General features: G+C 60.2%; 50 protein-coding genes and 1 pseudogene (1 of these 51 running past the window's edge). 23 read left to right on the top strand and 28 right to left on the bottom strand.

What is annotated here, in order from left to right:
- Positions 1-23: 23 nt before the first annotated feature.
- The 3 genes from QO002_RS00005 (at position 24) to QO002_RS00015 (ending at position 8,302) form a co-directional block, all read left to right on the top strand.
- Entirely contained in the window at positions 24-1,940 is a 1,917-nt protein-coding gene (locus QO002_RS00005; protein ID WP_307233035.1) for an autotransporter assembly complex protein TamA, read from the top strand.
- 115 nt (positions 1,941-2,055) lie between these two features.
- Positions 2,056-7,773: a translocation/assembly module TamB domain-containing protein gene (locus QO002_RS00010; RefSeq protein WP_307225429.1), complete on the top strand. Its 5,718-nt coding sequence runs from the start codon at positions 2,056-2,058 to the stop codon at positions 7,771-7,773.
- Between the two features lie 97 nt (positions 7,774-7,870).
- Positions 7,871-8,302, top strand: coding sequence for a GNAT family N-acetyltransferase (locus tag QO002_RS00015; protein WP_307225430.1), 432 nt, complete (start codon positions 7,871-7,873; stop codon positions 8,300-8,302).
- Positions 8,303-8,319: 17 nt separating this feature from the next.
- Here QO002_RS00015 and QO002_RS00020 read toward each other — a convergent pair whose 3' ends face one another.
- A complete protein-coding gene (locus tag QO002_RS00020; RefSeq protein ID WP_307225431.1) occupies positions 8,320-8,613 on the bottom strand; it encodes a hypothetical protein in 294 nt (97 codons plus the stop codon).
- A gap of 379 nt (positions 8,614-8,992) precedes the next feature.
- Between QO002_RS00020 and QO002_RS00025 the strand changes: the two genes are divergently transcribed.
- Positions 8,993-9,472 carry a chemotaxis protein CheW gene (locus tag QO002_RS00025; protein ID WP_307225432.1) on the top strand — a complete coding sequence of 160 codons (480 nt, stop codon included), beginning with the start codon at positions 8,993-8,995 and terminating at the stop codon, positions 9,470-9,472.
- Between the two features lie 58 nt (positions 9,473-9,530).
- Here QO002_RS00025 and QO002_RS00030 read toward each other — a convergent pair whose 3' ends face one another.
- The gene (locus QO002_RS00030) at positions 9,531-10,523 is read right to left on the bottom strand and encodes a GlxA family transcriptional regulator (RefSeq protein WP_307225433.1); all 993 of its coding nucleotides are present in this window, start codon (positions 10,521-10,523) and stop codon (positions 9,531-9,533) included.
- A gap of 294 nt (positions 10,524-10,817) precedes the next feature.
- On the opposite strand from QO002_RS00030, the gene QO002_RS00035 reads away from it, so the two are divergent.
- The 4 genes from QO002_RS00035 to QO002_RS00050 all read left to right on the top strand — a co-directional run bounded on the left by QO002_RS00035 (position 10,818) and on the right by QO002_RS00050 (position 14,599).
- On the top strand, positions 10,818-11,651 hold the full coding sequence (locus tag QO002_RS00035) for an alpha/beta fold hydrolase (protein WP_370878526.1): 834 nt from the start codon (positions 10,818-10,820) through the stop codon (positions 11,649-11,651).
- A 74-nt stretch (positions 11,652-11,725) separates the two neighbouring features.
- Positions 11,726-12,691, top strand: a complete 966-nt coding sequence (locus QO002_RS00040) for an MBL fold metallo-hydrolase (RefSeq protein WP_307225437.1) — start codon at positions 11,726-11,728, stop codon at positions 12,689-12,691.
- 532 nt (positions 12,692-13,223) lie between these two features.
- The gene (locus QO002_RS00045; protein ID WP_307225439.1) at positions 13,224-13,991 is read left to right on the top strand and encodes a potassium channel family protein; all 768 of its coding nucleotides are present in this window, start codon (positions 13,224-13,226) and stop codon (positions 13,989-13,991) included.
- A gap of 212 nt (positions 13,992-14,203) precedes the next feature.
- Positions 14,204-14,599 (top strand): hypothetical protein, encoded by a 396-nt coding sequence (locus QO002_RS00050; RefSeq protein ID WP_307225441.1) that lies wholly within the window; start codon positions 14,204-14,206, stop codon positions 14,597-14,599.
- 17 nt (positions 14,600-14,616) lie between these two features.
- Here the strand turns inward: QO002_RS00050 and QO002_RS00055 are convergent, their stop codons facing one another.
- The 3 genes from QO002_RS00055 to QO002_RS00065 are packed head-to-tail and all read right to left on the bottom strand — an operon-like array spanning position 14,617 to position 18,413.
- Positions 14,617-15,738, bottom strand: a complete 1,122-nt coding sequence (locus QO002_RS00055; RefSeq protein ID WP_307225443.1) for a mandelate racemase/muconate lactonizing enzyme family protein — start codon at positions 15,736-15,738, stop codon at positions 14,617-14,619.
- 27 nt (positions 15,739-15,765) lie between these two features.
- Complete coding sequence (locus QO002_RS00060; protein WP_307225445.1) at positions 15,766-17,265, bottom strand: aldehyde dehydrogenase family protein; 1,500 nt, start codon at positions 17,263-17,265, stop codon at positions 15,766-15,768.
- A gap of 2 nt (positions 17,266-17,267) precedes the next feature.
- A complete protein-coding gene (locus tag QO002_RS00065; RefSeq protein WP_307225447.1) occupies positions 17,268-18,413 on the bottom strand; it encodes an iron-containing alcohol dehydrogenase in 1,146 nt (381 codons plus the stop codon).
- 109 nt (positions 18,414-18,522) lie between these two features.
- On the opposite strand from QO002_RS00065, the gene QO002_RS00070 reads away from it, so the two are divergent.
- The 3 genes from QO002_RS00070 to QO002_RS00080 all read left to right on the top strand — a co-directional run bounded on the left by QO002_RS00070 (position 18,523) and on the right by QO002_RS00080 (position 20,750).
- Complete coding sequence (locus QO002_RS00070) at positions 18,523-19,422, top strand: LysR substrate-binding domain-containing protein (protein WP_307225449.1); 900 nt, start codon at positions 18,523-18,525, stop codon at positions 19,420-19,422.
- Between the two features lie 134 nt (positions 19,423-19,556).
- Complete coding sequence (locus QO002_RS00075) at positions 19,557-19,766, top strand: hypothetical protein (RefSeq protein ID WP_307225452.1); 210 nt, start codon at positions 19,557-19,559, stop codon at positions 19,764-19,766.
- Between the two features lie 84 nt (positions 19,767-19,850).
- Positions 19,851-20,750, top strand: coding sequence for a DUF6030 family protein (locus QO002_RS00080; protein WP_307225454.1), 900 nt, complete (start codon positions 19,851-19,853; stop codon positions 20,748-20,750).
- A gap of 240 nt (positions 20,751-20,990) precedes the next feature.
- Here the strand turns inward: QO002_RS00080 and QO002_RS00085 are convergent, their stop codons facing one another.
- The 8 genes from QO002_RS00085 to QO002_RS00120 all read right to left on the bottom strand — a co-directional run bounded on the left by QO002_RS00085 (position 20,991) and on the right by QO002_RS00120 (position 29,541).
- Positions 20,991-22,712, bottom strand: a complete 1,722-nt coding sequence (locus QO002_RS00085; protein WP_307225457.1) for an ABC transporter substrate-binding protein — start codon at positions 22,710-22,712, stop codon at positions 20,991-20,993.
- A gap of 78 nt (positions 22,713-22,790) precedes the next feature.
- Complete coding sequence (locus QO002_RS00090) at positions 22,791-23,210, bottom strand: DUF2160 domain-containing protein (RefSeq protein ID WP_307225459.1); 420 nt, start codon at positions 23,208-23,210, stop codon at positions 22,791-22,793.
- Positions 23,210-24,034 (bottom strand): carbohydrate ABC transporter permease, encoded by an 825-nt coding sequence (locus QO002_RS00095; RefSeq protein WP_307225462.1) that lies wholly within the window; start codon positions 24,032-24,034, stop codon positions 23,210-23,212. The genes QO002_RS00090 and QO002_RS00095 overlap by 1 nt, the downstream gene beginning before the upstream one ends.
- 16 nt (positions 24,035-24,050) lie before the next feature.
- Complete coding sequence (locus QO002_RS00100; protein ID WP_307225464.1) at positions 24,051-24,917, bottom strand: carbohydrate ABC transporter permease; 867 nt, start codon at positions 24,915-24,917, stop codon at positions 24,051-24,053.
- 3 nt (positions 24,918-24,920) lie between these two features.
- Complete coding sequence (locus QO002_RS00105; RefSeq protein WP_307225466.1) at positions 24,921-25,991, bottom strand: ABC transporter ATP-binding protein; 1,071 nt, start codon at positions 25,989-25,991, stop codon at positions 24,921-24,923.
- Between the two features lie 10 nt (positions 25,992-26,001).
- Positions 26,002-27,084: an ABC transporter ATP-binding protein gene (locus QO002_RS00110; RefSeq protein ID WP_307225469.1), complete on the bottom strand. Its 1,083-nt coding sequence runs from the start codon at positions 27,082-27,084 to the stop codon at positions 26,002-26,004.
- 43 nt (positions 27,085-27,127) lie between these two features.
- The gene (gene glpD, locus QO002_RS00115) at positions 27,128-28,678 is read right to left on the bottom strand and encodes a glycerol-3-phosphate dehydrogenase (protein WP_370878430.1); all 1,551 of its coding nucleotides are present in this window, start codon (positions 28,676-28,678) and stop codon (positions 27,128-27,130) included.
- A 98-nt stretch (positions 28,679-28,776) separates the two neighbouring features.
- Positions 28,777-29,541, bottom strand: coding sequence for a DeoR/GlpR family DNA-binding transcription regulator (locus QO002_RS00120; protein WP_307225473.1), 765 nt, complete (start codon positions 29,539-29,541; stop codon positions 28,777-28,779).
- A gap of 161 nt (positions 29,542-29,702) precedes the next feature.
- Here QO002_RS00120 and QO002_RS00125 point away from each other — a divergent pair, with 161 nt between their 5' ends.
- From QO002_RS00125 to QO002_RS00160, 8 genes are all read left to right on the top strand, one after another.
- Positions 29,703-30,473, top strand: coding sequence for an SDR family NAD(P)-dependent oxidoreductase (locus QO002_RS00125; RefSeq protein WP_307225475.1), 771 nt, complete (start codon positions 29,703-29,705; stop codon positions 30,471-30,473).
- 28 nt (positions 30,474-30,501) lie between these two features.
- Positions 30,502-31,395: a LysR family transcriptional regulator gene (locus QO002_RS00130; protein ID WP_307225477.1), complete on the top strand. Its 894-nt coding sequence runs from the start codon at positions 30,502-30,504 to the stop codon at positions 31,393-31,395.
- Positions 31,396-31,582: 187 nt separating this feature from the next.
- Complete coding sequence (locus QO002_RS00135) at positions 31,583-32,050, top strand: formate dehydrogenase subunit gamma (protein WP_370878527.1); 468 nt, start codon at positions 31,583-31,585, stop codon at positions 32,048-32,050.
- Positions 32,047-33,603, top strand: coding sequence for a formate dehydrogenase beta subunit (locus tag QO002_RS00140; RefSeq protein WP_307225481.1), 1,557 nt, complete (start codon positions 32,047-32,049; stop codon positions 33,601-33,603). Before QO002_RS00135 ends, QO002_RS00140 begins: the two co-directional genes overlap by 4 nt.
- The gene (locus QO002_RS00145) at positions 33,600-33,851 is read left to right on the top strand and encodes a DUF4287 domain-containing protein (protein WP_307225483.1); all 252 of its coding nucleotides are present in this window, start codon (positions 33,600-33,602) and stop codon (positions 33,849-33,851) included. Before QO002_RS00140 ends, QO002_RS00145 begins: the two co-directional genes overlap by 4 nt.
- Positions 33,835-36,714, top strand: a complete 2,880-nt coding sequence (gene fdhF, locus QO002_RS00150) for a formate dehydrogenase subunit alpha (protein WP_307225485.1) — start codon at positions 33,835-33,837, stop codon at positions 36,712-36,714. Before QO002_RS00145 ends, fdhF begins: the two co-directional genes overlap by 17 nt.
- A 313-nt stretch (positions 36,715-37,027) precedes the next feature.
- Positions 37,028-37,855 (top strand): formate dehydrogenase accessory sulfurtransferase FdhD, encoded by an 828-nt coding sequence (gene fdhD / locus QO002_RS00155; RefSeq protein WP_370878431.1) that lies wholly within the window; start codon positions 37,028-37,030, stop codon positions 37,853-37,855.
- The gene (locus QO002_RS00160) at positions 37,845-38,108 is read left to right on the top strand and encodes a formate dehydrogenase subunit delta (RefSeq protein WP_307225487.1); all 264 of its coding nucleotides are present in this window, start codon (positions 37,845-37,847) and stop codon (positions 38,106-38,108) included. Before fdhD ends, QO002_RS00160 begins: the two co-directional genes overlap by 11 nt.
- 38 nt (positions 38,109-38,146) lie before the next feature.
- Here the strand turns inward: QO002_RS00160 and QO002_RS00165 are convergent, their stop codons facing one another.
- Complete coding sequence (locus QO002_RS00165; RefSeq protein ID WP_307225489.1) at positions 38,147-38,578, bottom strand: Lrp/AsnC family transcriptional regulator; 432 nt, start codon at positions 38,576-38,578, stop codon at positions 38,147-38,149.
- 124 nt (positions 38,579-38,702) lie between these two features.
- Here QO002_RS00165 and QO002_RS00170 point away from each other — a divergent pair, with 124 nt between their 5' ends.
- Positions 38,703-39,806 (top strand): saccharopine dehydrogenase family protein, encoded by a 1,104-nt coding sequence (locus tag QO002_RS00170; RefSeq protein ID WP_307225491.1) that lies wholly within the window; start codon positions 38,703-38,705, stop codon positions 39,804-39,806.
- Between the two features lie 60 nt (positions 39,807-39,866).
- On the opposite strand, the gene QO002_RS00175 is transcribed toward QO002_RS00170, so the two are convergent.
- The 7 genes from QO002_RS00175 to QO002_RS00205 all read right to left on the bottom strand — a co-directional run bounded on the left by QO002_RS00175 (position 39,867) and on the right by QO002_RS00205 (position 47,254).
- Entirely contained in the window at positions 39,867-41,294 is a 1,428-nt protein-coding gene (locus QO002_RS00175) for a mannose-1-phosphate guanylyltransferase/mannose-6-phosphate isomerase (protein ID WP_307225493.1), read from the bottom strand.
- Between the two features lie 240 nt (positions 41,295-41,534).
- Complete coding sequence (locus tag QO002_RS00180; protein ID WP_307225495.1) at positions 41,535-41,942, bottom strand: F0F1 ATP synthase subunit epsilon; 408 nt, start codon at positions 41,940-41,942, stop codon at positions 41,535-41,537.
- Between the two features lie 116 nt (positions 41,943-42,058).
- Complete coding sequence (atpD, locus tag QO002_RS00185) at positions 42,059-43,582, bottom strand: F0F1 ATP synthase subunit beta (RefSeq protein WP_307225497.1); 1,524 nt, start codon at positions 43,580-43,582, stop codon at positions 42,059-42,061.
- A gap of 24 nt (positions 43,583-43,606) precedes the next feature.
- A complete protein-coding gene (locus tag QO002_RS00190) occupies positions 43,607-44,482 on the bottom strand; it encodes a F0F1 ATP synthase subunit gamma (protein ID WP_307225499.1) in 876 nt (291 codons plus the stop codon).
- Positions 44,483-44,508: 26 nt separating this feature from the next.
- Positions 44,509-46,038, bottom strand: coding sequence for a F0F1 ATP synthase subunit alpha (atpA, locus tag QO002_RS00195; RefSeq protein WP_307225501.1), 1,530 nt, complete (start codon positions 46,036-46,038; stop codon positions 44,509-44,511).
- Positions 46,038-46,598 carry a F0F1 ATP synthase subunit delta gene (locus tag QO002_RS00200; protein WP_307225503.1) on the bottom strand — a complete coding sequence of 187 codons (561 nt, stop codon included), beginning with the start codon at positions 46,596-46,598 and terminating at the stop codon, positions 46,038-46,040. Before QO002_RS00200 ends, atpA begins: the two co-directional genes overlap by 1 nt.
- Before the next feature lie 269 nt (positions 46,599-46,867).
- Positions 46,868-47,254, bottom strand: coding sequence for an AGROH133_08824 family phage infection protein (locus tag QO002_RS00205; protein WP_307225505.1), 387 nt, complete (start codon positions 47,252-47,254; stop codon positions 46,868-46,870).
- 392 nt (positions 47,255-47,646) lie between these two features.
- Between QO002_RS00205 and QO002_RS00210 the strand changes: the two genes are divergently transcribed.
- A complete protein-coding gene (locus QO002_RS00210) occupies positions 47,647-48,156 on the top strand; it encodes a hypothetical protein (RefSeq protein ID WP_307225507.1) in 510 nt (169 codons plus the stop codon).
- Positions 48,157-48,214: 58 nt separating this feature from the next.
- Here QO002_RS00210 and QO002_RS00215 read toward each other — a convergent pair whose 3' ends face one another.
- A complete protein-coding gene (locus QO002_RS00215) occupies positions 48,215-50,419 on the bottom strand; it encodes a primosomal protein N' (RefSeq protein ID WP_307225509.1) in 2,205 nt (734 codons plus the stop codon).
- An 80-nt stretch (positions 50,420-50,499) separates the two neighbouring features.
- Between QO002_RS00215 and fsa the strand changes: the two genes are divergently transcribed.
- A complete protein-coding gene (gene fsa / locus QO002_RS00220; protein ID WP_307225511.1) occupies positions 50,500-51,153 on the top strand; it encodes a fructose-6-phosphate aldolase in 654 nt (217 codons plus the stop codon).
- A gap of 618 nt (positions 51,154-51,771) precedes the next feature.
- Here fsa and QO002_RS00225 read toward each other — a convergent pair.
- Complete coding sequence (locus QO002_RS00225; RefSeq protein WP_307225513.1) at positions 51,772-52,158, bottom strand: SMI1/KNR4 family protein; 387 nt, start codon at positions 52,156-52,158, stop codon at positions 51,772-51,774.
- An 833-nt stretch (positions 52,159-52,991) separates the two neighbouring features.
- Here QO002_RS00225 and QO002_RS00230 point away from each other — a divergent pair.
- Positions 52,992-54,106: pseudogene (locus tag QO002_RS00230) on the top strand (IS110 family RNA-guided transposase).
- Positions 54,107-54,390: 284 nt separating this feature from the next.
- On the opposite strand, the gene tnpC reads toward QO002_RS00230, so the two are convergent.
- The 5 genes from tnpC to QO002_RS00255 all read right to left on the bottom strand — a co-directional run.
- On the bottom strand, positions 54,391-55,989 hold the full coding sequence (gene tnpC, locus QO002_RS00235) for an IS66 family transposase (protein ID WP_307225515.1): 1,599 nt from the start codon (positions 55,987-55,989) through the stop codon (positions 54,391-54,393).
- A 74-nt stretch (positions 55,990-56,063) separates the two neighbouring features.
- Positions 56,064-56,408 carry an IS66 family insertion sequence element accessory protein TnpB gene (gene tnpB, locus QO002_RS00240; protein ID WP_037098231.1) on the bottom strand — a complete coding sequence of 115 codons (345 nt, stop codon included), beginning with the start codon at positions 56,406-56,408 and terminating at the stop codon, positions 56,064-56,066.
- Positions 56,405-56,791: a transposase gene (locus QO002_RS00245; RefSeq protein WP_307225521.1), complete on the bottom strand. Its 387-nt coding sequence runs from the start codon at positions 56,789-56,791 to the stop codon at positions 56,405-56,407. The genes tnpB and QO002_RS00245 overlap by 4 nt, the downstream gene beginning before the upstream one ends.
- 75 nt (positions 56,792-56,866) lie before the next feature.
- Entirely contained in the window at positions 56,867-57,112 is a 246-nt protein-coding gene (locus QO002_RS00250) for an RHS repeat-associated core domain-containing protein (RefSeq protein WP_307225523.1), read from the bottom strand.
- A gap of 27 nt (positions 57,113-57,139) precedes the next feature.
- A protein-coding gene (locus QO002_RS00255) for a transglutaminase family protein (protein ID WP_307225526.1) crosses the window boundary here: on the bottom strand, positions 57,140-57,671 show its 3' portion. It continues 413 nt past the right edge of the window; only the last 532 of its 945 coding nucleotides appear in the window; its start codon lies off the right edge, out of view — the gene reads right to left on this strand; it ends in the stop codon at positions 57,140-57,142.

Genomic DNA, 57,671 nt, shown 5'->3' on the forward strand with positions numbered 1-57,671 from the left:
TTGAGAGTAGCCTGAAGGACGGAATGCGGAAACGTCTGCCGACTGTAAGTAATGCGTATCGGAAGACTGGGACTGCACTTGCGGTTCTGGCGGCGGTGCTCTGTGGACCGCTTTCACTTCGTGACGCCAATGCCTTCAAGATTTTCGGCATGTCCTTCTTCGAGAATGACGAGGAACCGAACGAAGTCATCGATCCCGTCAACTATTCACTCGATCTCGAAACGGGCACGGCCGACGACGATCTGAAGGAATCGCTGGAAAACGCATCCCGCCTGTTCCAGGAAAAGGACCAGCCCGTCTCCGGCAATCTCGGCCTTGTCATCCGGGCGCGCGACGATCGCGACCGACTGCTTGCGGCGCTTTACGAGAATGCTCGTTACGGCGGTGTTATATCGATCACCGTCAACGGGCAGGATATCGACTCGCTGCCGCCGGACCCGGTTTTCCCGGCCGGTGCGCCCGTGCCTGTTGCGATCTCAGTTACCCCCGGCCCGGTCTTTACGATCGGCAAGGTGACGCTTGAAGGCGACGCATCCGGCAAGAACCCGGCCGATTATGATCTCGTAGCGGGCGCGCAAGCCAATTCCACACTGATCATCAAGGCTGGCGAGCAGGTCGTCGAAGACCTGAAGGAAGAAGGCCGGCCTCTGGCAAAGCTCACCAATCGTGCCGCTGTTGCGGATCACAAAACCAACACGGTCGATGTCGACATCGCTGCCGAGGGCGGACCGGTCGCGCCTTTCGGCACTGTGACGGTTACGGGCACCAAGACAGTCGATCCGCAATTCGTCGCCCGCTATTCGCGCCTCGATACCGGCCGCCGCTATTCACCAGAGGAAATCCGCAAGGCCAACGAGCGCCTGCGGGCTCTTGGTGTTTTTGCCAGCATCACCATCAAGGAGCCAACCGCTCTGGCGCCGGATGGTTCGTTGCCCCTGACTATCGAGGTCTCCGAAGGCAAGCACCGTTATTTCGGCGGCGGAGTCCAATATTCAACGACGGACGGTTTCGGCGTCCAGGGCTATTGGGGCCACCGAAACCTGTTCGGCCAGGCCGAATCGCTGAAATTCGAAGGCTCCGTGAACCGGATCGGCGAAAATGACATCAGCTCGCTGGACTACAATGCCGGCCTGATCTTCGCCAAACCCGGCGCCTTTGGCCCGGCTTCGACTTTCAATGCCAGCCTCAAGGCGTCGCTCCTTGATCCGGACGCCTACAAGGCGACGATCTTTACCGGCGCAGCAGGCGTAACCTACGAACTTTCCGATACCGATACCATCTCCGGTGGCGGCGAACTGAGCTGGGCGAATGTCGACGATGCCTTTGGCAAGAACGAATATCTGACCGCGGCGCTGCCCTTCGAATATGTGCGCGACACCCGCGACAACAAGCTCAACCCGACCGAAGGCTATCGCGGCTCGATCAACGCCAAGCCAAGCTATGAAATCGACGGCCAGACCTTCTTCTCGTCCTTCGAAGGCTCGATCGCCGGCTACTACGGTCTCGGCGAGGAAAACGGTTTCGTGCTGGCCGGCCGCCTCAATGCCGGCGTCATCGTCGGCGGCGACGGCCTTGTCGACATTCCGGCCAACCGGCGCTTCTACCTCGGCGGCGGCGGCACCGTGCGCGGCTATTCCTACCAGGAAATCAGTCCGCGAAATGATGACGACGAACTGCTCGGCGGCCGCTCCTATGTAAACGCGACGATCGAGGCACGCATCGGCATAACCGATACGATCGGGCTCGTGCCTTTCGTCGATGTCGGTACGGTCTCGGCCAAGACCGCGCCTGATTTCTCGGATATCAAAGCCGGAGCCGGTGTCGGCCTCAGATACCTGACGCCTTTCGGACCGATCCGTCTCGACGTCGCCGTGCCACTCAATCCCTATCCGGGCGGCACAAGCTACGGAATCTATGCGGGCATCGGCCAATCCTTCTGAGGGCGATCCCTCTGAAGGTAAGCCGTCCCAAGCCCGCCCGGCGCGAGCGCGCGCCAACCAAATCCTTGACGCGGAAGCAATTTCGCCGCGACACAACTTGCGTTATGGGTAGAGCATGAATCGTCTGGTCCGCATCCTCAAAGCCGCTTTACGCTGGTTTGCCTATGTCATCGGCGTCGCTGTCGTCGCAGTTGTGCTCGTTTTCCTGTTTGCCGGCTTCACCGCACCTGGCGCCCGCATGGTCGCGACGCTGATCGAGAAATATGCCTCTACCCCTGACCAGATCGTCCGCATCACCGACCCGAGCGCGCTGCTGACTGGCGATTTCACCGCTTCGACCGTCACCCTCTTCGACAGCAAGGGCGTCTATGCCGAAATCCGCGACGTCGCCATCGACTGGTCGCCGACGGCCCTGTTTTCGTCCCGTTTCGACGCCCAGTTGATCAAGGCCGGCTCGGCGCGGCTGGAGCGTCTGCCGATTCCATCACAGGAAACCAAGGAAGTCCGCTCGACCTTTGCGCTTCCACTCGATGTCAAGATCGCCGCACTCGACCTGCCGGAGATCGTCACTGGCAAGGAGATTGCGGGGACCGACCAGTTCCTCAGCCTCACCGGCAATCTCGATGCCACCAATACCAGCATTGCAACGTCCCTTGCCGTAGCGCAGCGCGACCAGCCGGACGCAAAAGCCATCGCCGATATCGTTTTCAATCCCTCCGCCAATACGCTGAAGCTCGACGCGACGGTCAACGATATCAGCGGCGGACTGCTTTCTCGGGCATTGGAGCTGCCGGGCACACCCGCCGTGCAGATCGCCGTCAAGGGCGAAGGCCCGCTTTCCGACTGGGCCGGCAAGGCAACTGCCTCGCTCGACGGCACACAGATTCTGGACCTGAATGCACGTCATATTGCCGGGGCGGACGGTAGCCGCAACGTGGCCCTGACCGGTGGCGGCACCTTCGCCTCGCTGCTGCCGGAAAACCTGCGTCCGCTCTTCGAGGGCAATACCGACATCGACCTTGCCGCAGTGCTTTATGGTGGCACCCGCATCAGCATCGAACGCGGCACGCTCTCGAGCGGCGCGCTCGATATCGCCGCCTCCGGCACTTATGACACTGCCGGCAAGAATGACCTGCAGGCAACGCTATCCGGAAAGAATGGTCCGGTTGAGCTCACCATCGCCGGCCGGCAAGGCGACACGAAACTCGCGGTCAATTCGGCGATGCTTTCACTGGATGGCCAGGCGGACGCCGCAAAGCTGCAATTGTCCGCCAACCTGGCGAAAGCAACGCTTCCACAGGGCGAAATCGACGCTATTTCGCTCAAGGCCCGGAGCGACAGCTTCGACCTCGCGGGTCGTAACGGCCCGCTTCAGGCCCATGTCGAGACCGGCGCCATCCGTCTTGGCGATCCCAACCTCGCCCGCCTCGTCAAGGGACCGGCAAAGATTGATGCCACGCTCTCGGTCACCCCCGAAAGCATCGGCTTCAACCCCGTCACGCTGGAAAGCGCCAGCGTCGGCGGCACGCTCAGCGGCGCCTACAATCTGGCCACCGGCGCGCTTGAGACGGATTTCAAGCTCTTTGCCCTGCCCGACACGCTGCCGCCGGCAATTGCTGCCAAGGTCGACACCACGATCGCCGCAACCGGCAAGCTGCAACTGGCTGAAGGGGGGGCGGTTTCCGTCAGCAATCTCGCCGTCAAATCCGGCACACTGGAACTTGCCGGCAATGCTACGCTCGAGGCCGGCAACCTGACCGCCGCCATCACGGGCACCCTTCCCGATCTCGGCAAGCTGCTTGCCGACGCAAGCGGCACCGCCGCCTTCAAGATTGATACATCAGGTGCGATCGCGACCCTCGGCATCAAGGCCGAAATTACCTCTGATGGCGCGACCCTTGCCGGCCGTACCTTGAGCAACCTCGTTGTCACCGCCAATGGCACGGCCAATCCAAGCAGCCCGCTTGCTGACATCACCGCGACCGGCGCGATCGACGGGCAGACTATTGACGTCAAGGCGAACCTCGCCTCCGATAACAACAACATCACCATCCCGACGATGGAAGCGACGATCGGCAACAACAAGCTCAACGGCTCGCTGTCGTTAACGCCCGATTTCCAGCCGAACGGACAGCTCACCTTCAACCTTCCCGACCTCGCTCTGCTTGCGGCCATGGCCGGCCAGAAGGCGACGGGCGATCTGGCCGGCTCGGTCGCTATCGAAAGCAGCAACGGCAAAACCTCCGCCACCATCAGGGCGAACGGCTCCGGTATCGAGCGCGACGGGTTGAAAGTCGTCAAGCCGGTTGCCGATATCTCGATTGCAGACCTCAAGGCGCTGGCCATAACCGGCACAGTTTCGGCAGACGAGATCGTTCAGGGCGAAAACCGACTTACGGCATTGAAGCTCGGTTTTGCGCAACAGGCCGGCAAAACCGACTTCACCCTTAACGGCAGCTATGACGAAACGCCACTTTCGGCATCCGGCGCACTCTCAAGCAGCCAGGGCCGCGCCGAAATTGCGCTGCAGTCGCTCACCGCGACGCTGAAGGGTATACCGATCACTCTCCCCGCATCGACAGCGGTGGCTTTCGAGAACGGCGCCGTTCAGCTCAAGGATCTCGCAATCGCCACCAAGGGCGGCACACTGACCGTCAACGGCACCGCCGGCCAGTCGCTCGATCTGACCGCAACCCTTGTTGGCACCCCACAGGTCGAATTCACGATCCCGCAGGAAGGCGGCGAAATCCGCACCCTGATCAACGGCGCGACCGCGACACTCAAGGGCCCACTCGATGCGCTCGCCATCGATGCCACCGCCGACGTTGCGAGCCTCTCCTTGCCGCAGGGCGAAATCGGCTCCGTCACCCTAAAAGCCCATAGCGACGCCTTCAATGTTTCTGCGCAGAGCGGTGTGATCACCACCCGCATCGATGTTGGAACGGCACGGTTTGCCGATGCCAATATCGACCGGGTTGTCAAGGCACCCATCGCCATCGACACCCGCCTGAACATCGCCAACCGTGTCATCGCCTTCGAGCCCGTCACAATCGACGGCACCAATCTCGATGGCGCATTGAATGGGCGGTTTGCGCTCGATGGCAACATGCTCTCGACCACCTTCTCGCTGGAGGCGCTTCCCGGCGCCCTGCCACCGGCAGCCGCAGCCAAGTTCGATGCGCCCATCGCCATCACGGGCCGGCTCGCGACCGGGCAGGACGGCGCGGTCGACGTCAGCAACCTTCAGGTCAAGTCGACGACCGTCGAAGCGGCCGGTTCGGTTTCTTTGAAATCCGGCCAGCTTCAGGCAGCATTGGCTGGCGAAGTGCCGAACCTGGGCAAGGTTCTTGCCGATGCCTCCGGTGTCGCACGCTTCAAGATCGACGCGACCGGTCCGCTTGAAACGCCGACCATCAAGGCCGAAATCACATCGAGCGGCGCAACCATGGCCGGCCGCACCCTAAGCGATCTGGTAGCAAGCATCGATGCAACCGCCAATCCCGACAGCCCACAGGCGAAGATCAGCGCGACAGGCGCGATCAGCGGCCAGGCGATCAACGTGAAGGCAGATCTCGTTTCCAAGGACGGCCGCACGAGCATCCCGACACTCGAAGCCCGCATCGGCGACAACACGCTGACCGGCTCGGTCAATTTCACCCAGGACCTTAAACCCAACGGTTCCGTCACCTTCAACTTCCCGGATGTCGCCCTGCTGGCGGCCATGGCCGGCGAGAAGGCGAGTGGCGACATCGCCGGCTCAGCGACAATCCAAACCACGGACGGCAAGACCTCCATCGCCCTCAAAGCGAGCGGCAGCGGCATCAAGCGCGGTGACCTCGTGATTTCGAAGCCTGCCGCCGATATCACCATCGCCGATCTTTCGGCCCTGGCGATCCACGGCAATCTCTCCGTCGAAGCCTTCTCCCAAGGGGTCAACCGCCTCACCGGCCTGAAGCTTGATTTCGACCAGCAGGGACCGAAGACCAATGTCAGCCTGGACGGCAACTACGACGGTGCGCCACTCAGCCTGCGCGGCGACGTCCTCAGCGCGGCCGGCAAGACGACCGTCAATCTCGCCTCGTTCTCGGCTGCTCCACGCAAGATCCCGGTCAGGCTGGCGAAGCCGACGACCATCACGGTTCAAAACAGCGCCGTAACACTGGACACACTGACCATTGGCGCGTCCGGCGGCACGGTGACGGTCAATGGAACGGCTGGTGACAAGCTCGGCCTCGACATCAAGATCGCCGCGCTGCCGGCAGCGCTCATCAACACCTTCGTCCCGTCGCTCGGCGCGGAAGGCGCGATCAGCGGTACTGTCGGTGTCAAGGGAACCACGGCTGCCCCAGCCGTCTCCTATGACCTCGACTGGAACAATGCCAATGTCGCCCAGGCCCGCAGCGCCGGAGTCGGTGCCTTGAATATCAAGGCCAACGGCCAGTTCGCCAACAACACCGTCGATGTCCGAACAACGATGTCGGGCGCGGGCGGACTTTCCTTCCGCGGTGGCGGCAAGGTCGGTATCGCGGGCAACCGCGCGATCTCGATGAAATTCGATGGCGACCTGCCCTTCTCGCTGCTCTCGGCCATCCTCTCGCAACAGGGCTTCACACTGACCGGCAACGCCAAAGTCGATGTCGCCATCGCCGGTACGGCAAGCGCCCCGCTCGTCACCGGCACGATCACGACTTCCGGCGCGCGTTTCGTCGATGTGCGTCGTAACCTCGCGATCACCAACCTTGCGGCGAATGTCGCGCTCGATGGCCGCCAGGCCCGCATCAACGAACTCGGTGGCCGCCTTGCCAGTGGCGGCAATGTATCGGCAACCGGCACAGTCGGCATCCAGCCCGGCTCCGGCTTCCCGGCGGATCTTTCCATCCGCCTCGACAACGCCAATTATATCGACGGCACTCTGCTCACTGCCCATATCGACGGCACCGTCACGATCAAGGGTTCGCTCATTGCCTCGCCGGTTGTCGGCGGCAAGGTGACGATCACCAAGGCGGCGATCACCATTCCGGAAAAACTGCCGCCATCGCTTTCGGAAATCGACATCAAGCATCGGCATGCGCCAGCGGATGTCCGCCGTATGCAGGCCGACCTCACCAAGGACACGGGCGGCGGCGGCAAGAGCAGCGGCATCAATTTCGATCTCATCGTCAGCGCACCGAATCACCTGTTCATCCGCGGCCGCGGCATAGATGCCGAACTGGGCGGCGATCTGACGATTCGCGGCACGGCCTCTCAGCCGGTCGTTGCCGGCGGGTTCGAAATGCGCCGCGGACGGCTCGAAATTCTCGGCAAACGCCTGACATTCACCGACGGCAACATCACTTTCGGCGGCGATCTCGTTCCGGCACTCGATCTCGATGCCACCTCTTCAGCAGGATCCACGACGATCACCGTCAATGTCGGCGGCCTTGCCAACAATCCGACCGTGACCTTCGCGTCGTCGCCCGCTTTGCCGCAGGACGAAATCCTGGCGCAGCTGATCTTCAACCGTTCCCTGTCGAACCTCTCGGCCTTTCAGATCGCCCAGCTCGCCAGCGCCGTCGCCGAGCTTGCCGGCGGCCGGTCAAACTCGCTGCTGAGTGGGCTGCGCAACAAGCTCGGGGTCGATGACCTGGACATTTCCACCGACGCCAGCGGCGGCGCACAGGTTACAGCCGGCAAATACCTGAATGATCGGACCTATCTCGAACTGCAGTCCGGCTCGGAAGCCGGCGGCGGCAAAGCGATCATCAATCTCGACGTCGGCCGCGGCGTGAAGCTGCGTGGCGAAGCCGGTGCCGAAGGAACCGGCGGAGGGATTTTCTATGAGAAGGAATACTAAGCGAAGGGTGCTGTTGCGCGTTTCACCGCTGGACGAAATTTCCCCCTTCGGCGATGATCTTGCCCAACAAGCCTCTCATTGAGCGTAAGGTTCCGATATGAGCGATGTCGTCATCCTGACTGTGCCTGTTTTCAGCATGCTCGGCAATGCCGGGCTCAACCTGCGTCGCGAAGTCTTCGTGCGGGAGCAACATGTGCCTGCTGATGAAGAGTTCGATGCCGACGACCTCACAGCTATCCATTTCATCGCCATCAAGGACGGCGAGGTTTGCGGGGTGCTCCGGTTCATCACAAAACCCGAACATGTCAAAATTGGCCGGGTAGTGGTGCGTCAGGACTATCGCGGTGAAGGCATCGCAAAGGTCATGATGAAGGCAGCCATGGAGACCGTGATTGCCCAGAACGACAGGCGCTTTCATCTCGACGCACAGGTCGACAAGGTCGGTTTCTACGAAAAATTTGGTTTCGCAGCCTATGGGCCGGAATTCATGGACGGGGGTATGCCCCACCGCGCCATGAAAACCTACTGAACAGTAGAACCCTTCGTCTATTTGACCGTGCACACCCCGTTCGCACCGTGCTTGCCGGTGTAGGAAACTGCCGCCGTTCCATCCGGATTGATGCTGAGCGAAACCGTGACGCCGGCGCCGTGGGCTTCATAATAGTTCTCGTTGAAGACCTTCAGCTTGGCTTCCTTGCCATTGAGATAGATCGGTCCACCCTGATCGGCATGAACCTCGATATTGCCGGGGCAGATCGCATTAACGAGAGGAATGGCGGCAGCGGCAGGCGTCGCCAGGAAGGCGGCAAATACAAGCGTCGAAACCATGGCGCGGGTCATCAAGCAATCTCCTGGTTGGATCAGTCCGTGCCCGCGGCAGGATGGTGATCATCTGCCCCTGAAGTCAACGCGAAACTTTTGATTGCGTCGCCTTAGACAATTGATGTCGAAATCCTACTGGTCTTCAGGAGAATGTTGGTCCCCGTCAGGTTAATGCCATCGAATCATAACCCCGCCATTGCCTGCGAGCATCTTTTTAACGATTTTGCTTCTATAATGGCCCTACGGCGCAAACGATCTCCCCGATCGTGCATGACGCATCTGCGCCCGGACCGGATGTAGCCGGAAATCAAACATTCGAACGACGCTCTGCGCATCGCGCCCATAGGAGGTGCTGCGCAATGAGCGTCGGGAACGCTACAACGGGAAGGGACCGAAGATGACGAATGCACTTAAGATGGCCGGCTTCGACGGCGAAACGCTCGAGATCATCGCGTTCCGCCTGCACGATCAGGAATTCTGCGTCAAGACGACGACGATCCGCGAAATCCGCGGCTGGGCACCGTCCACGCCGATCCCGCATTCGCCGCCGGAAGTCATCGGCGTCATGAACCTGCGCGGCACGGTCATCCCGATCATCGATCTCGCCCACAAGCTCGGCATGAAGAGCACAGCCGCCAACGAGCGCAGCGCCATCGTCGTCGCCGAAGTCCACAACATGGTCATCGGCCTCGTCGTCGACCGCGTGTCGGACATCCTGACGATCCAGGGCAGTCAAGTACAGCCGGTTCCTGAAATCACCACATCCTTCGACAAGAGCTATGCGGAAGGCATCATCGCCAACGAGACCGGCATGATCTGCTTCCTCAACCTTGCGCGCATGTTCAAGGAACGCGAGATGGACGACATGGCCGCCTGATCGGCGCCGGTCTTTTCCGAGGAACTCAGGGGGCGGCCGCAAGGCCGCTCTTTTCGTTTCAGGCGAGCGCCGCATCCTCGCCAACGAAGAAGCGGCGGCGGTATTCGCCCGGTGACAGGCCGAGGATCTTGCGAAAGATCTTGCGAAAGGCGCCAGGGTCCTCGTAGCCGATCTGCCATGCGATCTGCTCCACCTTGATGCTGGAAATCTCGAGCAGCTCCCGCGCCTTGGCGATCCGGAGCTGCTGGCAATATTCCGTCGGGTTCATGCCGGTCGCCTTGTGGAAGCGGCGCAGGAAGGTACGCTCTCCAAGCCCGGCGCGATCCGCCATCATCTCTATGGTGATCTTTTCGGTGTGACGGGCCTGCAGCCAGTGCTGGATCTTCAGGATCGCATCGTCGCCGTGGTGCAGCTTCGGCGCAAACGTGCTGTAGAAGGTCTGCTCGCGGCCCGCCGGATCGACCAGCATGAAACGCGCCGTGGCAAGCTGGATGCTGGGGCTCATGAAGCGGGCGACGAGTTTCAGGCCCAGATCGATCCAGGCCATCATCGCGCCGGCGGTGATGATGTCGCCGTCATCGATGATCAGCTTCGTCACATCGACCTTGATGCCGGGAAACTTGCCCGAGATCAGGTCGGAATGGGTCCAGTGGGTGGTCGCCGAGCGACCCTCGAGCAATCCCGATTCCGCCATCAGATAGGCGCCGCCGCAGATCGAGCAGATCGTCGTACCGGCTGAATGTTGCTGCCTGATCCAGCCGGGGAAGGCACCCATACGCTCGCCGACCGGCAGGTTGGTAAGGCTGGGCGGCAGGATCAGCGCGACGAGGCCAAGACTTGGGCCGGGGTGGCTGTCGAATACTTTCTCAACCGAGCCACCGTCGGCGGAGAGCTCCCAATGGCTGACGCGCATCTTCGACGGTGCGCGCCCGCCCTGCTCCTCGCTAATCAGATTGGCGACATGGAACAGATCCGTCAGCCCGTGGATCGCGGCCCGCTGGGCCTCGGGATAGATGACGATACCGATCTCTGCTGCTTCTCCCACCGCCATTTGTCACTTCCGTCGCGCTTAATGTCAGTTTCGCCAATCCCGAGTGTAGGCGTCACCACGTATAAAAACAACCAGACGAGCGGTTGGGACGACACACACCAAAACGGACCAACCATCAAGAGAAATCAAACAGATACAAAAGGGAACAGGACCATGAGAAACAGCACCGCAAACACCGTTTTTACCCGCCGCAACGTCCTCGTCGGCAGCGTCGGCGCAGCAACACTTGCCGGCTTTTCGGCCGGCACAACTCAGGCAGCAAACGCCACGAACACAAACGAAGGGAGCACGACAATGGCATCGAAGATCATTACCCGCGACGGCGTTGAAATCTACTACAAGGACTGGGGTCCGAAGGATGGCGCAGTCGTCGTGCTCAGCCATGGCTGGCCGCTGACGGCAGACAGCTGGGAGGCGCAGGCCTTCCACCTCGCCCAGAACGGTTTCCGTGTCATCACCCATGACCGCCGCGGCCACGGCCGCTCCTCCCAGCCCTGGGATGGCAACGACATGGATCACTATGCCGACGACCTTTCGGACCTGATCGAGCAGCTGGACCTCAAGGACATTTTCCTCGCCGGCTTCTCCACCGGCGGCGGCGAGATCAGCCGCTATATCGGCCGCCACGGCACGAGCCGGATCAAGAAGGCCGGCCTCATCTCCGCCGTACCGCCGCTGATGGTCAAGACCGACAAGAACCCCGGCGGCCTGCCGAAGGAAGTGTTCGACGGCATCCAGGCCGCAAGCCTCAAGGATCGCTCGCAGCTCTACAAGGACATCGCTTCGGGTCCGTTCTTCGGCTTTAATCGTCCCGGCGCCAAGGCCTCACAGGGCATGATCGACAGCTTCTGGCTGCAGGGCATGATGGGCGGTCACAAGAACACCTATGACTCGGTGGTCGCCTTCTCCCAGACGGACTTCACCGAAGACCTCAAGAAGTTCGACATCCCGACGATCATCATCCACGGCGACGACGACCAGATCGTGCCGATCGATGCCGCCGCCCGCGCCTCCAAGAAGCTGGTGCCGCACGCAGTCCTAAAAGTCTATACGGGCGCCCCGCACGGTATTACCGATACGCACAAGGACCAGCTGAACGCCGATCTGCTGGAATTCGCGAAGTCTTAAAGTGCTCCTCTCCGGCACCGCCCTCCCCGGTGCCGGAGCATCCTTTAACCCGATCGAACCAAGGAAGACCTGCCATGTCCCGCGCCGCCATTGCCACCGACCTCCTGATCAACCAAAACCGCCGCCAGTTCCTGGGCCTTGGCCTGTCGCTTGCCGCCCTCTCGGTTCTACCGAAAAGGCTCTTTGCCGCCGAGGCGCCAAACCTGAGACAGGGCGCTTTCGACATCACCGTGTTCAGCGACGGCTACATCAACCTGCCGGCCAGTATCGTCATGCCCGAAGCCAGCGAGGAGGAACGCGACGCGATCCTGAAGCGGCTGGGCGGCACGGTCGAGGCAGTACCGACACCATCCAACATTCCGCTGATCCGGACGGCCAAGGACCTGATCTTGATTGATGTCGGCGCAGGAGAGAATTTCCAGGCAAGCGCAGGCCTGCTGGAAGCGAACCTGAAGCTTGCCGGCATCGACCCGGCCGAGATCACCAAGGTCGTCTTCACCCACGCCCATCCAGACCATACCGGTGCGACGACGAAGAAGGACGGGACGCTGCGTTACCCAAATGCCGATTATATCGTCGGCGAGACCGAGTGGAATTTCTGGACAGACCCTGATTTTGAACAAAAGTATCCTCAGCCGCTGCATGCCTTCGCACTCGGCGCCAAACGTGATCTCTTTGCGGTCAAGGATCGGGTGAGGATGGTGAAGGCCGGCGACGACATCGTAACCGGTATCCGCGTACTCGATACGGCAGGCCATACGCCGGGCCATATCTCGCTTGAACTCGACGGGGGCGACGGCCTGGTCATCACGGCGGATGCCGCCACCAATGGTATCGTCTCCTTCGAACACCCAGCCTGGAAATTCGGCTTCGACACCGACCAGGAGCGGGCGATCAGGAACCGGGTGAAGCTGATGGACCGGGTTGCGGCGGAAAAGACAATGCTGATCGGCTATCACTGGGCCTTTTCGGGTGTCGGCCATGCCGAGCGCGAAGGCAGCGCTTATCGCTATGTGTCCCTGAACGGCACCCGGCTCTGATCTTGCCGCGCGGGCATGACAATCATCCCCGCGCGCAAAACGCCGAGGTGACACGAAATACAAAGCCGGGGCGCCGGAAGCTGCCGCACGGAAATTATAAAACATGACACCTTCCGGCGCCCCGTTCGGTTTCAAGCAGCGTCCCCCGATTCCTCTTCCAACGGTGGGCGGGACCCTTTCGGGGTGACACATGCGGACAGGCCGCCGTGCACGAAAGGCCAAAGCCAGTTGCCGCTCCTCTAGTGCCCCACAGGCACGCACCACTCTCTTTCAAGCGGCAGGGAAATCATTCCGACGCCTCCCTGAACGAAGGTTTGCGTCCCTCCTGCGTCCAGATACCGGTTGCGCCTCGTCGCGACGCCTCGCGATGCAGCCGATGGCGCAACGCAGGCATGGTGGCATGGTATCGTGACACGGGGATTGGCGGGGACTGAAGACCGACTATTACAGCGGCTTGACCTTGCTTCGGGTGCAGCCTATCTCGGACGGTGGGGCAATCCAAAGTGTGAGACGACGCAATGGAGTGGGGCGCATGACGCTGGTCAAAATCCGTAGCAAGTTGCGCGGCCTATATCTCGGCACCAGCACCCAGGCGATCCGTTTTCAGGTCGCAATGGCGCTCATCGATCTCGTAATTCTCATCTTCTTCGTGCTCGGCCCCTATCTCGGAAACGGGCGTTCCTACTTCATCATCGACTATGCGATCGCCTTCGTCATCGCCTGTGAACTCGTGGCCCGCATTCTCGTGGCAACCGACTTCAAACACTGGCTGATGCGGCCGATGACCTGGGTGGATATCCTTGTGCTCGGTACGCTGCTGTTTCCGCAGCAGCTCTCAAACTTCGCCTTTCTGCGCGCCTTCCGCATCTGGTCGCTCGGACAGAGCAAGGCTTTCGCCATGCTGATGACCCACGCCGGCTGTGCGCGATGGGGAGATGTTATCAAGGCGGTTATCAATTTCATCACCTTCCTGTTCCTCGTTACCGGCTTTGTCTACACGACCTTCTTCTACCACGACGCCGGCATCAACGGCTTCGTCGATGCGCTCTACTTCACCGTGGCGACCATCACGACGACCGGCTTCGGCGACATCACGTTGCCGGGCACAGCGGGCAAGCTGACCTCGATCGTGACGATGATCTTCGGCATCTCACTGTTCGTGCGGCTGGCGCAAACGATCGTTCGGCCGAACAAGGTCGCATTTCCTTGCCCGCAATGCGGGTTGCAGCGGCATGATCACGATGCCGTACATTGCAAGGCCTGCGGACATATTCTGAACATTCCTGATGATAGCGACTGATATCGCGGCAGCGGGTGCCGAGAGGATGCGAGGCGATGATGGTATTCACCGCGAATACCGCGCCCGCCGCAATTCCATAAGCGATTGCCATGCCCACAAGGGAGGAGTCTGACCCGGCAAGAAACCGCCAAATTTGGCCCCTGACACTCTCTTCATAGCAATGCTAACATGCGCGGCGCACCCTTGGGGGTGTTTTGGGAGGGGAAACTTATATGCCACGCATTGCACATCTCTATTTTCGTACAGCCATCATATTTCTGATCATCGGGATCTGTATGGGCTTGAAAATGGCCATATCACAGGATCACAGCGTCATCGGTGCCCATGCTCACGCCAACCTGCTCGGCTGGGTCACCATGGCGATCTTTGGCGGGTATTACGCGCTGAACCCCGAAAAGGCTGAACGGCGGATCGCCGTGGTACAATATGCGGTCTACACATCCGGCGTGACGCTGATGGTGCCGTCGCTCTATCTGATGCTGATGGGAAATGAGGCGATGGAGCCCGTCGTCGCGATCGCGTCGCTGATCACCTTTGCCGGCGTGCTGATGTTTGCCTTCATCATCTATACGGGCAGCACCGCCGCACGGACCGCACCAGCCGAATAAGCCAAGGGGAAAGCGGCTCAGTGCCTCGTGGCCTTGAGCCGTTCCTCGTCGAGCACGATGCCGAGGCCGGGGGTTTCGCCGAGTTCAAGCCAGCCGTCCTTGTGCTTCAAGGGCTCGATCATCGGATAGTCGCGCCGGGCTTCACTCCATTCGGGATTGTCATAGGGATATTCGAGGAAGGGGGCGTCACCGCAACCTGCCGTCAGGTGGGCGTTTGCGAGAACACCGATACCGTTGGTCCAGGAATGCGGCGTGAACATCACACCGGCTTCGCGCGCCTGGAAGGCCAGACGGCGGCAGCCGGTGATGCCGCCGACGAGCGCCACATCCGGCTGGATGACGTCGAAGGCGCGTTGCTCAATGATATCGCGGAACTCGTAGACCTCGCGCGTCATCTCGCCGCCGGCGATGCGGATCGAGGTCGCGTCGGACAGCCGGCGCATGCCTTCGCGGTCCGAGCGATGCAGCGGCTCTTCCATCCAGTAGATGCCGAGCCGCTCCAGCTCGCGGGCGACAGTGAGCGCATCCTTGAAGGTCCAGGACAACGTCGTGTCCCAGGGCATGCGCCAGCCCTGATTGCAATCGACCATCAGCTCCAACCGGTCGCCCACCCGGGCGCGGATGGCTTCGAGCGCCTTCACATCCGCCTTCCAGCTGCCGCGGCCGCCAGCTGAAGACGAAAAGCGCACCTTCATCGCCGGGAAACCTTCCTCGATGTAGCGCTCAGCCTGATCGGCCATGGCGGCGGGCTCGCGCAGCACGCCGGAGGAGGCATAGAGCCGAACCTTGTCGGCGCGGCCGCCGAGCATGCGCCAGACCGGCTCGCCGGTGATCTTGCCGGCGAGATCCCAGAGTGCCAAATCCATGGGCCAACAGCGGCCATAGTGGAAATTGATGTGGGAGAGAACCTCGTAGTGCCGCTCCAGATGGCGCGGGTCGTGGCCGATGAAAAGCTCTTCGTGCCCCTCGAAGCCCTTCATCAGGTCGCCGGAGCCGATGCCCTCACGACCCTCGTCATCGCGCACTCGCACGATCGTCGCCTCGAAATGTTTTCGCGGGCGGCCGTCCCAGCTGGCCTTGAAGGCCGGGTCGAGCGCCAGGCGATGATGGCTGATTTCGATGGAAACGATCTTGCTCATGGGGCTCTCCTCCGGGTGTCTTTCGTCTCAGCCGAACTGCTGCCAGATCGTCTTGTAATCACAATATTTGTCGATGGCGTGCACCGAGCGGTCGCGGCCGAAGCCGGATTGCTTGAAGCCGCCGAAGGGGGTGGCGAAGTTGGACATGTCGTAGGTGTTGATCCAGACCGTGCCGGCATGGATCGCCTCCGAGAAGCGGTGCGCGCGGTTCATGTCGCGAGTGAAGACGGCCCCTGCCAGACCATAGATCGTGTCGTTGGCGATCGCGAGCGCTTCCTCTTCCGTATCGAAGGGGATGGCGGCGAGCACGGGGCCGAAGATCTCCTGGCGGGCGAGGTTCATGTCGTTGGTGAGATCGACGAAAACGCCGGGCGAGACATAATAGCCGCCGGTGTCGTGCATCACCTGCTCGGCGCCGAAGGCACGCCGGCCACCCTCCTTCTCGCCGGCCGCGATCATGCCAAGCACCTTGTCCATATGCTCCTTCTCGATCAGCGCGCCGATCTGGGCGGAAGGCTCGAAGGGGTGGGCAAGGGCGATATCGGATTTCGCAACCGCCTCGATCTTCTCGATCAGCGCCTGCTGCACCGAGCGGTGCACAACGAGGCGGGTGGAGGCATGGCAGGTTTCGCCGGAATTGTAGAAGCAGCCCCAGGCGGCGGCAGATGCGGCCGCATCGAGATCGGCATCCTCGAAGACGACGAGCGGCGACTTGCCGCCAAGCTCCAGCGCCACCCGTTTGACATTGGATTGCGCGGCATAGCCCATGATCAGCTTGCCGACCTCCGTCGAGCCGGTGAAGGCGATCATGTCGACATCCATGTGCAGCGCCAGCGGCTTGCCGGTTTCCTCGCCAAAGCCGGTGATGACATTGAAGACGCCGGCTGGCAGTCCCGCCTCGAAGGCGAGCTGGGCAAGACGGATCGCCGAAAGAGAGGATTGTTCGGCCGGTTTCAGCACCACGGAATTGCCGGCGGCAATCGAAGGCCCGAGCTTCCAGGCATCTATGATCATCGGATAGTTCCAGGGCGTGATCGCGCCGATGACGCCGAGCGGCACCTTGCGCACCAGAGCGCGGGCATTCGGCCCGGTCGGGGCGATCTCGTCATAGAGCTTGTCGATCATCTCGGCATAGAACTGGATACCATCGGCGCAGAGGCGGACATCGACGTTCAGCGAGGCGAGCACCGGCTTGCCGACATCGAGGGTTTCGAGAAGCGCCAGTTCCTCGCCATGGGCGCGGATCAGCTCCGCCCATTTCAGCATGATCTTCTTCTTTTCCAGCGGCTCCTTGTGGCGCCAGACGCCGCTTGCAAAGGCTGCACGGGCGGAAGCGACCGCGCGGTCGATATCGGCGGCGTCACCACGCTGGAGCATGGCACCGGGCTTGCCATCCATCGGGCGGGTGCGGGTGAAGGTACGGCCGGAAGCGGCTGCGACCGATTGGCCGTCGATGAAATGCTGGCCATTGATGGCGAGGGCGGAGAGGGCTTTTTCCCAATAGTCGCGGGTGTAGGAAGCGGTCATGGTCAGGCAGCCTTCGGCAGGGACATAAGAATGGCGGCGAAATGGTCGATGTCGGCATCATCAACGTCCCGAATGGTCGAGCGGCGCATCGGCTGGTTTTCCGGTGCCTTCATTTCGGCAGCGAGGGCTTGTCCGTCGAAGGCGGAGAATGCGGATGGAAGGGCGCGGGTGATGCCGGTGCGATCCATCAGGCCGGTGACGAAGGCCGGAAAGGCGGCTGCATTGGCGACGCCACAGGCGCGGGCGGCGGCGTTGAGATCGGCGGTGTCGGCCTCGATCAGCCATGCGATGGTTGCTTCGAAACCCAGCGCCGTGGCGAGACCGTGGTGGACGGGCGCGAGGCCGGCCATGGCGTGGCTGACATTGTGGGCGATGGCGGTGCCGCAATTGTCGATGGCGATGCCGGCGTAGCAAGAGCCGAGCAGGACCTTGCCGCGGGCTTCGAGATTGTCCGGTTCCTTCACCGCCGTTTCCAGCGAAGATGTCAGGAGACGCAGGGCTTCATGCGCATAGAACTTGCCGCCGGTATGGGCGTTGCGGTTGGTCGCGGCCTCGAAGGCGTGGATGAAAGCATCCATGCCGCACCATGCCGTGAGGTTGGCGGGCAGGGTCGCGGTCAGGACGGGATCGAGAATGACCAGATCGGCCTTGGTTTCCGCGCCCCATATCCAGAGCTTCTTGCCTTCGGGGCCGGCGAAGATGTTGGTGGCGGAGGTTTCCGAGCCCGTGCCGGCCGTGGTCGGCACCATGATCTTCTTCAGCGGATTTTTCGGCAGCGGGTTTGCCGCCAGTGCGTAGTGCATTGCGTCTTCGCCGGAAGCGGCGCAGCAGGCGGCGATCTTGGCGATATCGAGGGCAGAGCCGCCGCCGATGCCGATGACGAGATCGGTCCCCTTGACCACATCCGTTGCAGCGCGGACATGGGCGAGCTTGGGTTCACCGGTAAAATCGGAGAAGAGTCTGGCTTCGATGCCATACTCGGCGAGGCTTGCGGAGATCGTTTCTGCAAGGCCGGATCGGGCGAGGAACCCGTCCATGACGATGGCGGCGGATTTGATTCCGCCCAGGCCGGCGGCGGCCGAGCCGATGCTGCGGTGGAGATCGTTGCCGAAGCGGATCTCGGGAACGAAGGAGATGGTGAAGCTCACGGGGCGCATATCCTGATGCAAATTGGTCGCTTTACCCTGCATCACGATCTGATATTTTCAAATCCGACCAATTCTCGGGTATATTGATGATGTCAGGTTATACTAGGCCATGCTGAGCCATATTCCGCTCGAAGCGTTCCGTGTCTTCGATGCCGCCTGCCGGCACATGAACTTTTCGCGCGCCGGACGCGAGCTGAATATCACCCAGGCTGCCGTCAGCCGGCGGATCAAGGGACTGGAGGATCATCTGGGTGCCGCCCTCTTCCAGCGGCGCGGCAAGAACCTTGCCCTGACGCCGAAGGGCGAGCGGCTTTTTCAGCGCGTACGGGCGACACTGGACTATCTGGAGGAAAGTCTGGAGGCCTTTCGGCCGCAGACTGGCGGCACGATCGCGATTGCCGCCAGCGGCTCGGTCTCGCATCTCTGGCTCGGACGGCGGCTGCAGGATTTCGGCAACGAGAACCCACAGACATCGCTGCGATTGCTGACATCCGATACACCGTCCGATCTTGCTTCGGAGAACAACGATCTCGTCATTCTCTATTCCGCCGGAGAACATCCCCGCTGGGACCTGACACTGCTGCTGCCTGAGGTGCTGTCGCCGGTGGCTGCACCGGCCTATCTCGCAAGTCGGGGGATCGACGCCGCCGCCGTGACCATCGAAGAGATCGCCCGTCTCGACCTGATCGACTACGAGCGCTTCAACGCGCACTGGATTTCCTTCCGGCAATGGTTCGACCGGCTCTCCGCCAAGCAACGGGTCAAGCCGCCGGCGCCGCGCTATTCCTTCTCGACCTATGTCATGGCGATCGACGCGGCCGTGCGTGGCGACGGTATTGCGCTCGGTAGCCTCGGGCTGATCGACCAGCAACTTCGGGATGGCCGGCTTGTGCAGGTGGGCGGCGAGCAGCTTTCGACCGGCTACGGCTATTATCTCGGCCTGCCGCGCCACAAGACCGTGGCACCGGAGGTGATGCGGCTGTATACGGCCCTGATCGGGCAAACGTGAGCTTTCCGTGCCGCTCGAATCGTGCAACTGATAGGATGTTGCGCATCTGACGGGATTTGTATCCGGGTTACCCGTCTGCCATTGGCCTCGTACAGGCCATTTTGCGCACGCTATCGGCAATCTGGAACGTGCCCATGACGTGGTTCTATCTCCTGTCGGCGCTCCATATCGCGATTGCGTTGCTGTTCCTGGACAGCGGCTACCGTGAAGGCGAGCTTGAGGGCGGCGAATGGGATGTCATGCGCGTTGTCGGGCTGGTTTCCTGCCTCGCCTGGCCCCTCCTGATCCTCTATGTGATCCTCTCCGCCTTCCGGCAAAAGCAGCTGAACCGCCGGACACGGTAAATTGGTGGCCTGCCCATGCTTCCATTAGGAATTCTGCAGTAGATTGCGCTTAAGCGGAATGAAAAGCGGCGAGCAGGTTCAACGATGGCGCAGGGGAAAAGGGAGCGGTCGGGAAAGCTGTTTTTCCTCGTCGCCCTGCTTGTGATTTTTGTTGGTATCCTGACCACCGCTCTCCTTGCCAATGACGGGCGCAGTCTGCGGCTTCTGCTGCGATATTTCGAGATCGAAATGCCCGCTGCAATTACGCTGTCCGGTTCATCCTCTCCCGAGCAGGAGCAATCCGTGCCCTTTCGCTCGATCAAGGGCACGCGGCTGCCGCCGGCGCACATGGTGCTGCCGACCTTTGCCTTTGCTGATATGAAAAGCCCGCCACAGACCTTTCTGCGCGCCATTCGCAGCGATCCCCGCAGCCTGTGCGAACAGGTGAAGGAAGCCGGCTTTCGCGGCATGGACTGGGTCATCAGCAGCAGCAACCGCGACAACTGGGAATGCTCCTCGCTAACGACAGTACTACCGTCAACGGATGGCGACGGAGCAGCGGAATCCTCGATCTTCGTCTCCATCAAGGGTGACGGCGAAAACCGGGTGACCTCGTTCCGCGTCAAGCTGAACATCGAACGACCAGCAGACAGCGGGCCGGTGGCGGCACTGGCGGCCGATGCCGCGATGATCTTTCTCGATCGCGCGCAGTGGGAAAACAGCGAGGAAGTCGTGCGTCTCGTGCGCTCGCTAAAAGAGTTCGAGCTGGACAATTTCGGAAGCCGCATCCGCTTCAAAAAGGAAATGGGCGAGGTTCCGCGCTACAACTTCATCGCCAGCCAGGCGCCGGGTAAACCGCGCAGATCACCCGTAGCCGCATATTTCGACCGGGAAAGGTGGTTACCGCTTTCGGATGACGACAAGGCGCCGATGGTGGGCGGCATGAGGGCTGGTGAAGGGGCTGGCGGGTTGCCGTTGGCGGGGGTGAAATCGGAGGAGAATTGAGGAGAATGCGGCGATCTCCCTCTTCTCCCCAGCGGGGCGAAGGTGGCGCAAAGCGCCGGATGAGGGGGCTGGCTGGCACTGAGTTTGCGGCAAAGCCCCCCTCATCGCCTCGCATGGGCTCGGCTCTTCTCCCCGCTGGGGAGAAGAGGAAAGGTGCCGCCCCGTCCGTCGCATACCTAAAAACAAAAAACCGCCCGGACGTAAATCCGGACGGCTTTCGGGAGAAAGGAGTTAGCCGGCTTACTTCTGCCAGCTCTTGACCAGTTCGTCGTAGTTGACGGTGATCGGCTTTTCTTTCTCGTTTTCGATCTTCAGCTGCGGAGCAAGGTTGCCCTTGGAAACGGCATCCTTGTTCCAGTATTCAAGATCGTGTTCCTCCTCGAGCTTCGGACCGATATCGCCCTGAACGCCGGAGCGTTCGAGGCGCTGCAGGACCTTTTCCTGCTCGGCGCACAGCGAATCCATGGCTTCCTGGGCGGTTTTCGCACCCGAAGACGCATCACCGATTGCCTGCCACCAAAGCTGGGCCAGCTTCGGATAGTCCGGGATGTTCGTGCCGGTCGGCGACCACTGAACGCGGGCCGGCGAGCGGTAGAACTCGATCAGACCACCGAGCTTGGGGGCACGATCGGTGAAGCTCTTGTCCTGGATCGACGACTCACGCGTGAGCGTCAGGCCGACATGGCTCTTCTTGAGATCGACGGTCTTCGAGGTGACGAACTGGGCGTAGAGCCAGGCCGCCTTGGCGCGATCTTCCGGGGTCGACTTCATCAGCGTCCAGGAACCCACATCCTGGTAACCAAGCTTCATGCCGTCCTTCCAGTAGACGCCATGCGGGCTCGGAGCGAAACGCCACTTCGGCGTACCGTCGGCGTTGACGACCGGCAGGCCTTCCTTCACGAAGTCGGCGGTAAACGCCGTGTACGTGAAAATCTGCTGGGCGACTTCGCCCTGGGCCGGAACCGGACCAGCCTCGCCGAAGGTCATGCCCTGGGCGGATGCCGGTGCATAGGCCTTCAACCAGTCTAGATACTTCTGGATCGAATAGACGGCTGCCGGGCCGTTGGTGTCACCACCGCGGGCAACGCAGGAGCCGACCGGCTGGGACTTTTCGTTGACCTTGATGCCCCATTCGTCGACCGGAAGACCGTTCGGCAGGCCCTTGTCGCCGTTGCCGGCCATCGAAAGCCAGGCGTCGGTGAACCGCCAGCCGAGCGACGGGTCCTTCTTGCCGTAGTCCATGTGACCATAGACCTTCTTGCCGTCGATTTCCCGACCGGTGAAGAACTCGGCGATGTCTTCGTAAGCAGACCAGTTGACGGGAACGCCGAGGTCGTAGCCGTACTTCGCCTTGAAGTCGGCCTTGTTCTTTTCGTCGTTGAACCAGTCATAGCGGAACCAGTAGAGGTTCGCGAACTGCTGGTCGGGCAGCTGGTAGAGATCGCCGTCCGGAGCGGTCGTGAACTTGGTGCCGATGAAGTCGGCGAGATCGAGACCGGGGTTGGTCACGTCCTTGCCTTCATTGGCCATCCACTTGGTCAGCGAACGGGCCTGCTGGTAGCGCCAATGGGTGCCGATCAAGTCCGAGTCGTTGACATAGGCGTCGTAGATATTCTCGCCCGTCTGCATCTGGGTCTGCAGCTTTTCGACCACGTCACCTTCGCCGATGAGGTCATGCGTGACCTTGATACCGGTGATCGCGGTAAACGCTGCAGCCAGGGTTTTGGATTCGTATTCGTGTGTCGTCAGTGTTTCGGAAGCAACTTTGATATCCATGCCGGCAAATGGCTTTGCCGCATCGATGAACCATTGCATTTCCTTTTCCTGATCAGCGCGGGAAAGCGTCGAGAGATCGCCGATTTCCTTGTCCAGGAACTGTTTGGCCTCGTCCATGCCCGCAAATGCGGTTCCGGTAAAAGCCAGCAGCATGACTGCCGTTGATGTCAGTAGGTGCCGTCGCATAATGTCCTCCCTTAAAGGTTTGCGAGTGCAGTTACGTTCCGTCCGGCTCCTTTCCGAACGGCATTTCCAGTCCTTGCCTCAGACCAGCTTGAAGACGCCGACGGCGTAGACGAGCGACAGGGCAAGAGCCCACCACTGGCCGGTGCCGACGAGGCCCAGCCATGCGAGATTGATGAAGGCGCTGCCGAGCAGCGATATGAACAGGCGGTCGCCGCGCGTCGTCTCGAAGCGCAGGATACCGACTCGCGGGCTGCCGCCGGGACGGGCATATTCCCATACGGCCATCAGCGCGAGCAGTAGGAAGATTGTCAGGAAGAACATGGCCGACGGGAACGTCCATGCCATCCAGCCGCCAGGAATCAGCGGGGCAAACCAGTCCCGTGCGCCATCCTTGACCGGCAGCGCCATGACGAGCAGCCCGGCGATTGCGGCATAGGCTACCAGAACGAGGGCCAGCGCCAGAGGCCAGCGATTGGTGCGTTGCAAGACAGCGGCCATTATACCCTCCCCAGGGCAAAGCCCTTGGCGATGTAGTTTCTGACAAAATAGATGACGATCGCGCCCGGAATGATAGTGAGCACGCCGGCGGCGGCCAGTACGCCCCAATCCATGCCGGAGGCCGATACCGTGCGCGTCATGATGGCGGCGATCGGCTTGGCATCCGTCGTCGTCAGCGTCCGGGCGATCAGAAGCTCGACCCAGGAGAACATGAAGCAGAAGAAGGCTGCGACACCGATGCCCGATGCGATCAGCGGAATGTAGATCCGCAGGAAGAAGCGCGGGAAGGAATAGCCGTCGATATAGGCGGTCTCATCAATCTCTTTCGGCACGCCCGACATGAAGCCTTCCAGGATCCAGACGGCGAGCGGCACATTGAACAGGCAGTGCGCCAGCGCAACGGCGATGTGCGTGTCGATCAGGCCAAAGGCCGAGTAGAGCTGGAAGAACGGCAGGGCGAAGACGGCGGGCGGTGCCATGCGGTTGGTCAAGAGCCAGAAGAACAGGTGTTTGTCGCCGAGGAACCGATAGCGCGAGAAGGCATAGGCCGCCGGCAGCGCCACCGAAACGGAGATCACCGTGTTCATCACCACGTAGATGATCGAGTTGATATAGCCCTTGTACCAGGACGGGTCGGTGAAGATGACCGCATAGTTGTGAAGCGTCGGCGCATGCGGATAGAGCGAGAACGTGCCGGTGATCTCGGTGTTGGTCTTGAAGCTCATGTTGACCAGCCAGTAAATCGGCAGGAGCAGGAAGACGATATAGAGGGTCGGCACGATCCAGGAGAGGTTACGGCCGGAGGTCTGTGTTGCTGTGGTCATGGTCGTTCCTCCTTTCTCAATTCTCGGCGTCACTGTTGGTCATGACGGTGTAGAAGATCCACGACAGAAGCAGGATGATCAGGAAGTAGATGATCGAGAGCGCTGCTGCGGGACCGAGGTCGAACTGGCCGATGGCCGTCTTGACGAGATCGATCGACAGGAAGGTGGTGGCGTTACCGGGACCGCCGCCGGTGACGACGAAGGGCTCGGTGTAAATCATGAAGCTATCCATGAACCGCAGCAGGAAGGCGATCAGCAGCACGCGCTTCATCTTTGGAAGCTGGATGTAGCGGAACACGGCCCAGCGCGACGCACCGTCGATACTGGCAGCCTGATAATAGGCATCGGGGATCGAGACGAGGCCGGCATAGCAGAGCAGCACCACGAGGCTCGTCCAGTGCCAGATGTCCATGACGATCAGCGTCACCCAGGCGTCGAAGACGTTGTTGACGTAGTTGTAGGGGATGCCGATCGCATCCAGCGTATAGCCGAGCAGACCGATATCGACGCGGCCGAAAACCTGCCAGATCGTGCCGACGACGTTCCACGGAATGAGCAGCGGAAGCGACATGAAGACGAGGCAGAAGGGCACGCCGAGACCCTTTTTCGGCATGTTCAGCGCGATCAGGATACCGAGCGGAATCTCGATCGCAAGGATGATCGCTGAAAAGATCAGGTTACGGGTCAATGCATCCCAGAAGCGGTCGGAATGCAGCACATCGGTGAACCAGTCGGTTCCGGCCCAGAAGAATTCATTGTTGCCGAAGGTGTCCTGCACTGAATAGTTCACGACCGTCATCAACGGGATGACCGCCGAGAAGGCGACAAGCACCAGCACCGGCAGCACCATGAACCAGGCCTTGTTGTTCCAGGTCTTTTCCATGGTTCAGCCCTCCCCGCCGACGCGCCAGGAATTGGCATAGATGTTGATGGCGGCCGAATCGAAGGTGATCTTCGGCTCCGCCGGGATTTCCCCGTCCTCATGGACGACGATGGCCAGCGGCCGCCCGGCAAACGAGGCGCGCACGATCTTCTGGCGGCCGATGTCCTCGACCTTGGAGATCGAAACCGGCATGCCCTCGCGACCGAGGCGGACGAATTCGGGACGGATGCCGAGTTCGGTTTTTGCGCCGGCCGTAATCTTCGGCGCGAAGCCGAGGGTGACGCTGCCGTCGCCGAGATCGACGGTCGAGCCATCGATCTTCGCCGGCAGCACGTTCATGCCCGGCGAACCGATGAAATAGCCGACGAAGGTATGCTTCGGCTTTTCGAACAGCTCGGCCGGCGTGCCGATCTGAACGATCTCGCCGTCATACATGACAACGACCTTGTCTGCGAAGGTGAGCGCCTCGGTCTGGTCGTGCGTGACATAGACCATGGTGAAGCCGAACTGCTTGTGCAGCCGCTTCAGCTGCGAGCGGAGCACCCATTTCATATGAGGATCGATGACCGTCAGCGGCTCGTCGAACAGGATGGCGCTGACATCGGAGCGGACGAGGCCACGGCCGAGCGAGATCTTCTGCTTCTGGTCGGCGGTGAGGCCGCGGGCCTTCTTGCTGGCGCGGTCCGCCAAGCCGATCATGTCGAGGATTTCGGTGACGCGGCGATCGACCTCAGTTTCCGGAACCTTGCGGTTGCGAAGCGGGAAGGCGAGATTGTCGTAGACCGTCATCGTGTCGTAGATCACCGGGAACTGGAACACCTGGGCGATGTTGCGTTCCTGGGTCGGCAGGTTGGTGACGTCCTTGCCGTCGAAGAGGATCTTGCCTTCGGAGGGCTGCAGCAGCCCGGAGATGATGTTGAGCAGCGTGGTCTTGCCGCAGCCGGAGGGGCCGAGCAGCGCGTAGGCGCCGCCGTCGTTCCATTCGTGATGGACTTCCTTCAGCGAATAGTCGGCCGGCGACTTTGGGTTCGGGCCGTAGGCGTGTCTCAAATGTTCGAGCGTGATGCGTGCCATGATGGTCTCCTCACGCCGCGTGCGCGGCTTGGCCGCCGGTTGCCTGGCCATCCGGCGAAAAGGCCATCAGGTGACGGGTATCGACAAAGAGATCGAGTGCCGTATCCGGATCGAAATCATGGATCCCATGCTCCAGCATGACCCAGCGGGAACCCGAAGCTTGCACATGGATGAAGCTTTCCGAGCCGGCGATTTCCGAAATGATGACCCGCGCTTTCAGGACAGCGGCCGAGGCATCCGGCCTTTCGATCGACAAGTGATGCGGCTGGAATGCGACGGTGACCGGACCGTCCGCGATGGCGGAAAGATGCGCCGGCACCGGCAGCAACGGCGCGCCGTCCTTCTCGAAATGCGCGCCCTTCTTCACCAGCTCGGCCGTGTTGAGAGGCGGGTCTGCAAAGGTCTTGGCCGTGATGAGATCGACGGGGCGCCGATAGACGGAGATCGTCGAGCCGAACTGGCTGATGCGGCCCTCGTTCATCGTCGCCGTATTGCCGCCGAGCAGAAGCGCTTCCGTCGGCTCTGTCGTTGCGTAGACGAAGATCGAGCCGGAGGCGGCAAAGAGTTTCGGCAGTTCCTCGCGCAGTTCCTCGCGCAGCTTGTAGTCGAGGTTGGCGAGCGGCTCGTCAAGCAGCACAAGGCTGGCATTCTTGACGATGGCGCGGGCAAGCGCCGTGCGCTGCTGCTGGCCGCCGGAGAGATTGAGCGGGGTGCGGTCAAGATAGGGTGTCAGCTTCATCAGCTCGGCAGCCTTCTTCACTTCGCGGTCGATGGTGGCGGCATCCTTGCCGGCGATCCGCATCGGCGAGGCGATGTTTTCGTAAACGGTCATTGCCGGATAGTTGATGAATTGCTGGTAGACCATGGCGACGCTGCGATCCTGAACGCGTACGCCCGTCACGTCCTTGCCGTCGAAATGGATCGTGCCGGAGGTCGGCTTGTCGAGCCCCGCCATCAGCCGCATCAGCGACGTCTTGCCGGACAGCGTCGGGCCGAGAAGCACGTTCAGCGACCCCCGCTCCAGCACAAGGTTTGTCGGATGGATATGCGTATCCGCCCCCACGACCTTGGTTATGTTTTTCAGTTCAAGCATTACCAGGCTTCCTCCCAGCCGGAGCTTCAATGGCATGGCGCCGTCAGGCGACCTCGCGCATTTTCTCCCGCATGTATTCCTCCAGCCCGGCGACTTCTGCCGGACCCACTTTCAGACCGAGTTTGGTGCGGCGCCACAAGACGTCTTCGGCGTAGCGCGCCCATTCCCTGTTCATCAGCCAGTTGACCTCGACCTCGTAGAGATCGGCGCCGAAATGGCGACCGAGATCACTGAGCGCCTTTGCCTCTCCCAGCATGCGCGCAGCAAGCGTACCATAAAGGCGGACAAGCCGCCGCGCGTGACGGTCCCCTAAAAAGGAGTAGCGATCCTTCAGGGCCGAAACCTGCGCGTCATAACCGGTTGCCGGAAAATCGCCGCCGGGAAGAGAGCTTCCAGCCGTCCAGGGCGCACCCTTGGTACCGATCATCTCGATGATCTTTTCCAGGGCGTGCTCGCCAAGACGGCGATACGTCGTGAGCTTGCCACCGAAGATATTGAGAAGCGGCGCATCGCCCTTGCCGCCTTCGACCTTCAGCACATAATCACGGGTGGCTTCCTGCGCCTTGGACGCACCATCGTCGAACAGCGGGCGCACGCCGGAATAGGTCCAGACGATATCGGAGGGCGCGACAGGCTCCTTGAAATATTCGCTCGCCGCCTTGCAGAGATAGTCGGTCTCTGCGTCGGTGATGCGAACCTCGTGGGGGTCACCGTTATAATCGCGATCGGTGGTGCCGATCAGCGTGAAATCGGTCTCGTAGGGAATGGCGAAGATGATGCGGCCATCCGGGTTCTGGAAGAAATAGGCACGCGGGTCGTCGAATTTCCTGCGCACGATAATGTGGCTGCCCTGGACGAGGCGGACATTGTGGGCGCTGTTGTTGCTGAACACATCCGAAAGCACGACATCGACCCATGGCCCTGCCGCATTGACGAGCATGCGCGCCTTGAAGCTGCTGCCGGCACCCGTCGCACGATCCTCGACATCGATATGCCAGAGGCCGGCTTCCCGCCTTGCGGAGGTGACACGGCTGCAGCTGAGGATCAGCGCGCCGCGATCGGCAGCGTCGCGGGCGTTGAGCACCACCATGCGCGCATCATCGACCCAGCCGTCGGAATATTCGAAGGCCTTGGTGAACAGCGACTTCAGCGGCTTGGCGGCCGGGTCGCGGCGCATGTCCAGCGTCTTCGTCGCCGGCAGCAGCTTGCGGCCACCGATGTGATCATAGAGGAACAGGCCGAGGCGGATGAGCCAGGCCGGGCGCACGCCGCCCTTGTGGAACGGCAGGACGAAGCGCATCGGCCAGATGATATGTGGCGCCATCGCCCAGAGCACTTCGCGCTCCATCAGCGATTCGCGCACCAGGCGAAACTCGTAATGTTCGAGATAGCGCAGGCCGCCGTGAATGAGCTTGGTGGCAGCCGACGAGGTTCCGGAGGCGAAGTCGTTCATTTCGGCAAGGGCAACGGAATACCCACGACCAGCCGCATCCCGCGCAATGCCGCAGCCGTTGATGCCACCGCCGATGACGAAAATGTCGAACTGATCTTCCGCAGGCACGCCTTGTCTCCCCCCACATTTCGCATCGCACAATTTTGCGCATATGCGAAAGTGAATTTAGTTAAAGCGAATATTTTCGAATGTCAAACGAATGTTACAGGAAAATAATATGCTGATCCAGATGCTTGGGGTCAGGCATTCGTTTCGATCAGCCGCACGTCCTGCTCCTGGCAGATCGTCCGCACGTTTTCGATCGGACAGCTATCGGTGATGAAGGTGTGGACCTGGCTGATATGGCCGATGCGAACCGGCGCGGTGCGCTCGAATTTGGTCGAATCGGACACCAGAATGACGTGGCGGGCATTGGCGATGATCGCCTGCGCCACTTTCACTTCGCGATAATCGAAATCCAGAAGCGCGCCGTCGTGATCAATGGCGGACGCGCCGATCACAGCGTAATCGACCTTGAACTGGCGGATGAAATCCACCGCGGCCTCACCGACGATACCGCCATCGGCACCGCGCACGACGCCGCCGGCGATGACCACCTCGATCGAGGGGAAAACACGCAACCTGTTGGCAACATTTATATTATTCGTGATAACCATCAGCTCTTTATGGTCGAGCAGCGCTTCTCCCACAGCCTCGGTCGTCGTGCCGATATTGATGAACAGCGAAGAATTGTCGGGGATCATGGCGGCGGCGGCCTGGCCGATCGCCTGCTTTTCGCTTGCCGCGATCGAGCGTCGGGCTTCGTATTTCACATTCTCGTTGCCACGCGGAAAAATCGCTCCGCCGTGAATGCGGGTCAGCACCCGTGCATCACAGAGATCGTTCAAGTCCTTGCGGATCGTCTGCGGCGTCACCGCGAAGCGGCTTGCCAGCTCATCGACGAGCACTCGGCCCTCTGTCTTGGCAAGATCGAGGATTTCGGATTGCCGCCCGGTCAGATACATGGTGTTCCCAGCCCTATTTCGTTTTCTTTCATAATAGGCAAAAACGAAAGCGGCGCAAAGCATGAAATGCAGCAGGCTCCCATTGCCGATGCAACCGAAAGCCGACTGCAACATTGCAATTGAGGAGAGGATGCGCCAGCCTGCTTTCGGGAGGATTTGAGATGTTTCACCCATCCTTGTTCAAGGGAATGAATGTGGTTGTGACCGGCGCGGGGCGCGGGATCGGCCTTGAAGTCGCGCGGCTGTTTCTCGATTGCGGCGCCCATGTGCTGCTGCATGCCGGCCGCGCCCCGCAAGGCGGAAAACCCGATTTCTTGCAAGCCGCTATAGAGGAAGCACGGGCGCATCTGGTGTATGGTGATTTCCTGACCGATCAGGGGATCGCAGATGTCCTGCGCCGGGCTGACAGCCTGTTCGAACAGGTGGATGTGCTGATCAACAATGCCGGAACCATGGTCGGGCGCTTTCCGGCCGGCGAGCTGACGGACGACCAGTACGAGACCGTCGTACAACTCAACCAGACTTCCGTGGTGGAGATTACCCGCGCGCTGCTGCCGCAGCTTCGCCGCTCGACACAGGGCGCCATCGTTAATACTGTCTCGATCTCGGCGATCACGGGCGGCAGCACCGGCTCGGCGATCTACTCCGCTACAAAGGCCTTTGTTGCGACCTATTCCAAGGCGCTGGCGCGGGAGCTTGCCCCCGATGGGATCCGGGTCAATTGTGTTTCGCCCGGAACGATCACCACCGATTTCCATGAACGATATTCGACGCCGGAAAAGCTCGAGGCGACCCGCAAGTCCATACCCCTGCAGCGCCTCGGTACGCCGGAGGATTGCGCGCCCGCCTATCTCTTCCTCGCATCGTCCGTGCTTTCCGGCTACATCACCGGCCAGGTGCTGGAGGTCAATGGCGGCCAGCTGATCTGCTGACCGCGCCTCCTACCATGGACAGGCTCCTATGATCGACAAGCTGGAATTCTTCATCGCGCTAGCGCAGGAGCGGCATTTCGGCCGGGCGGCCGAACTGAGCGGCATCACCCAGCCGACGCTTTCGGCAGCGATCCGCCAGCTGGAAGATCAGCTCGGGGTGATGCTCGTTATTCGCGGTGCCCGGTATCAAGGGCTGACACCGGAGGGGCAGCGGGTGCTGGAGTGGGCGCGCCGGATCGTTGGCGACAGCCGGACCATGCGCGAAGAGATGCGGGCCGCTCGCAAGGGACTTGTCGGACATATCCGGCTCGCGGCCGTACCGACGACGCTTGCCATGGTGCCGAGCATCACCGGGCCATTTCAGGAAAAGCATCCTGAGGTCACCTTCAGCATCCTTTCCACCACATCGCTAAAAATCCTCGGCCTGCTCGAAAATCTCGAGGTCGATGCGGGGCTGACTTATCTCGAAAACGAGCCGTTGGGCCGGGTAACCAGCGTGCCGCTGCAGGTGGAGCGCTATCATCTGGTGACGGCGGCCGGCACGCCGCTTGCCGACCGCGACAGCGTGACGTGGAAGGAAGTCAGCAGTCTTCGGCTTTGTCTATTGACCGCCGATATGCAGAACCGGCGGATCATCAACCAGCATTTTGCCGAGGCTGGCGCAGTCGCTGCTCCGACGCTGGAATCGAACTCGATGATCGTGCTGTTTTCCCATGTCCGCACCGGCCACTGGGCGAGCATAATGCCATTTAACGTCGCGAATTCATTTGGTTTTCACAGCGATATCAAGATCATTCCAATCACGGAACCGGACGCGCATCATACCGTCGGACTGGTGGCGACACACCGCGAACCGTTCACGCCGCTCGTGTCGGCCCTTTTGCACGAAGCACGCATTCTGAGTGAGCAAAACATGGGTTGATAGAAATTTTCTATCGATCGACGAAACAGCCGTATTGACCTGAAAGACCCCGACTGCGAAGCTTTTTCGCATGAAATGAGCGGCGCAGGGAGCTGGAGGCTTACCTGCTGCCGCAGCTGGCAACGGAAGTTGCCGCTTTGCGAACAGGCTCGATGCCTGTCTGGGAGGTTTGAAGGTGAATTTGCATATGCCTGTGCCGGATATCGACGCACGCACCCTGTCGATCGTCAACGATCTCAAGGGGCTCGAAGGGCCGCTTCTGCCGATCCTGCACGAGATCCAGGCCGAATTCGGCTATGTCCCTGAAGACTGCCTTCCGATCATCGCCCGCGAGCTCAATCTTTCACGCGCCGAAGTGCACGGCGTCGTGACCTTCTATCACGACTATCGCCGCCATCCCGCCGGCCGTCATGTTCTGAAGCTCTGTCGGGCTGAAGCCTGCCAATCCATGGGATCGGACAGGCTGGCGGAGAAGGTGAAGGCGCTGCTCGGTATCGATTTCCATGAAACCACCGGGGACGGCGCGGTCACTTTGGAGCCAGTCTACTGTCTTGGCCTCTGTTCCACCGCACCCGCCGCGATGCTCGACGGCGAGGTGCACGGAAGGCTTGATGACGACGCGATTGCCGACCTCGTTGCGGAGGCCCGCCGATGACCGTCACGATCTTCGTTCCCCGCGATGCCGCTGCCCTTGCCGTCGGCGCCGACAAGGTGGCAGCCGCCATCGAGAAGGAAATCGCTGCTCGCGGCGTCGATGCGCGCATCGTGCGCAACGGTTCACGCGGCATGCTCTGGCTGGAGCCGCTGGTCGAGGTGCGTGCGGATCACGGCCGCATCGCCTACGGGCCGGTACGTCCTTCGGATGTCGCCTCGCTCTTTGACGCGGGCTTCCTTGAAGGTGGCGCGCATCCGCTCTGTCATGGACAGACCCACGACATTCCCTTTTATGCGAGCCAGACGCGCCTCACCTTTTCGCGTTGCGGCGTCACCGATCCGCTGTCGCTCGACGACTATCGCCAGTATCGCGGCCTGACAGGGCTCGAAAAGGCGATTTCCATGGCGCCGGCCGAGATCGTCAAGGAAGTGACCGACAGCGGCCTGCGCGGCCGCGGCGGCGCGGGCTTCCCGACGGGCATCAAGTGGAAGACGGTGATGGATGCGGCGGGTCCGCAGAAATACATCGTCTGCAACGCCGACGAAGGTGATAGCGCCACCTTTGCCGACCGGATGATCATGGAAGGCGATCCCTTCGTGCTGATCGAAGGCATGGCGATCGCCGGCATCGCGACCGGCGCGACCAAGGGTTATGTCTATATCCGCTCGGAATATCCGCACGCAATCGCTGTCATGGACGAGGCCGTCCGCATCGCGCGCCAAGAAAAGATACTAGGGGCCTCGGTGCTCGGTTCTGCGTATGCGTTCGACATGGAAGTGCGCAGCGGTGCAGGCGCCTATGTCTGCGGCGAGGAGACGTCACTGCTGAACAGCCTGGAAGGCAGGCGCGGAATCGTGCGCGCCAAGCCGCCGCTGCCGGCGCTGCAAGGCTTTCTAGGACGACCGACCGTCGTCAACAATGTGATGTCGCTTGCCTCCGTGCCGGTCATTCTCGACCGGGGTGCCGGCTTCTACCGCGATTTCGGCATGGGCCGCTCGCGCGGCACGATCCCGATCCAGATCGCCGGCAACGTCAAGCATGGCGGCCTCTATGAGGTCGCCTTCGGCCTGACGCTTGGCGAGATCGTCGAGAAGATCGGCGGCGGCACGGCAAGCGGCCGGCCGGTCAAGGCCGTGCAGGTCGGCGGGCCGCTCGGGGCCTATTTTCCGGTCTCGATGTTCGACACGCCATTCGACTACGAAGCCTTTGCTGCAAGGGACGGCCTTATCGGCCATGCCGGCATCACCGTCTTCGACGATACGGTCGATATGCTGAAGCAGGCACGCTTCGCGATGGAGTTCTGCGCGATCGAAAGCTGCGGCAAGTGCACGCCCTGCCGCATCGGCTCGACGCGTGGCGTCGAAACGGCAGACAAGATCGCCCGCGGTATTGAGCCGGAGAAGAACAAGGTGCTGCTCGCCGATCTCTGCAACACGATGAAATTCGGCTCGCTCTGTGCGCTGGGCGGATTCACACCCTATCCGGTGATGAGCGCGATGACGCATTTCCCGGAAGATTTTTCGCCGGCGCCGGTGGTGGAGGCTGCGGAATGAGCGAGCCGGAAAAGGTCAAAGGTCCAGCCTCCTACTTCCCCTCGATCGAGAAGAAGTACGGCCAGCCGATCGAGCACTGGAAAGCGATCGTTCGCGCGCAGGAAGGCAAGGCCCATATGCAGATTGTGGCGTTCCTGAAGGAAACACACGGCCTGGGCCATGGCCATGCCAACGCGCTTGTCGCGGCGACGCTCGCCGAGACCAAGTCCCAAGAATTGCCCGGAGGTTCCCATGTCTCTCGTTCCTGAAATCGACTACGGCACGCCCGTCTCCCGCTCAGAGAAGATGGTGACGCTGACCATTGACGGTCGCGAGATCAGCGTGCCGGAAGGCACCTCGATCATGCGCGCCTCCGTGGAAGCGGGCATCAAGGTGCCGAAACTCTGCGCCACCGACATGGTGGATGCCTTCGGCTCCTGCCGCCTCTGTCTCGTCGAGATCGAGGGCCGCAACGGCACGCCGGCCTCCTGCACGACGCCGGTCGCACCCGGCCTCAAGGTGCACACCCAGACCTCACGGCTGAAAGACATCCGCAAGGGCGTGATGGAGCTCTATATCTCCGACCACCCGCTCGACTGTCTGACCTGTGCCGCCAATGGCGACTGCGAGCTGCAGGACATGGCTGGCGCCGTCGGCCTGCGCGATGTGCGCTACGGCTACGAGGGCGACAACCACGTCAAGGCCCGGGACAATGGCGAAGCCAATACCCGCTGGATGCCGAAGGACGAATCGAACCCCTATTTCACCTATGATCCTTCCAAGTGCATCGTCTGTTCGCGCTGCGTGCGCGCCTGCGAGGAAGTGCAAGGCACCTTTGCGCTGACGATCGAGGGCCGCGGCTTCGACAGCCGCGTGTCGCCCGGCATGCACGAGAATTTCCTCGCCTCCGAATGCGTCTCCTGCGGCGCCTGTGTACAGGCCTGCCCGACGGCGACGCTGACGGAGAAATCTGTCATCGAGATCGGCCAGCCGGAACATTCGGTCGTCACCACCTGCGCCTATTGCGGCGTCGGCTGTTCCTTCAAGGCGGAGATGCGCGGCGAGGAACTCGTGCGCATGGTGCCGTGGAAAGACGGCAAGGCCAATCGTGGCCACTCCTGCGTCAAGGGCCGCTTCGCCTATGGCTACTCCACCCACAAGGAACGCATCCTCAACCCGATGATCCGCGAAAAGGTCTCTGACCCCTGGCGGGAAGTGACTTGGGAAGAGGCCTACGCTCACGTCGCCTCTGAATTCCGCCGCATCCAGTATCAGTACGGCCGCGAATCGATCGGTGGCATTACCTCCTCGCGCTGCACCAACGAAGAGACCTTCCTCGTGCAGAAGCTGGTGCGCGCCGGTTTCGGCAACAACAATGTCGATACCTGCGCCCGCGTCTGTCATTCGCCCACCGGCTACGGCCTCGGCCAGGCCTTCGGCACGTCTGCCGGCACCCAGGATTTCGATTCGGTCGAACAGACTGACGTGGTCATCATCATCGGCGCCAATCCGACGGACGGGCATCCGGTCTTCGGCTCGCGCCTCAAGAAGCGGCTGCGCCAGGGCGCCAAGCTGATCGTCATCGATCCGCGCCGCACCGATATCGTCCGCTCCCCCCATATCGAGGCGGCCTATCACCTGCCGCTGAAACCCGGCACCAATGTCGCCATCATGACGGCGCTCGCCCATGTGATCGTCACCGAGGGGCTCTACGACGAAAAATTCATCCGCGAACGGTGTGACTGGTCGGAATTTGAGGACTGGGCCGCATTCGTTTCGGACGAGACCCACAGCCCGGAAGCCATCGAGAAATATACCGGCGTGAACCCGGAGGACCTGCGTGGCGCTGCCCGCCTGTTTGCGACTGGCGGTAACGGCTCCATCTATTACGGCCTTGGGGTCACCGAACACAGCCAGGGCTCGACCACGGTCATGGCGATTGCCAACCTTGCCATGGCAACCGGCAATATCGGCCGGCCCGGCGTCGGCGTAAACCCGCTGCGCGGCCAGAACAACGTGCAGGGCTCCTGCGACATGGGCTCGTTCCCGCACGAGCTGCCCGGCTATCGCCACGTCTCGGATGATGCCACCCGCGATATCTTCGAAAAGCTCTGGGGCGTCACCCTTTCCCACGAGCCGGGGCTTCGCATTCCCAACATGCTGGATGCGGCCGTCGATGGTTCGTTCAAGGGGCTCTACATCCAGGGCGAGGACATTCTTCAGTCCGACCCCGACACCAAGCATGTTGCCGCCGGCCTTGCCGCAATGGAATGCGTCGTCGTGCAGGACCTGTTCCTTAACGAAACCGCCAACTATGCCCATGTCTTCCTGCCGGGCTCGACCTTCCTCGAAAAGGACGGCACCTTCACCAATGCCGAGCGCCGCATCAACCGCGTGCGCAAGGTGATGACGCCGAGGAACGGCTATGCCGACTGGGAGGTGACGCAGAAGCTGGCGCAGGCCATGGGTCTCGGCTGGAACTACAGCCATCCTTCTGAAATCATGGACGAGATCGCGGTGACGACGCCGAGCTTTGCGCTCGTGTCCTATGATTATCTGGAGAAGATGGGCTCGGTTCAGTGGCCCTGCAACGAGAAGACGCCGCTGGGATCACCGATCATGCACATCGACGGCTTCGTGCGTGGCAAGGGCAAGTTTATCCGCACCGAATACGTGGCAACGGACGAGCGGACCGGACCGCGCTTCCCGTTGCTGCTGACCACCGGCCGCATTCTCAGCCAGTACAATGTGGGCGCCCAGACGCGCCGTACCGAAAATGTTGTCTGGCACGAGGAGGACCGGCTGGAAATCCATGCGCATGATGCCGAAAACCGCGGGATTCACGATGGCGACTGGATCAAACTCACCAGCCGCTCCGGCGACACTACGCTTCGCGCGCTGATCACCGACCGCGTGGCGCCGGGCGTGGTCTACACCACCTTCCATCACCCGACGACCCAGGCCAACGTCATCACCACGGATTTCTCCGACTGGGCGACCAACTGCCCGGAATACAAGGTGACCGCCGTGCAGGTCTCACCCTCCAACGGGCCTTCGGACTGGCAGGTGGAATATGACGAGCAGGCCCGCCAGTCACGGCGGATCGTCGCCAAGCTCGAGGCGGCGGAATAGGACCGGGAATGCGGAGTTTGGCGCAGCGCCTGTTTGATCAACCCTTTTCTCCCTTATGGGGCGAAAGGAGCAAATTACATGCTCCGTCGTCCCCTCTCCCCGCCTGCGGGGAGAGGGCTAGGGTGAGGGGCAACATCTCTACGCTTATGGTTGCCCCAGCGCGCGCCTTATCCGGCCTGCCTGCTACCTTCTCCCCGCCAGCGGGGAGAAGGGATATGCCGCGCCCTCCATCGTCCACAATTCTCCTTTTTGAGAGAGCGGACAATCGCGATCGCGCCCTGCCGATCTCGTCTCGGGAGGGAGAGGTGGCTTTGTGACCTCCTTCAAAACCACAACCAAAGTCCGCGAAACCTTCCGCCGCAAAGGTATCCTCGGCGAAGGCGAACGCACCGTCCCGGAGGAGACGCCGGTTGCGTTCAGCTATGGCGGCTCGACCCATGCCGTGATGATGGCGACCCCGGCCGATCTGGAGGATTTCGCCGTCGGCTTCAGCCTGACCGAAGGCATCGTCACGAACGGCGGCGAGATCGAGGAAATCGGGATCGAGGCTAGCGAGATCGGCATCGACCTGCAGATCCGCCTCGTGGACGAGCGTAACGACAGGCTTGTGGCCCGCCGCCGCCATATGGCCGGGCCGGTGGGGTGCGGGCTCTGCGGCATCGAATCGATCGAGGAGGCCGTGCGGCCGACCCCTGCCGTCAACACGTCTCCGCTGCGGATGCGCGAAAACGACATCGTCGCGGCTGTTGCCGAACTAGGCGCCCGTCAGCCGCTGCATTTCGAGACGCGCGCGGTTCATGGCGCCGGCTTCTACGTGCCCGGCAAGGGCATTGTCGCCGTGCGCGAGGATGTCGGCCGCCACAATGCGCTAGACAAGCTTATCGGCGCCATCGCTCGGGCCGGCTACCCCGGGCGGGATGGGGCGATTGTCGTCACCAGTCGGGTCTCGGTCGAAATGGTGCAGAAGACCGCGATCATCGGCAGCCCCGTCATCATCGCCATCTCGGCCCCGACGGCGCTTGCCATCCGCGCGGCCGACAAGGCAGGCATGACGCTGGTTGCGCTGGTGCGCGGCGACGACTTCGAGATCTTTACCCAAAATGACCGCATATCTGCAGGAGCAGCCGCCGATGTCGCATGACGAACCGCACAAGACGACGGACGACAAGCTGGTCTATATGGCAAACCAGATCGCCACCTTCTTCAAATCCCAGCCGGAAGGAGAACGTGCGGCAGGCATTGCCGGCCATATCAACAAATTCTGGGAACAGCGCATGCGCCGCGCCTTTTTCGCAATGATCGACAAGGGCGATCCGCGCTTCGACCCGCTTGTCGTGGCAGCAGCGACGCATATCAAGCGACCTGCCGATGTGGGGCAGACCACCCAAGCCTGATCTATTGAACCAGTTATCCCAGCTCTGCAAATCGCGAATCATCGACTGATTCGCGTCGAGAGAACGACGGATGAGAGTGTGCGCTCCACCCCGTCTATTTCCCCGATCCTGTCGATGATCAGGTCGAGCGCGCTGATCGAAGGGGCGGCGACGATGGCGATCAGGTCGAAGCTGCCGCTGACGGAATGCAGGGTGCGCACTTCCTGAAGCGCATGCAGTTCCTGCGTCACCCGCGCCAGGGCCTTGGGCGCCAGCGTGATCAGCACATGGGCCTTGACGAGGCCCTGCTCGAAATCATCCGAAAGCCGGATGCCATAACCGGCGATCACACCATCCCGCTCCAGCTTCTCGATCCTCGACTGAACCGTCGTACGCGACAGGCCGAGCTTTCGCGCCAGCATCGCCGTGGGCATCCGGGCGTTTTCACTGAGCAGTGACAAAAGCTGGCGGTCTTTGTCCGATATCGTCATTTCATCAAACCTGATCGTCAATATGCCGAAATAGATACGGCATTTCTAACAGATTGAAGCTACATTTCAACGACACTTACCCCCATCATCTGAGCATCGAATGCACATGAGGGGGATTGCAGTCATGAAAAACATCGTTGTCATCGGCGCAGGCAAGATCGGCTCGACCATTGCGCGGCTTCTGGCGAACTCCGGCGACTATCAGGTGACGCTCGCCGATCACAGCGCCGAACAACTGGCCCAGATCGAAGCGCACGCTGCTATCTCCACTGCACAGATCGATATCGCCGATGGCGAGGCGCTGGTGAAGCTGCTTTCCGGCAAGTTTGCCGTCTTGAGCGCTGCGCCCTACCATCTGACAATTGCGATTGCCGAAGCTGCCGCCAAGGCCTGCGTCCACTATCTCGACCTGACCGAAGACGTCGAATCCACCCGCCGCGTCAAGCAGATCGCCGAAACCGCACAGACAACCTTCATTCCGCAGTGCGGCCTCGCACCGGGCTTCATCTCGATCGTCGCCAACGATCTCGCCAGCCGCTTCGACACGCTCGACAGCGTGCGCATGCGCGTCGGCGCCCTGCCGCAATATCCGTCCAATGCGCTCAACTATAACCTGACCTGGAGCACGGACGGCGTCATCAACGAGTATATCGAGCCCTGCGAAGCCATCGTCGAAGGCCAGCTCATCGAAGTGCCGGCGCTGGAAGAACGCGAGGAATTCTCGCTGGATGGCGTCACCTATGAAGCCTTCAACACCTCGGGCGGCCTCGGCACGCTCTGCGAAACGCTGAAGGGCAAGGTTCGCACGCTGAACTACCGCACGATCCGCTATCCCGGCCACGCCGCTATCATGAAGGCGCTTCTCAACGATCTTGGCCTGCGCCATCGCCGCGAAGTGCTGAAGGATATCTTCGAAAACTCGCTGCCTTCGACCATGCAGGATGTCGTGATCGTCTTCGTGACCGTCTCGGGCCGCAAGGACGGCCGTCTGGTGCAGGAAACCTATGCCAACAAGGTCTACAGCGCCGTTGTCGCCGGCCGCATGATGAGCGCGATCCAGATCACCACGGCCTGCAGCATCTGCGCCGTGCTTGACATGCTCGCCCATGGCGAACTGCCGGAAAAAGGTTTCGTTCGCCAGGAAGAGATCAGCCTCGACGCTTTCCTGAAGAGCCGCTTCGGCCACTACTATGAACAGCGCCATTACACCGAGAAGGCCGCAAGCTAAGACGGTCACCTGCGGAGGAGGAGAACGCCCGGCTCGATGCCGGGCGTTTTCGTTTGGGAATCAGGTGCGACCGAAATCGTCATCAAGGCGGATGATGTCGTCATCGCCGAGATAGGAGCCGGTCTGGACCTCGATCAGTTCCAGCGGGATCTTGCCGGGATTGCTGAGACGGTGGACAGAGCCTTGCGGGATATCGACAGACTGATTCTCGTGCAGCAGATGCGTCTTGCCATCGATGGTGATTTCGGCCGTACCGCGCACGACGATCCAGTGCTCCGCCCGATGATGGTGCTTCTGGAGTGAAATGCTGGCACCGGGCCGAACCCGGAGCTTCTTCACTTCGAAGCGCTTGCCGGAAAGCACCGACGCGACCGAGCCCCACGGGCGATATGAGGTCGGGTGAGTTTGCGTGAGCGCGTTGGTTGCCTTGGACGCCGCCAGTCGTTTGACGATCTGGCCGACGTTCTGGCTGTCGGCGAGCGGCCCGATATAGACGGCATCTTCGCTGGCGATGACGGCGACATCCTGAAGTCCCTGCACCGCGACATGGATGTCACGGGAGAGCACGAGCGAGTTGCGGGTGTTGTTGACCGTCACCTTCTCGCCGAGCACGTTGCCATCCGCATCCTTGTCGCCGACAGCCCAGACCGAATCCCAGCTGCCGAGATCGGACCAGCGGAAAGCGGAGGGGACGACAGCAGCATCCGGGGTCTTCTCGAAGACGGCATAGTCGACCGAGATATCCGGAGCCTGCGAAAAGGCGGCCGCGTCGAGACGGATGAAATCGAGATCCTCTTCCGCCGCCTGCATCGCCTTCTGCGCGGCGTCATAGACACCGGGCGCATAGCGCAGGATTTCGCCCAGGAACTGGCTGACCGGCAGCATGAACATGCCGGAGTTCCAGAGATAGCGGTCATCGGCAATCAATTCGTTGGCCCGCTCCTGGTTCGGCTTTTCGATGAACCGGGAAACCTTACTCGCGCCCGTCGGCAGCGAATCGCCCGTTTCGATATAGCCATAGCCTGTCGCAGCTTCGGTCGGCTTGATCCCGAAGGTCACCAGCTTGCCGGTTGCAGCCGTCGCGCGCGCCAACCGGATGCACTCGAAATAGGTTTCGTCGGCGACGATCTCGTGGTCGGACGCCAGAACCTGCATGATCGCACCATCGCCATGATCGCGCAGGATGGCAAAGGCGGCGGCCGCAAGGGCCGGCGCGGTATTGCGCGCGATCGGCTCCAGAAGGATCGCTGCCAGATCGGCGCTGACGCTGCGGGCCTGCTCGGCCACGATGAAGCGGAAATCCGCATTGGTGACGATGATTGCTGGCGCGTAGAGCGCCGGGTCGGAAACCCGTTGAAGGGTACGCTGAAAAAGGGAAAAATCGCCCAGAAACTGGAGAAACTGTTTGGGAGCTTCAGCGCGGGATAGCGGCCAGAGGCGCGTTCCCTTGCCACCGGCCATGATGACCGGGATGATTTTAGACGACATCGATACCTCTATGCTTGTTGGCGGCAAGCCACCCAAATTCAATCCTGGAAATAGCCAATGCTACCGCAGGATTGCGTCAAAGGGAAACGAGGGCTTCATCAAACTGCATCCATACTTAATGCGGCAGCGCACCGCGGATACGATTCAAAAACCAGGACGGAAACCGCGACAGTCCCTTTCACCAGGCAATAAAAAACCCCGCCGGAGCGGGGTTTGAAAAATGCGGGTTATCCCGAGCAATCAGGCAGCGACGACGATCTCATTGAGCTGAGTCAATTCCGAGAGGAACTGCTCGAGGCGCGTAAGGTGCTCGTCGCTGTGGCTGTTTTCATCGATCTGCGACTTGACGGCGGCGACGCGCTTTTCAATTGCAGAACGATCAAGCTCGTCGGCCGGAACCGCCGATTCTGCAAGCAACGTGCAACCGGTCGGCAGGATGTCGGCAAAGCCGCCGAAAACCACATATCGCTCGGTCTTGCCGCCGGCCGTCTTCACGGTCACGACGCCCGGCTTCAGGGTTGTCATGGTCGGGGCATGGTTGGCCATAACCGTCATTTCGCCTTCCGTTGCGGGAATGACGACTTCCGTCACCCGCTCGGAAAGGAGCAGACGTTCCGGAGAAACAAGCTCGAAGTTGAAATCAGCCATGATCATTCGCTTCTTCTGGCGCTACCGGTCACGACCGGCAGACAATTTAATCAAGCGGCGGAGATTATCCGGCGCCGGACGGCCGGGGCGTCAGACGCCCCGGCTTGGTTCTCACATCAAGCGGCTTCTGCAGCCAGACGCTTGGCCTTTTCGATCGCTTCCTCGATGGAGCCGACCATGTAGAAGGCGGCTTCCGGAAGGTGATCGTAGTCGCCGTTGACGAGGCCCTTGAAGCCCTTGATCGTGTCTTCGAGAGCAACGAGCTTGCCCGGCGAGCCGGTGAAGACTTCTGCGACAAAGAACGGCTGCGACAGGAAGCGCTCGATCTTGCGGGCGCGGGCAACGGCCAGCTTGTCTTCTTCCGACAGTTCGTCCATGCCCAGGATGGCGATGATATCCTGAAGCGACTTGTAGCGCTGCAGGGTCGTCTGCACCTTACGGGAAATTTCGTAGTGCTCTTCGCCGACAACCATCGGGTCGAGCATGCGCGACGTCGAGTCGAGCGGGTCAACGGCCGGATAGATGCCCTTTTCAGCGATCGAACGCGACAGAACGGTCGTTGCGTCCAGGTGGGCGAACGAGGTTGCCGGTGCCGGGTCGGTCAAGTCGTCGGCCGGAACGTAGATGGCCTGAACGGAAGTAATCGAACCCTTGGTCGTCGTGGTGATGCGTTCCTGCATCTGGCCCATGTCGGTGGCAAGCGTCGGCTGATAACCAACGGCCGAAGGAATACGGCCGAGAAGAGCGGACACTTCGGAACCTGCCTGGGTGAAGCGGAAGATGTTGTCCACGAAGAACAGAACGTCCTGGCCTTCGTCGCGGAACTGTTCAGCGATCGTCAGACCCGTCAGAGCGACGCGAGCGCGGGCACCCGGCGGTTCGTTCATCTGGCCGTATACGAGGGCTGCCTTGGAGCCTTCGCCACCGCCATGCTTGTTCACGCCCGATTCGATCATTTCGTGGTAAAGGTCGTTGCCTTCGCGGGTACGTTCACCCACGCCAGCAAACACCGAGTAACCACCATGTGCCTTGGCGACGTTGTTGATCAGTTCCATGATCAGAACGGTCTTGCCAACGCCGGCGCCGCCGAACAGGCCGATCTTGCCGCCCTTTGCGTAAGGCGCAAGCAGGTCGACAACCTTGATGCCGGTGACGAGGATCTGCGCTTCGGTCGACTGCTCGACGTAGGACGGCGCTTCCTGGTGGATAGAGCGCTTGCCAGACGTGATCAGCGGACCAGCTTCGTCAACCGGCTCGCCGATGACGTTCATGATGCGGCCGAGCGTTTCCAGACCGACCGGAACGGTGATCGGAGCGCCGGTGTCGGTCACGGGCTGGCCGCGAACGAGACCTTCGGTCGAGTCCATGGCGATCGTGCGAACAGCGTTTTCGCCGAGGTGCTGGGCAACTTCGAGAACAAGGCGGTTGCCGTTGTTGTCGGTTTCCAGCGCGTTCAGGATCTTCGGAAGCTGACCTTCGTTGAAGGTAACGTCGACGACGGCGCCGATGACCTGGGTGACGCGGCCAACAGCGCCCGCTGCCGTAACGACAGCGACTGGGGCCTTGGCAGAAGCTGCCTTGCGCGGTGCAGCCGGCTTCTTGACCGCTGCGGTATCTGTGGGGGTAGCTGCCTTAGCCATAATTCTTACCCTCTTTCCGTAACCTTAGAGCGCTTCCGCGCCCGAAATGATTTCAATGAGTTCCTTGGTGATCTGTGCCTGACGCTGACGGTTGTACGACAAGGTCAGCTTGTTGATCATCTCACCGGCATTGCGCGTGGCGTTGTCCATCGCGCTCATCTTGGCACCCATTTCACCGGCGACGTTTTCGAGCAGAGCCCGGAACACCTGAACCGAGATATTGCGCGGGATCAGATCACTCAGGATCTCACCCGCATCGGGCTCATATTCATAGACTGCGCCGGTATCGACCGGAGCGGCTTCCGGCTCTGCGGCCGGGATCAGCTGCAGTGCAGTCGGAACCTGCGAGATGACCGACTTGAACTCCGAATAGAACAGCGTGCAGACATCGAACTCACCCTTTTCAAAGAGCGAGATGACCTTCTTGCCGATCGCGTCAGCGTTCTCGAAGCCGATCTTCTTGACTTCGCGCAGATCGACGCGCTCGATGATCAGCGGCGCGAATTCGCGACGCAGGATATCGAAGCCCTTCTTGCCGACGCAGACGATCTTCACCGTCTTGCCCTGGGTCAGAAGCTTGCGGACATGATCACGCGCAAAACGCGCGATCTGGCTGTTGAAGCCGCCGCAAAGGCCGCGTTCTGCCGTGCAGACGACGAGAAGATGCGTCTGATCCTTGCCGGTGCCTGTCATCAGCAACGGGGCATCGGCGTCCCCGCCGACAGCCTGGGCGATGTTCGAGAGAACTGCACTCATCCGCTGCGAATAGGGCCGTGCGGCCTCGGCCGCCTCCTGGGCACGCCGAAGCTTCGCCGCGGCGACCATTTTCATCGCCTTGGTGATCTTCTGCGTCGCCTTGACGGAGGCGATCCTGTTTTTCAGATCCTTTAGTGAAGGCATCCGTTATCCGTCCTTATGGAACCCGATCAGGCGAAAGACTTGGCGAAGGCATCGAGAGCAGCCTTGAGCTTGCTCTTGGTGTCGTCGCTGATGGCCTTTTCCGTGCGGATGGTGTCGAGGATGCCCTTGCCTTCGGAGCGCATGTAAGACAGAAGCCCCTGCTCGAAAGCGCCAACCTTGTTGACGGCGATCTTGTCGAGGTAGCCGTTGACGCCTGCGAAGATCACAGCAACCTGCTCTTCCGTCTTCAGCGGCGAGAACTGCGGCTGCTTCAGGAGTTCGGTCAGGCGCGCACCGCGGTTCAGCAGGCGCTGCGTTGCAGCGTCAAGGTCCGAACCGAACTGGGCAAAGGCGGCCATTTCGCGATACTGGGCGAGCTCGCCCTTGATCGAGCCGGCAACCTGCTTCATCGCTTTGACCTGAGCGGCCGAACCCACGCGGGAAACCGACAGACCGACGTTCACAGCCGGGCGGATGCCCTGGTAGAACAGGTCGGTTTCAAGGAAGATCTGGCCGTCGGTGATCGAGATCACGTTGGTCGGGATGAACGCCGAAACGTCGTTACCCTGGGTTTCGATGACCGGCAGAGCCGTCAGCGAACCAGCACCCTTTTCGTCGGAGAGCTTTGCAGCGCGCTCGAGCAGGCGGGAATGCAGATAGAAAACGTCGCCCGGATAGGCTTCGCGGCCCGGAGGACGGCGCAGGAGGAGCGACATCTGGCGGTAGGCAACGGCCTGCTTGGAAAGGTCGTCGTAACCGATCAGCGCGTGCATGCCGTTGTCGCGGAAATATTCGCCCATGGCAGCGCCGGCGAACGGTGCAAGATACTGCATCGGAGCAGGATCAGACGCCGTCGCAGCAATGATGATCGAGTACTTCAGGGCGCCACGTTCTTCGAGAACCTTAACGAACTGGGCAACGGTCGAACGCTTCTGGCCGATAGCGACGTAGACGCAGAACAGCTTCTCAGCTTCCGGACCGTTGTCGTGAATGGCCTTCTGGTTCAGGATCGTGTCCAGAATGATGGCGGTCTTGCCGGTCTGGCGGTCGCCAATGACGAGCTCGCGCTGGCCACGGCCAACCGGGATCAGGGCGTCGATGGCCTTGAGGCCGGTCGACATCGGCTCATGAACCGACTTGCGCGGAATGATGCCAGGAGCCTTTACGTCGACGCGCGAACGGCGGGTCGCATTGATCGGGCCCTTGCCGTCGATCGGATTGCCGAGCGCGTCAACGACGCGGCCGAGCAGTTCGGGACCAACCGGAACGTCAACGATGGCGCCAGTCCGCTTGACGGTGTCGCCTTCCTTGATTTCACGGTCGGCGCCGAAAATAACGACACCGACGTTGTCGGCTTCAAGGTTCAGGGCCATGCCGCGAATTCCACCCGGGAATTCAACCATCTCACCTGCCTGGACATTGTCCAGACCGTAGACGCGGGCAATACCGTCACCGACGGACAACACCTGACCGACTTCGGAGACTTCTGCCTCCTGGCCGAAATTTTTGATCTGATCTTTGAGAATTGCGGAAATTTCCGCGGCGCGGATATCCATCAGCCGACCTCTTTCAGTGCAAGCTTAAGGCTCGAGAGCTTTGTGCGAAGGGAAGTGTCAATTTGGCGGGACCCGACCTTGACGATCAAACCACCGAGAATAGACGGATCAACAGTGACGTTGATCGCCACGTCTTTGCCGGTGACGCCTTTCAGCGCCGCCTTCAATTCTGTTTGCTGCGCTGCCGAGAGCGCATGGGCCGAAGTCACATCAGCAGACACTTCGCCGCGATGACGGGCGGCGACGACGCGATAGGACTTGACGATGCCGGGAACCGCGAAGAGGCGGCGATTGCGGGCAACGACCTTGAGGAAGTTTGCAACCAGACCGGAAATGCCGGCCTTTGCGATGATGGCAGAAATTGCCTTGAACTGGTCATCGGCAGAAAAGACCGGGCTGACGATCAGGCGCTTAAGATCGGCGCTCTCATCGATCATGGACTGGAAACGGTCCAGATCAGACCCTACGCTCTCCACGGAGCCTGCCTCGAGGGCAAGCTCAAACAGCGAAGACGCGTACCTTTCTGCAACACCGGAAATGAGCTCGGATGTATCTGCCACGGGTACAAGCTTCTCTCATTTTAATTCAAGAGCGATGTCTGCGGCGAGCCGTAAACCCAACACATTGAATTTGTTGCGATATTTGTCGGGTTCTTCAAGCCGGGCAGCTTGTTTCCCCCACAAGTCGCGGTTCGTCTAGCATAGGATATCTGGACTCGCAACACGCCAAGGCGACGAATGCGCGATAACTCGGCATCCTTGGGCCAAATTTTGCCAAAAATGAGGTTTGAAATGATGCAGTCGATTGCTGTGCTGCGACCGCGTGTCCCTCAGATCATCCCGAATACGTAAGCCAGCGGCAACGCCGCGAGCACCATCTGGATTGCGAGATAAATCCAGTTGAGAAGCGTATTGCCACCATCCGACAGCATGGAGAGAATGCGGCCGAAAGCCGCCAGCGCAAAGGCTGCACCCAGCGCCAGATAGACCATCGGCTGGGCGAGCAGCAGCGCCGCAAGACCGAGCCCCAATGGAAAGCCGCCCATGACCGAACGCGCTTCGGCATAACCGCCGCGGCGACCTTCGCGCAGATCAAGGCCAAGCGCGCGGAAGGCGACGCCGGGGGCGAAGAGGAAGATAAGACCGATCGCCGCAGTGGCAAGGGCAGCGCAGAACGCGAGGAACTCGCCGGTTTCCGTCGGGATATAGAATTCCATGGTCCGTATCCTCGCTCCATTTCAGCCATCCGACGCGAGCTTTATCCTAGGTCAAAAGAAAAGGGAATCGGGGACGAGGCCAGTTTCCCCGATCCGCTGTCTCGACCACGCCGAGACTTTCTGTGAGTGTCAGTTAGCTTCCTCGCTTGAGGACACGAAGCGCACTTTTGCGAAGGGTTGCCAATGAAGCCAGGCAGTAAAATGATGAAGAGACTTTCTTCACTGATATTCACTTTATCGCCTCGTATGCTGGTGGCCTGCTGATTACCGAGTTGGAAAACGGCAATTTGAATATATGGCCAGCGGACCTCTTTGAGAACACCATGGAGCAGTTGGCCGCAACCGATCCGGTAACGCACGCAGTTTTATCCGATCACATGTAAGAGGCGCGAGTGATCATCGAAGCGGCTAACGAGACACAGGATTGGGGTACCGGCCGCAAAACTATTTTGGCAATGGCCGCAAAATATAGCGTTCCCGCGCTTTCAAGCACGAATGATGCAATTGCGATCGCAGCCGCCGAAAAAGCTTTGAATTTGATTGAGCTTCTCTCCGTCCAGCATCAGGAGGGATGCGTTCACTTCTTGGATGGCAGCTTCTCCACTCCTGATTTTTCGATTCCGCAGGTTGGCAAGGCATACAAAATCTATTCCGAGGCATTGCGAGTTGCTTATATCGACGGAAAGTCCAACAAGCTTGGCGAAAAGCTGCCTCTCGAACAAATCGGGCCGATAGTGAGGGATATGCTGGGTTTGACAGAAAACGATGCCGACGCTCTTCAGAATCCTGCCAGCGCGGAACCCCGCCAGCTATGCGATGCATTGAAGAAGTTCCTCAACCTAAAGCTTGTTCCTCCATCGCAACGAGGGCCCTATGCGAGAACAATTATTGCCGGCGGATAATAGCTCATTCAGGTCACCGGATTTTTAGGCCGCACTCATCCGCTAGTAATCTGCAATCTCAAAGAAAACTCTGCGGATCGATATCCAGCTGCACGCTGATCGTGCCGCGTGGCTTCGGCCCGGCCGCGATCATCGTCTTGACGAAGCCCTGCATGTCGCTGTTGCGACGACCGTGAACGAGGAGGCGGAAGCGATGGCGGCCGCGGATGAGGGCGAGCGGGGCTTCGGCGGGGCCGAGGATGCTGATGCCGCTGACGTTGGGTGCCGCCTGGCGCAGGCCACGCGCATGACCTTCCGCATCGGCGCGGGTTTCGGCCGACACGATCAGTGAAGCAAGCCGGCCAAAGGGCGGCAGCAAAGCCTTTTCGCGCTCACTGATCTCGCGCTCGTAAAAGGCATGCGAATCACCGGAGACGATCGCCTGCATGACAGGATGCTGCGGCTGGTAGGTTTGCAGCAGGCCAAGCGACTTCAAGCCCGTGCGGCCGGCGCGACCCGTGACCTGGCTTAAGAGCTGGAAGGTACGCTCGGCGGCCCGCGGATCACCGTTGGAGAGGCCGATATCGGCATCGACGATACCAACGAAGGTCATCATCGGAAAATTATGCCCCTTGGCGACCAGCTGCGTACCGACAACGATATCGGCTTCGCCGCGCTGGATCGCCTCCAGCTCCAGCCGCAGGCGCTTCACGCCCATGAGATCCGAGGAAAGCACGATGGTGCGCGCATCCGGAAAATGGCGATCCACTTCTTCTGCGATACGCTCGACGCCCGGCCCGCAAGCGACGAGATGATCGAAGGTGCCGCACTCCGGGCAGGCTTCCGGCGTCTTCTCCGCATGACCGCAATGATGACATTGTATCTGGCCGCGGAACCGATGCTCCACCAACCAGCTAGAACAATCCGGGCATTGGAAACGGTGCCCACAGACACGGCAGAGCGTCAGCGGCGCGTAACCCCGGCGATTGAGGAACAGCAACGCCTGTTCGCCGCGCCCCACTGCCTTGCCGATCTGGTTGAGCAAAACCGGTGACAGGAAGCCGCCGCGCTCCGGCGGGTGGCGGCGCATGTCGACGACGCCGAGATGGGGAAGTGCGGCGTCGCCATAGCGCGTCGGCAGGTGGATCGCGGTGTAACGCCCGAGATCGCCATTGACCCGGCTTTCGACGGAGGGGGTGGCGGAGACGAGCACGACAGGGAAATCGCCGATCCGGGCGCGCACGACAGCCATGTCGCGGGCATTGTAGAAGACGCGGTCTTCCTGCTTGTAGGCAGGGTCATGTTCTTCATCGACGATGATCAGGCCCAGATCCTCGAAGGGAAGGAAAAGCGCGGAGCGTGCGCCGGCGACGACGCGCACGCCGCCCTCCGTCACCTGCCGCCAGACCTTTTCACGGGTGCGCGGGGCGAGGTCCGAATGCCATTCGGCCGGCTTCGAGCCGAATCGATCCTGGAAGCGTTCGAGGAAGCTCGCCGTCAGCGCGATTTCCGGCAGCAGGATCAGAACCTGCCTGCCCGCCTTCAGGGTCGCGGCGATGGCTTCGAAATAGACTTCCGTTTTGCCGGAGCCGGTGATGCCATCGATCAGCGAGACGGAGAAGCCGCCTTCCGCAACCTTCCGCAACAGTTCCTCGGCTGCAGATTTCTGCGGGCCTTCCAGCCGCGGGGGTACGAAATCCGGATCGGGAACGGCGACCACTGGCGGCGGCGACATGAAGACGGTTTCGAACACGCCCTGCGCCGTCAGCCCGTCGATGACGCTCGACGAGACGCCGGCCGCGTGGGAGAGGCCCGAACGGGTCCAGGCAAAACCGTTGTCGGCGGCAGCGATGGCGCGCGAACGGGCGTCCGTCATGCGCTCTGGCCTCATGTCCGTCAGCCGCAGGGCCTCGACCATCGGTTCGGGATCGAGCGCTGCTGGCGCGCGCAATGCCATGCGCGCCACGAGACCGGGCGGCGAGACCGTATAAGAGGAGACCCAATCGAGAAAGCGGCGCATTTCCAGCTTCAGCGGTGGGCAATCGAAGACGAGCGTGATCTCTTTCAGCTTCTTGGGGTCAACAGCATCCTGCCCCTCCTCGTCCCAGACAACACCCATGACCTGGCGCGGCCCGAGCGGCACCTGCACGATGGAGCCGGGCTGCACCGCCATTCCCTCCGGCACCGTATAGGAGTATGCTTTCGGCGCGGGCATAGGCACCATCACAGGCACGACCCGCTTGGCAAACAGGTCCCCAAACAAATCGGTCGAATCTTCTGTCATCGACCGTGACCTTGCCTTCGGATTGCGTTAAAGGAAACCCCGAAACAACAGCGCAGCCGCGTGGCCCAAGGGAGAATTCCATGAAGTTTTTTGTCGATACAGCCGATGTAAACGAAATCCGGGAACTGAACGACCTGGGCCTCGTTGACGGCGTGACGACCAACCCCTCGCTCATCCTCAAGTCCGGCCGCGCCATCCTTGAAGTCACCAAGGAAATCTGCGGCATCGTCGAAGGCCCGGTTTCGGCCGAAGTTGCCGCGACCGACTACGAGACGATCATGAAGGAAGCGGCTGTTATCGCCAAGATCGCCGACAACATCTGCATCAAGCTGCCGCTGACGCTCGACGGCCTCAAGGCCTGCAAAAACCTCGTTTCCGATGGCCACAAGACCAATGTGACCCTGTGCTTCTCGGCCAACCAGGCACTGCTCGCCGCCAAGGCCGGCGCGACCTTCGTTTCGCCCTTCATCGGCCGCCTCGACGACATCGCGATCGACGGCATGGACCTGATCCGCGAAATCCGCCAGATCTTCGACAACTACGGCTTCGAGACCGAAATTCTCGCGGCGTCTGCCCGCACGGTCAACCACATCAAGGAAGCCGCCCTGATCGGCGCCGACGTCGTCACCGCACCTCCGGCAACGCTGAAGGCCCTCGTCAAGCACCCGTTGACCGAAGCCGGCCTTGCCACCTTCCTCGCTGACTGGGCAAAGACAGGCCAGAAGATCGGCTGATTTTTTCTGGATTTTGGTAACATGAGGAACCCTGCGCCACCGTCGCAGGGTTTTTTGTTGCTATTCCTTTACAACAGTCAGTCCCGCCTCGATCAAAACATCACGTACAAACGGAATATCTTCGTTCGGCACACCCCATCGCCAACGATGAGATGTCAGATGCCGAAGAGTGCCGAACGGGTTTTCGGCAATCCAATCACCCAGATTTTTGCCTTTTATCCGACGATGAAGATGCCCTTAGGAAAGAAAGCTGATCTCAAATACATCTCGAAGCATGCAATCGAAATTCCGTTTATCATTATCCGCTAAGTACACGCCCCTGAATGCCTTAGATTGTTTTTTCAGCCGCTTGGGAGCGCCGTAAAACGTTTCGTCACCTGTCGCAAAGCGAGAGGAAACCGTGCCGGTTGCAAATGCTTTCGGTCCCCAAAAATAGGGCATGGAATAACCGATACAGTAAATTGGCTGAAGTGGGTCAGAGTCAGCAGAAACAGAAGTCCGCCGCACAATCAAGATTCAAACCCGAGCAACGCAACATATTAATCAGGCGAAATCGCAATGCAACCAAAATAATAAGCAATAATACAATTATTTTGATAATCATATTCTATAATGTATCTACAATTCGTTGTAAAAATTAATTTTTCTCATCAGTTTCTTCAAAAAATCCCCGAAACTTTCTGCATATATATCGTCTAAATGTGGAAAATATACCTTGCTACCATCGTTTTTTCTAAAAACCAAAACTGAATTATCGCCTATATAAAAAAATGGAATTTCATTATCTGTAATAAAATCCGGATATATGTCCCATTCATCAGAATCTTTTCGCAAGATTTCCGTTATATCTAATGTATCAAGAAAAACATTTTCGTGAAATTCACTAAATTTGCCTTTTATATCTTCTCTTAATCGCCCATCTCCAATTATTCTTAAGAATTGTAGATATGAATCAGGAAGTATAGTTCCGAACTCATTTTCGAATTTAAGGACATCATTTTTCATCTATTCGGGTGAAAAAATTTGGAGAAGTATGATCATCATTTTCTGATCTGTCATGTACAAACTGACTATACCAATTCAAGACGTGAGTATCGAATTTTTCGTCCATCTGAATTACCTCTATTTCCCGCCGAAGAGACCGCTAAAAAAATCCCGCAGTGAACTAAGTGCTCCACCTGTTTTATGAATTCCGCCTTGATGATTTCCAGCTCCAACCGGGGTCATATTCCACCAAGCATTTTTACCGCCGTCGTTAAGCTGACGAATGTGGTGAGCATCATAGAACCCCCCGACCACGGTGCCTTTGTGGCCAAGACCGTTTTCAACGTCTTCTTTAGTATATCTTAGGCCATGATTTCCCTGTCTGCCTCTCCCATTCCGCTTGCAGCGAAGCACGCCGATTTGCCCACTCTTTTCGTGCTGTGGCTAACTCCTGTCCAGTTATGCTTCCTACGGCTTTTTGGTTCATTCGCATGTCGTCGGCGAGATATTGTCGCTGCTTAGAGCCGATCCCAATTCCGCTTTTTTGCTCCAAGTCATTTAGATATCCGCGAATAGGACCCAGAGGATGGTCAATAATAGCCGATCCAGCCGCGGCAGCCGCCAGCCCGCCGATACCGGGGCCGCTTAGATTCGGACTGACGTCATAAATTGGTATGGCTTGATCATTTACGCCGGGATATGAGTCCAAAAAGTCGGGGATGTTGTCCCCATCTAGGTCTGTTGGATCGTAAGACCGTATGTCCGTCTTCGTAGCTGAGGTGGCTCGCCCTACACTGGTCTTCCGAGGGTTGCTCGGATAGGCCGAGCCGATCCTCATCACAGGAGGACGAGCCGTGGCAGATTATAGAGAAGTATTTGTCGGAATCGATGTTGCCAAGCTGAAGAACGCGATTGCTGTTGCCGAAGCTGGCCGGGATGGAGAGGTTCGCTTTTGGGGTGAGGTTGATGCGTCCGATACCAGCATGCGCCGTATCATCCAGCGGATAGCCGCAAAGTTTGACCGCATTCATTTCTGCTACGAGGCGGGCCCGACCGGGTATGGCCTCCATCGGCTGATCCAATCCCTTGGCCATGAATGCATGGTTGTCGCCCCATCATTGATTCCAAGGAAGCCTGGCGACCGGGTGAAAACGAACCGTCGAGACGCACTCGCGCTCGCCCGGCTATTGAGGGCCGGCGAGCTTACGGCAGTGTGGGTTCCCGACGAGGGCCATGAGGCTATGCGCGATCTTGTTCGTGCTCGAGCTGCTGCTGTCGAGACATTACGGGTTCATCGGCAACAGGTAGGTGCCTTTATGCTCAAGCATAGTCGCATCTATCCACGCAAGAAGGGCTGGACAATGCGATATCTGTGCTGGCTGCAGGAGCAACAGTTCGATCACCCCGCGCATCAGATCGCTTTGCAGGAAATGGTTGAGGCGGTCCGCATCTCGAAGGAGCGTGTCGAACGGCTGGAGAAGGTGATTGAGGAGTTTCTACCCACTTGGTCTCTTGCGCCCGTCGTTCGAGCACTACAGACGTTACGAGGGGTCGATTTGATCGTCGCTGTCACCTTCGCAACAGAGGTCGGTGACGTCACCCGATTTGAAAGCCCCCGCCAACTGATGGGCTATCTCGGCTTGGTTCCTGGTGAACGATCAACGGGTGAGACAGTCAGACGGGGCTCAATCACCAAGGCAGGCAATGGACGTGTTCGGCACATGCTGGTCGAGAGCGCTTGGACATATCGCCACCGCCGAAGGTTGGCGCGAGGAAGCTGTACCGTATGGAGCAAGCTCCATCGAGAGTGCGGGAGATCGCATGGAAAGCCCAAAGCCGGTTGACAGCTCGCTATCGTGTGTTGACCGGACGAGGAAAGCGAACGACGGTGGTTTGTACCGCCATTGCCCGCGAGCTGAGTGGCTTCATGTGGGCCGTTGCAAGGGAGGCGCAGTCGATCAAATCGTAGATCGCCGCATCGAACTTGCACCTCGCGCATGGGCGGAGGCGGGACAACGGCAGGGGAACACCCGTCATCCGCTTTGTGGCCGACACTTGATCGACGCCCGCAGTAAGATAGGAACAGCCCCGGACGCACAATCGGGAATGCGGTACCCAACCCGCGCATCAGAGCTTGATCACCGACGTCCTTGAGTTCCGCCTCCACCCATGCGCGATCATTACCATTAACAGCCGCTGCTTGAAGCGGGAGGTTCCTTGCGCTCAAAACATTGACAACGGACATCAGAGCGGTTAGCCGACCACGCTCGACTCGAAGTTCCACGGCATCAGAGCGTCGATATCCTGCGCGGGCCATCCGTTGGCCATGCGAACTAAGGTCTGTGTCAGCCAGGCGAGCGGATCGACGTTGTTCATTTTAGCTGTCTGCAAAAGCGTGGCGATCGTGGCCCATGTGTTGCCACCGCCTTCGCTTCCGGCAAATAGACTATTCTTCCGTGTGATCGTTTGGGGACGGATTGCGCGCTCGACGATATTGGAGTCAATCTCGATGCGGCCGTCACCGAGAAAGCGTTCCAGAGATTGTCGGCGGGTCATTGCATAGCGGATCGCTTCCGCGGTCTTGGACTTGCCAGAAACTTTCGCGAGCTCCTTTTCCCAGATGTCAAAAAGGTTGGCGACAATGGCCGCAGACCGCTCTTGTCGTGCGGCAGCACGGATGTTGGCATCCTTTCCCCGGATCTCGTCCTCGACCTTCCACAACTCGCTCATCGCCTTCACCGAGGCTGTCGCGGCGTGATTGATACCCCCCACATGGAGTTCGTAGAATTTGCGCCTGACATGCGCCCAGCACCCTGCCAACGTGATGGTTTCGTTGCTGCCGGCCTTGACCTGCTCTTTGACCATGCTCGTATAGGCGCCGTGCCCATCAACCTGGAGAATGCCGTTGAAGCCGCTCAGGTGACGGGCCACACAGCGCCCACCTCTGCTGTCTTCAAATCTGTAGGCGACCATTGGTGGCCCTGATCCCCCGAACGGCCGATCATCACGTGCATAGGCCCACAGCCATGCCGTCATTGTTTTTCCCGAACCAGGCACCAGGGTCGGCAATGTCGTTTCGTCGGCAAAGACCCTTTCACCTGCTTTAATCCTCTCCAGGATGTAATCGGCCAGGATCTTGAGCTCGAAGCCGAGATGTCCCATCCATTGAGCCATCAAGGAGCGGCTCAGTACCACGCTGTCGCGCAGGTAGATTGTTTCCTGACGGTAGAGCGGAAGGCCGTCGGCGTATTTGGATACGGCGATGTAGGCCAGGAGCCGTTCGCTCGGCAGGCCAGCTTCGATGATATGGGCAGGTGCCAAAGCCTGCAGCACGCCGTCACGGCCCCTAAACGCGTATTTAGGTCTGCGGGTGACAATAACCCTAAACTTCGGTGGGATGACATCGAGCCGCTCGGATCGGTCTTCGCCGATCAAAACCTTTTCCAACCCTTGGCACTCTTCAGGGATTTCAGGTTCAATGACCTCCTCGATACGCTCGAGATGAGCGGCAAAGCCTTTGCGCGGGCGAGCCTCCCGCTTCGGCTTGTCTTTCCGTAACTGGTCGAGCTCGCTGTCGATCGTCGCTAAGCCGGTTTCGACCTCCTCGAACGCAAAGTCGATCTGATCATCGTCGATTCCCAACCGAAGCCGTTCTGAGCGGGTGCCTTTCTGAGCACGCTGTAGAACTTTCACAATCGCAGTGAGGGTGGCGATCCGCTCGTCAGTGTCTTTCTTCAATGCCTCAAGCCGGGTGATCTCCGCTCGGGCAGCGGCGCCTTCTGCACTCATGGCGACGATCATCGCCTTGAGTGCATCAACGTCGTCAGGAAGGTCCGAAGCAGAGAACATCATAGCAGGAAGTAGATCACAAATAGTGATCTTTTCCTAGCGTTTACAGTAACATGCGTGAGATTTTTTGGATGGGTTCAACCCGTCGAAAGCGGCCTCCTGATTGTCGCCGGGCGGATCTTCTTCCAATCCATTCCGGCCAGTAGGGCCATGAGCTGGGCATGATCCAGACGGATGCGCGCCGCCGTCGCTGCCGGCCAGCAAAAGCCATTTCCTTCGATAACTTTCGAATAGAGACAGACCCCGCTGCCATCCCACCACACGATCCGGACACGGTCCTTCCGTTTGGAACGGAACACGTAAAGGGCGCTATTGAAAGGATCTAGACCGCCATCCCTGACCAAAGCCATCAACGAAGCCGCTCCCTTGCGAAAGTCGACCGGTTGGCAGGAGACGTAAACGACAACGCCAGACGCAATCATGCCCTGCGCACCGCCCGTAGGATCTTGGCAAGATGATCCGGCTCGATATCTCCGGCAACGCGCACCACGACGTCACCCATGACGATCTCCACCGGTGAACTTGCAACAGCTTCGACGCGCGCGAAACTAACCCTTTCATTAGCCTCTTTCGAAAGGGGCACCACCGATCCCGAGGCCAATGCCTTGCGACGCCAGCCGTAAAGCTGCGAAGCATCCAGTCCTGCAGCGCGTGCGATAGCCGAGACATTCGCCCCCGGCAGAAACGTCTCGGCAATCAGCCGCGCCTTCTCGTCATCCGGCCAATCGCGCGGCTTACGTCTCGACCGTACCGGTGTTGCTGTCAAAACCTCAAAGGCACGAGCCTGATTCACACTGTCGCTCATAGGATTCTCCGCATGATTCATGCCGAAAATGAGCCATTTTACGCCCCCCCCCGCTACGTGGGGTCGCCTGCGCGCTTACGTTGGATCGAGAGGCGGGCCACCATTGTGACCCATCTGATGCCCATTGGGATCACTCCTGCTGATCGGATCGTTGCCCGCATAGGCATAGCGGTTGGTCCCCACGCCCGGCATCGTCGGATCCATCGTGTCTGGCGAGATAAACCGGGCATTGGCCGCCGAGCCAAACGAGACGGACAACAGGCTGCAGATCAGTAGCAGACTGAGAGTGCGGGTCAGAGACCCGGTGGAAAAGCATTTCATGAACAAGCCCCCACTTGAATTAAATCATCATTGCGTCTGGCCATCTTCCGGCCGCCATCCCAATGCCTCCGCCTTGGCGAAGGCATTCATATTTGCTGCATACCAAGCAGCGGCCTGAACCTTCAGATCGGCCGGAATCTCATCCACCCGGGTATATTTCCCTGCCAGTTCCCGCCGCAAAAGGCCGCTATAGGCACTGCCTTTCTTCACCAGCCCATAGGCAAAGTTCGGGTGGTGGTGAAGCAGCACATCTGAAACGGCTATGGCATCTTCGAATGCGCCCATCTCGATCTGACGCTCGACCAAAGAAGAGGCGATCAGCGCGGTGGTCTCGTCATGCGAGAGTGGCCGCAGGTAGACACCATTCGCGACCGCTTGATCGGACATCGGCAGTTTCTGCCGGTACCAGACATCGCGGGTGAAACCTCCGCCGCTGGTCGCCTCCAGGTTCCAGATCCTGCCCTCGTCATCTGTATATTTGACAAGCACATGCAACGGCGCTTCAGCGAGGGTCATCGTGAGGCCGAGGCGTTGACCGAGCGCCACGAACAGGAGCGGC

Source organism: Pararhizobium capsulatum DSM 1112, assembly GCF_030814475.1.
Taxonomy (GTDB): domain Bacteria; phylum Pseudomonadota; class Alphaproteobacteria; order Rhizobiales; family Rhizobiaceae; genus Pararhizobium; species Pararhizobium capsulatum.

Bases quoted from the DNA above. Each gene is read 5' to 3' on its own strand.
- QO002_RS00005 (WP_307233035.1), top strand. From the start codon at position 24: ATGCGGAAACGTCTGCCGACTGTAAGTAATGCGTATCGGAAGACTGGG.
- QO002_RS00010 (WP_307225429.1), top strand. From the start codon at position 2,056: ATGAATCGTCTGGTCCGCATCCTCAAAGCCGCTTTACGCTGGTTTGCC.
- QO002_RS00015 (WP_307225430.1), top strand. From the start codon at position 7,871: ATGAGCGATGTCGTCATCCTGACTGTGCCTGTTTTCAGCATGCTCGGC.
- QO002_RS00020 (WP_307225431.1), bottom strand. From the start codon at position 8,613: ATGACCCGCGCCATGGTTTCGACGCTTGTATTTGCCGCCTTCCTGGCG.
- QO002_RS00025 (WP_307225432.1), top strand. From the start codon at position 8,993: ATGACGAATGCACTTAAGATGGCCGGCTTCGACGGCGAAACGCTCGAG.
- QO002_RS00030 (WP_307225433.1), bottom strand. From the start codon at position 10,523: ATGGCGGTGGGAGAAGCAGCAGAGATCGGTATCGTCATCTATCCCGAG.
- QO002_RS00035 (WP_370878526.1), top strand. From the start codon at position 10,818: ATGGCATCGAAGATCATTACCCGCGACGGCGTTGAAATCTACTACAAG.
- QO002_RS00040 (WP_307225437.1), top strand. From the start codon at position 11,726: ATGTCCCGCGCCGCCATTGCCACCGACCTCCTGATCAACCAAAACCGC.
- QO002_RS00045 (WP_307225439.1), top strand. From the start codon at position 13,224: ATGACGCTGGTCAAAATCCGTAGCAAGTTGCGCGGCCTATATCTCGGC.
- QO002_RS00050 (WP_307225441.1), top strand. From the start codon at position 14,204: ATGCCACGCATTGCACATCTCTATTTTCGTACAGCCATCATATTTCTG.
- QO002_RS00055 (WP_307225443.1), bottom strand. From the start codon at position 15,738: ATGAGCAAGATCGTTTCCATCGAAATCAGCCATCATCGCCTGGCGCTC.
- QO002_RS00060 (WP_307225445.1), bottom strand. From the start codon at position 17,265: ATGACCGCTTCCTACACCCGCGACTATTGGGAAAAAGCCCTCTCCGCC.
- QO002_RS00070 (WP_307225449.1), top strand. From the start codon at position 18,523: ATGCTGAGCCATATTCCGCTCGAAGCGTTCCGTGTCTTCGATGCCGCC.
- QO002_RS00075 (WP_307225452.1), top strand. From the start codon at position 19,557: ATGACGTGGTTCTATCTCCTGTCGGCGCTCCATATCGCGATTGCGTTG.
- QO002_RS00080 (WP_307225454.1), top strand. From the start codon at position 19,851: ATGGCGCAGGGGAAAAGGGAGCGGTCGGGAAAGCTGTTTTTCCTCGTC.
- QO002_RS00085 (WP_307225457.1), bottom strand. From the start codon at position 22,712: ATGCGACGGCACCTACTGACATCAACGGCAGTCATGCTGCTGGCTTTT.
- QO002_RS00090 (WP_307225459.1), bottom strand. From the start codon at position 23,210: ATGGCCGCTGTCTTGCAACGCACCAATCGCTGGCCTCTGGCGCTGGCC.
- QO002_RS00095 (WP_307225462.1), bottom strand. From the start codon at position 24,034: ATGACCACAGCAACACAGACCTCCGGCCGTAACCTCTCCTGGATCGTG.
- QO002_RS00100 (WP_307225464.1), bottom strand. From the start codon at position 24,917: ATGGAAAAGACCTGGAACAACAAGGCCTGGTTCATGGTGCTGCCGGTG.
- QO002_RS00105 (WP_307225466.1), bottom strand. From the start codon at position 25,991: ATGGCACGCATCACGCTCGAACATTTGAGACACGCCTACGGCCCGAAC.
- QO002_RS00110 (WP_307225469.1), bottom strand. From the start codon at position 27,084: ATGCTTGAACTGAAAAACATAACCAAGGTCGTGGGGGCGGATACGCAT.
- QO002_RS00120 (WP_307225473.1), bottom strand. From the start codon at position 29,541: ATGTATCTGACCGGGCGGCAATCCGAAATCCTCGATCTTGCCAAGACA.
- QO002_RS00125 (WP_307225475.1), top strand. From the start codon at position 29,703: ATGTTTCACCCATCCTTGTTCAAGGGAATGAATGTGGTTGTGACCGGC.
- QO002_RS00130 (WP_307225477.1), top strand. From the start codon at position 30,502: ATGATCGACAAGCTGGAATTCTTCATCGCGCTAGCGCAGGAGCGGCAT.
- QO002_RS00135 (WP_370878527.1), top strand. From the start codon at position 31,583: ATGCCTGTGCCGGATATCGACGCACGCACCCTGTCGATCGTCAACGAT.
- QO002_RS00140 (WP_307225481.1), top strand. From the start codon at position 32,047: ATGACCGTCACGATCTTCGTTCCCCGCGATGCCGCTGCCCTTGCCGTC.
- QO002_RS00145 (WP_307225483.1), top strand. From the start codon at position 33,600: ATGAGCGAGCCGGAAAAGGTCAAAGGTCCAGCCTCCTACTTCCCCTCG.
- fdhF (WP_307225485.1), top strand. From the start codon at position 33,835: ATGTCTCTCGTTCCTGAAATCGACTACGGCACGCCCGTCTCCCGCTCA.
- QO002_RS00160 (WP_307225487.1), top strand. From the start codon at position 37,845: ATGTCGCATGACGAACCGCACAAGACGACGGACGACAAGCTGGTCTAT.
- QO002_RS00165 (WP_307225489.1), bottom strand. From the start codon at position 38,578: ATGACGATATCGGACAAAGACCGCCAGCTTTTGTCACTGCTCAGTGAA.
- QO002_RS00170 (WP_307225491.1), top strand. From the start codon at position 38,703: ATGAAAAACATCGTTGTCATCGGCGCAGGCAAGATCGGCTCGACCATT.
- QO002_RS00175 (WP_307225493.1), bottom strand. From the start codon at position 41,294: ATGTCGTCTAAAATCATCCCGGTCATCATGGCCGGTGGCAAGGGAACG.
- QO002_RS00180 (WP_307225495.1), bottom strand. From the start codon at position 41,942: ATGGCTGATTTCAACTTCGAGCTTGTTTCTCCGGAACGTCTGCTCCTT.
- atpD (WP_307225497.1), bottom strand. From the start codon at position 43,582: ATGGCTAAGGCAGCTACCCCCACAGATACCGCAGCGGTCAAGAAGCCG.
- QO002_RS00190 (WP_307225499.1), bottom strand. From the start codon at position 44,482: ATGCCTTCACTAAAGGATCTGAAAAACAGGATCGCCTCCGTCAAGGCG.
- atpA (WP_307225501.1), bottom strand. From the start codon at position 46,038: ATGGATATCCGCGCCGCGGAAATTTCCGCAATTCTCAAAGATCAGATC.
- QO002_RS00205 (WP_307225505.1), bottom strand. From the start codon at position 47,254: ATGGAATTCTATATCCCGACGGAAACCGGCGAGTTCCTCGCGTTCTGC.
- QO002_RS00215 (WP_307225509.1), bottom strand. From the start codon at position 50,419: ATGACAGAAGATTCGACCGATTTGTTTGGGGACCTGTTTGCCAAGCGG.
- fsa (WP_307225511.1), top strand. From the start codon at position 50,500: ATGAAGTTTTTTGTCGATACAGCCGATGTAAACGAAATCCGGGAACTG.
- QO002_RS00225 (WP_307225513.1), bottom strand. From the start codon at position 52,158: ATGAAAAATGATGTCCTTAAATTCGAAAATGAGTTCGGAACTATACTT.
- tnpC (WP_307225515.1), bottom strand. From the start codon at position 55,989: ATGATGTTCTCTGCTTCGGACCTTCCTGACGACGTTGATGCACTCAAG.
- tnpB (WP_037098231.1), bottom strand. From the start codon at position 56,408: ATGATTGCGTCTGGCGTTGTCGTTTACGTCTCCTGCCAACCGGTCGAC.
- QO002_RS00245 (WP_307225521.1), bottom strand. From the start codon at position 56,791: ATGAGCGACAGTGTGAATCAGGCTCGTGCCTTTGAGGTTTTGACAGCA.
- QO002_RS00250 (WP_307225523.1), bottom strand. From the start codon at position 57,112: ATGAAATGCTTTTCCACCGGGTCTCTGACCCGCACTCTCAGTCTGCTA.